A 49357-nucleotide genomic window follows, 5' to 3' on the forward strand; every position below is an offset into this window, starting at 1 on the left:
GTGGTGTAGTCGTAGAACACCCACTTCTGGCTCTGCTCGATATAGCGGAAACCTTTGGCCATCTCACCGGTTATCGGATCGAGGTAATACCAGCCGCCGTAGCGGAAGTCCTCGCCCTTGACCATGTGGCCCTCGCCGTCGTAGCGCACCCACTTGCCGCGGGAGCGGTCCTCGTTGGAAACCGGGATGAACACGTCCTTGTCCGTCGCCATCGTGCCGTCGGCGTCGAACCAGTACCAGGCGTCCGTCCCGGGGTCGTAGACCTGCTTGTCGCGGGCCATGACGCCGTCGTCGTACCAGTAGCGCTCGCCCGCCCATACCGACCAGCCGGTGCCTCCCGCAGGAGCCTCGGGCCCGGTCTGATCGGGGTTGTCGGGGTTGTCAGGAGTCTCGGGCGTATCCGGATCCTCCGGATCATCCGCATCTCCCGGCGCATCCGGGTTCTCGGGATCGACCGTATCGGAGCCGCCGTCGGTGTCGGGATCTTCGGAGCCGGGCAGTTCGGCGTCGGCGTCGCCAGCGGAATCGTCGCCTGCCGGCAGGTCGTCGGCGGCATCTTCCGCATCTGCGGGCGCGGGCGCGCCGATCGCCGGAGCCGTCTCATCGGCGGCGAACGCGGAAACGGGCGCGAGGGCCCCGGTCGCGCAGAGCATCAGGCCGCAGGTAACCGCGAGGCTCGCTCGCAGGGAAAGGAATCGAACAGACATATGTCCCCTTGTCGTGTGGATTACCAAGCCACCATTATAGTTGCTTTCGAATAAGGCGGCCGAGCGGCGGCATGAGCTCGACGCGTTCCCCAGAACACCCACGCTGCGAACACGCGGTCGCGCCGCCACATAGCATCGGGAATGGTCTGCCAAGGTGGGTCAATGACACAAACTAGGCAATTTGGCACGCTAACAGCTTCTGCTGGCCCCCTTTAGCGTGTCAAACTGCCCAGTTTGTGTCATTGACCCCCTGACGCCTTCACGAAGGGGTTGCGCGATCCATCCCGCGCTTGGAGCGTCTCACTCCACCGACGAGGCGCTACCATGGAACCATCGTGCTCCGCGACGACCAGGGAGGAACCATGCGCCCCATGCGACTCGGCAAACGCGCCGTCACCGACCCCGCGCAGATACGCGCCATCATCGAGGCATGCCAGGTGTTGCGCCTCGGCGTCGTCGATGCGGAAGGGATGTTCATCGTCCCGGTGAACTTCGGCTATGTGTGGGAGGCCGATCAGGCGCTCCCCTGCTTCTACCTGCACTCCGCGCGCGAGGGCCGCAAGGCGGACGCGTTTTATGCGGGCGGGGACCGCGGGGTGCCCGTCGCGTTCGAGCTCGACTGCGACCGGGGCAACATCGTCGGCGACTACAGCTGCGCATACTCGCGCTCCTATGCAAGCATCATGGGCAACGGCACCGTCCGCGCGGTCGAGGACGAGCCCGAGCGCCGGTGCGCCCTCGAGCGCATCATGGAACACGCCGCCCCGGGCTCCACGGCATCGTTCTCGTCGGAGGGGCTCGCACGGGTCGCCATCTTCCGTCTCGACGTGAACGAGCTCACCGCCAAGGAGCGCAGACCGAAGGAAAACCGCGAGCCATAAGAGTGCAAATCGGGGACGTACCTTCCGCGTGCACAAGTGCACGCGGAAGGTACGTCCCCGATTTGCAAAAAAGGGTCCCGCGTGGCGGGACCCTTTTCAGCTCGAAGCTTGTGCAGCAGATGCTACTCGGCAGCGGCCTCAGTGGCCTCGGCCTCGGCAGCGGCCTCCTCGACGGGAGCCTCAGCAGGGGCCTTGGCAGCCTCGGCGGCAGCCTTCTTCTCGAACTCGGCGGCACGCTTGGCCTTGGCAGCGGCCTTGGCCTCACGCTCAGCAGCGCGCTTGGCCTGCTCCTCCTCGGCCTTCTTGGCACGAGCGGCCTTCTTGGCGGCCTCGCGCTCGAGAGCGGCCTGGGCGGCGCCACCGAACTTGTCGGCGAAGCGCTGAACGCGTCCGCCGGTGTCGACGAACTTCTGCTGGCCCGTGTAGAACGGGTGGCACTCATTGCAGAGCTCGACGACGATCTCGGACTTGGTCGAGCGGGTCTTGAAGGTGTTGCCGCAGCTGCAGCGCACCGTGCACTCGACGTACTCCGGATGGATTCCAGACTTCATGGCAGGGCTCCTCTTCTTCGTTGTCCTGGTTACCAATCAGGACATAAGGGGTGTCTTGGTTTCCGACCAAGACAAAACAGCCTGCCTAGAATACCACATCCGCATCATGGCCACAAAAGGCACACGCAACGCTGCCTGCAGGCACGCGGACCGCACGTCAGCCCCGCCGCCCCGCCCGCGCGAGCGCCACCGCATCGAGCGCGAGGACGATGATGCCCAGCACGATCGAGCAGAGCACGAACGCATCGGCCGTATCGAGAATCGCCGCGAGGTCGCCCGTCTCGGCCTCGCACTTGAAGTACACGACCGTCAGGGCAACCGAGGCCAGAGCCGCGGCAAAGCTCGCGAGCACGCAGACCCGCGTCCCCCGCTGCAGGATTGCGCCCGCGGCGGCGAGCGCGACCGCGAGCACGCCCAGGACGATCTGCGCCAATGAAATCCCGACCGTCTCCATGGCCCCTCCCATCGCTCGACTACCCATCATCCTACCCAGCACCCCCCCTCATACGCTTCATCACAATGTCTCGCACACATTGCCCGCCGTGCCCGCACGCGTTGCCGCCAATCGGTACAATGGGGTCGCATATTCACCGCATAAGAGAAGGGTCCCCCATGGCCGAGACCGCATCCAACCGTATCGTCATCACCGTGCTGGGCAAGAACCGTCCGGGCATCGTCGCCGGCGTCACGCGCGTCCTGGGCGAGGCGAACGTCGACATCCGCGACATCACCCAGTCCATCCTCGACGACATCTTCACCATGACCATGCTTGCCGACATCTCCGCGTCCAAGCTCGACTTCCACGAGCTGCAGGGCGCGCTCACCGAGGCCGGCGAGCTCTCGGGCGTCACCGTGACCGTCCAGCGCGAGGACGTCTTCAACTTCATGTACCGCCTGTAGAGCCAAAAGGTCCGCGCAGCCCCCGCGCGCCTTACGAAAGGGACGCCATGATTGTGTTTTCCGACATGGACGGAACGTTCCTCACGAGCACCAAGGCCGTGAGCGCACGCTCCCTGGAAGCGCTCGACGCGCTCGCCACGCGCGGCATCGAGTTCGTCCCCTGCACGGGGCGCGCGCTCGTGGGCATTCCGCCCGAGGTGCTCGGCCACCCGGCGGTACACTACGCCATCAGCTCGAACGGGGCGGTCGTCAGCAGGCTCGACCCCGAGAACAAGACCGCGGACGCGGCCACCGCGCTACGCCTGGTCCCCCTGGCGCCCGAGAGCGCCCTTGCGGTCTGGGACATCGCGCGCGACCACGACGTGACGTTCGACATCTTCGCCGACGGCCACAGCTACCTGCGTCGCGACCTGTACGACCGCATGGCGGAGTTCGTCCCGGACCCGAGCACGCTCGCATCCATGCGCTGGAACCGCACGCCTGTCGACGAGGAGCCCGAGCAGACGATCGCGCGCGTCGACGCGCTCGAGCGCCTCGCCATGTACTGGTACGACCCGAGCGACCGCGACGCCATCGTCGAGGCGCTCCGCCATGTCGACAACATCACCGTGACCCGCTCCTACCCCATGAACATCGAGGTCATGGACAAGGATGCGTCCAAGGCGGCATCGATGGCGTGGCTGTGCGAGCAGCTGGGCATGAGCGCCGCCGATGCCGTCGCGTTCGGCGACAACTTCAACGACATGAGCATGATCGAGCTTGCGGGTCTCGGCGTGGCCGTCGCGAACGCCGAGACCGAGGTGCGCGAGGCGGCGGACATGTGCTGCGCGAGCAACGACGAGGACGGCGTGGCCAGCGTCATCCTCGAACGCCTTAGCGCCTGCTGATGGGTTCGTTGGGGATGGGTTCGTTTGAACCCATGAAGGGGCGCTGGCCGTGCATGTCGCCGGCCAGCGCCCCTCCGCCTATCTATTCGGCCCCCTTTTTCAGTTAGCTCAAGCTCTCCAGCACGCGGCGCAGCTCCGCCTGCACGGCATGGTCGCGGTTGCAGCCGACCACGCGATCCGCCACGGCGCGCAGAGCGGGGCGGCCGTTCGCCATCGCGCAGCCGCATCCGACGAGACGGATGATCTCGTAGTCGTTCATGGAGTCGCCGAAGGCCATGACCTCCTCGGGCGCGATGCCGTAATGGTCCATGAGCTGCGCGATGCCGGTCGCCTTCGACACGCCCGCCTGCATGGCGTCGATCCACGCATTGCCCGAAGGCGCGAACACGAACTCGTCGCCCAGCTCGCGCGACAGCACGTACGCGTAATCCATCACCGCGCCGTCGTCGCAAAACACGCTCGCCTTGATGATGTTGACCTCGGCGCTCGGCAGCTCCCAGATCCGCTCGACGTTTGGAAGGTCCTTGTCGACCTCGCGCACGAACTTGCCCTCGTCGTCGAGCAGGTAGGACTTCGTGCGGTCGAACAGCGCCAGGTGCAGGTTGTCGAACATGCCGACGGTGCGCGCCAGCCTTTTTATGGCCAGGTGCGAATAGACCTCGCGGTCGACGAGCTCGCCTTCCGCATACACCTGCGCGCCGTTGGACGCGACGAAATCCATCAGGTCGACCACGGGCTCGAAGAACTCGCACAAGCGGTCGTAGCGACGGCCCGAGGAGGCGGCGAAGCGCACGCCCTTCTCGCGCAGTGCGCGGATGAGGTCATAGGTCTCGGGCGGCACTTGGCTGCGCTCGTCGAGCAGCGTGCCGTCCATATCGGATGCGATGAGTTTGATCATAGGGGCATTCCCTTCATTTCCTATCCTTTAGCACACTGTGGGGCTTCCTACCCAAAAACAGCCCGGACCTAACAGGAATCCGGGCTGTCTGACCATACCTTTACGTCTTCATGACACGCGCGTGGCGCACAGCGGCGCCAGACCGGCTGCGCTCGCGCCGGACGACACCATGGACGCCTATGCGCTGATGAGGCAATCGTAGATGGCCTCGAGGTCTGCCGCGCAAAGCGGCTTGATGGTGTTGGAGGGACTGCCGCTCGCCATGGCGTCGGCCGCCATCTTGGGGATCTGCGCCCGAAACGCGGCCTCATCGATGCCGTGTTCGCGCAGCGTCGGGATCCGCAGCTCCTCGAGCAGGCCCTGCAGCGCGTCGAGCAGCTCCAGGGCGGCCGCCCGATCGTCCTCGGCACGGCTCACGCCGGCATCGCGCGCGACGGCGGCGAACTGCGGATAGGCCCCGTCGACCACGAAGCACAGACACTCGAGCACGATCATCGCGTTCGACAGGCCGTGCGGCACATGGAACAGCGCGCCGATGGGCCGGCTCATGCCGTGCACGATCGTGACGCTTGCGTTCGAGAAGGCGATGCCCGCCTCCGTCGCGGCGATGGCCATCTGCTCGCGCGCCCCCACGTTCGCCCCATCGCGCCAGCACGCCGGCAGGTTCGCGAAGATGCGCCTGATGGCGGAGACCGAGAAGGTGTAGCTCATCGGCTGCATCCTTCTCGATGTCGCCGCCTCGAGCGCATGGCACAGCGCGTCCACGCCCGCGTAGGCGGTGACGTCGGCCGGCGCCGTGAGCGTGAAGCGCGGGTCCACGATGGCGACGTCCGGCATGACCGAGGGACCGGCGAGCAGCATCTTCACGTCATCGCGCGTGTTGCTGATGATGGTGAACCGCGTCACCTCCGACCCGGTTCCCGCCGTGGTGGGAATCGCCACGAGCGGCGGCCGGTCGCAGGCGATCTCAGCGCCCATCTGGTCGTCAACATCCGCGTCGAGGGCGACCATGCAGGCGATGGCCTTCATGGCGTCGATGGGGCTGCCGCCGCCGAGCCCGATGTACATGTCGCACGGCCAGGCCCGGGCGCGCTCGACCCCGCGCGCGACCATCTCGTCGGTCGGCTCGCCGGTGATCTCGCTGAACGCCTCGCACGAGATGCCGACCGAGGCGAGCGCGCCTGTCAGCACCTCGAGATTGCCGAGCGATACCATCAGCGGGTCGCATACCACGAAGGCGCGCGTGCCGAACGACCGCAGCACCTCAAGCGACGCCTCGAGCGCGCCCTCTCCCGTCACGATGCGGCCGGGCACGGTGAATTGATGGGCCATCTGTCACTCCTTCCCCATGATGACGGCGGTGCGGTAGCCGCCGGGCTGCACGGCGCGCTCGAAGGCCGCCGTGATGTCGTCGAACGGATAGCGGGCGCTCACGAGCGTCGACACGTCGATGATGCCCTCGCCCAGAAGCCGACACGACTCCTTGAAGTCGACGTAGTCGGCCATAAGGGTCCCGTAGAGCTCCATCTTGCCGTAATGGATCTTGTTCACGTCGACGCCGACCTCGGGCGCGGGGTAGCCCGCCGCGAAGAAGAGCACCTTGCCGTGGAACTTCTTGAGCATGGCGAAAGCCTGCTGGTCGGCGAGCGTGAGGCCCACGGCGATCACGACGCTGTCGGCCCCGCGCCCGCCGGTGCGACGACGGACCTCCTCCACGGCGTCGCACGCCGAGCCGTCGACCACCTCGAGCCCGAGCCGCTCGGCCACGCGGACCTTCTCGGGGCTCACCTCGGTCACGATGACGCGCGCACCGCTGCGCGCCGCCACGAGTGCGTTCAGCACGCCCATGGTGCCCGCGCCGATCACGACGATCGTCTCGCCCTCGTGCGGGTCGATCTTGCGCAGACCGTTCACCACCGTCGCGAGCGGTTCCAGGAAGCCCGCCTCGGGAGCCGGGATGCGATGCGCGAACCTGTAGATGGACTCCTGCGACTGCACGACATACTCGGCGCAGCCCTCGTAGCGTCCAAAGTAGCCGTCGTCCCACTGCGTGTCGTAAGACTTCACGCCCGGAGCCTCCGAGGTGCGGCCCGCGCGGGCCTCGTCCGAATAGGGGTCGTACTCGTGCGAGCCGCCCACGAAATCGCCGGGCTCGATGCCGCGCACTGCCTCGCCGACCTGGAGCACCTCGCCCGCCCACTCATGGCCGAACGTCATGGGCAGCGGGCGGTTTGTCCGCTTGCCGCTCCACAGGCCGAATTCCGAGGTGCACAGGTTGCACGACAGGATCTTGACGAGCACGTCATGCGGAGCGAGGTCGCGCAGGCGGCGCGTGACGATCCGGGCGTCACGGACGCCTGCGATGATGGCCGCGCGGGTCTCGGTGACGATGGGTTTCATGGTCTCCCCTTTCTGCCGCCGCGACCTCACGCCCGGCGGCGCACAACAGTTGCGAAGGCGGTATCAGATCCTGCCGGCCGAATCGAACAGCCTGATGTAGTGCATGAGCTTCTGCTGATAGCCGTCACGGCAGCTGTCCTCCATGACCTGGGCGGGCTTCTTCTTGACGCTCGCCTGCGCGCGCTCGGCGAGCTCGCGCTCGAGCGCATCGAACCACGCTTCGCCCAGCTCGGTGTACAGGTTCACCTTCTGCACGCCCGTCTTCACGGCACGGCGCAGGTTGTCGTCGCCGGTACCCGAGCCGCCGTGCAGCACGAGTGGGATATCGAGCATGCCGCTCAGGGTCTCGAGCAGGTCGAACTCGAGATGCGGCGTGCCCTTGTAAGTGCCGTGCGACGTGCCCACGGCGACCGCGAGGCAGTCGACGCCCGTGCGCTCGACGAACGCCGACGCCTCCTCGGGGCGCGTGAGGCCGGCGTCGCGGGTCTGCTCGTACTCCGCTCCCACGCCGACATGCCCGAGTTCCGCCTCGACCGAGACGCCGACGGCATGGGCGATGCGCACGACCTCCGCGGTCTGGGCGACGTTCTCCTCGAACGGAAGCGTCGAGCGGTCGACCATAACGGAGCTGTACCCCGCGCGGATGGCGCGCATGATGTGCTCGAACGGCCCGCCGTGATCGAGATTGAGCGCCCAGGGGATCCTGGGGTGGCGCGCCCCGACGAAGCGCACGATCTCGCCGGTCACCTCGATATCCATGGCAAAGCCCACGTCGAGGACGATGGGCGCGTCGAGTTCCTCGGCCGCGCGAAACGCCGCCTTGACGCTCTCCTCGTTGTACACGTTGGGCGCCGCGACAGCATATCCGCCCCGCTTCGCCTCGATGAGCAGATCCCGCATCGGCTCGAGCATGACAATCAGTCCCCCTCTGATCGCTGAGAGCTGTATGACACTTTAGAATTTATATCTGTTGAGCGGTTACTGCAAGCATTTATAGCAACTTTCTCAAACTTGAATTGTAGTTTCTAAAGTCTTTTCTGAAAAACGAGGCGAATACTCGGGAGGTCTTTTAGAATTTCAATGAGAACCGAAAGGACACGCCCATGATGAACGAACGCCGTGAGGCCATCGTGCGCCTGGTCAACAACCAGGGCAGCGCCACCATCACGCAGCTGAAGGACGCCTTCCCCGAGGTGTCGGAGATGACCATCCGCAACGACATCAAGGCGCTCGACGCCGAGCACCGCCTCGTGCGCATCTACGGCGGCGTGCGCTCCATCGAGACCGCGGTCGGCGCGGACGGCCTCATCGACCTGCGCCGCAGCAGAAACGTCGCGGCAAAAGGCGCCATCGCCCGCAAGGCGGCGGGGCTCATCGCGGCGAACACGCACGTCTACCTCGACTCGGGCAGCACGGTCGCCGCGCTTGCCGCGAGCCTTCCCGATGTACAGCTCCAGGTGTTCACCTGCGGCATCTACAACGTGCTGGAACTCGGCAAGTACAGCTACATCAAGACGATCGTCCCCGGAGGCGCGCTCAACCGCTTCAACATGTGCCTGCACGGGAGCCGAGCGGTGCGCGAGGTCTCGCGCATGCATTTCGACCAGGTGTTCATCGGCGCCTCCGGCTACACCCCGGACTCCGGGTTCACCTGCGGCTCCGACGAGGAGGCCGAGCTCAAGCGGGTCGCCATCGCGCGCGCCGACACCCGGATCATGCTGCTCGACTCGAGCAAGGTCGACCGCACGTCGACGTTCACGTTCTGCGATATCAGCGATCTCGACGTCATCGTGACCGAAGGGGACCTGCCGTATGAGCTGAAGATGCGCTGCGAGAAGGCCGGCGTGCGCATCCTGTAGGTCGCAGGCAGGCTGCGGGCACTCCGCGCGCAAACGAATCGGGCGGCCATGCGGCCGCCCGAAATCATGATCTGCAGGCTGATGCGACCGATGTCGCCCCCGCGGCGTCAGCTCGCGTAGGAGAACGTCGTGACGTCGAACATGCCCTCGGGCCGGATGCGCAGCGTCGGGATGACCGGCAGCGGCAGGAAGATCACGCCCATGATGGGATCGAGCGGGGGCTCGATGCCCATAACGCGCGCCTGCTCCATGAAGCGCTCGTGGTCCTGGGCGACCTCCTCGGCGGTCCCCTCGCTCATAAGCCCTCCGAGCGGCAGGTCGATGCGGGCGACGACCTCGCCGTCGCGAACGAGAACGTGACCGCCCTGGTGCACGTTGCTCACGGCGACAAGCATGTCCTCCGGATTGTCACCGACCACGCAGATGTTGTGCGAGTCGTGACCGATCGTCGAGGCGATGGCGCCGCCCGTGATCGTGTAGCCGCGCAGCCATCCGCACCCGATATGCTTGCCCACAAGGCCCAACCCCGCGGGCCCGTCGCCGTCCGCGCCGGCCTCTTGCGCAAAGCAGCCGCGCCCGTGACGCTCGATGAGCGCGATGCGGCGCAGCCCGTCAGCCGACTCGGGATGCGCGATCCCGGTCACGGCGTTGCCCGGGATGACGTCGATGACCGCCTCGCCCGGACGGAACGGATAGGAGAACACGTCGAGCGAGAGCTCGGGCAGATGCACCGAGCCGCGCAGCTCGTCGGCAAGCCGACGGACCTCATCGTTTGCCGGGGCGATCTCGCCCACGAAGCGCCCGTGCTCGGCGACGAGCACGCCCGCCGCGTACACGGCGGCAGGGGCCTCGGCAAACGTCAGGTCATCGAGCAGCAGCAAATCCGCGCGCTTGCCGGGCGCCACCGCGCCGCGGCGCTCGCGCGCATCGCCCATCCCGTGATCGAAACCGAAGCACTCGGCCGCCGACAGGGTCGCCATGGAGATGGCGCGCACCGGATCGATGCCGTGCTCGATCGCCAGGCGGCAGGCGTTGTCGATCATGCCGGTCGCCAGCGCGTCGGAGGGCGCGCGGTCATCGGTCGCGAAGCAGCAGCGCCGCGAGCGCGCGGGATCCTCGATCAGGAGCGGCGCGAGCTGCTCCAGGTCATGGCTGCACGTGCCCTCGCGCAGCATGATGTACATGCCGCGCGACAGCTTGTCGAGCGCCTCCTCGGGCAGGGTGCACTCGTGGTCGGCGATGATGCCCGCCGCGGCGTATGCGTTCAAATCGAGGCCCGAAACCAAGGGGGCGTGCCCGTCGGTCAGGCCGGTAACCGTGTGGCGGGCGGCATCGATGCGCGCGCAGGTCTCCGGATCCGCCCCCGTCACGCCCGGCATGTTCATCATCTCGCCCAGACCGAAGATCTCGCCCGGATGCTCTGCGAAAAACGCCTCCATATCGGCCGCCGAGATCTCGGCGCCGGCCTGCTCGTCGGGCAGCGCCGGCACGCAAGACGGCATCATGAACTTGATGTCGAGCGGAGCGCGGCGGGCGTCGGCGATCATGAACGCGAGGCCGTCGAGGCCGCACACGTTGGCGATCTCGTGGCTGTCGGCGATGGCGGTCGTCGTGCCGCGGGCGAGCGCCATGCGCGCGTACTCCGCCGGGCGGATGTTTGACGACTCGATATGCAGATGGCCGTCGATGAGACCCGGGCAGAGATAGCGTCCCTCGCAGTCGACGACCCGCTCGGCGTCGTAGCGCGCATCGTCGTCACGACCATCGAAGAGCACGCCCACGATGACCCCGTCCTTCACCGCCACCCGACCGGAAACGACCCGATGGCCGTACACGTCCACGATTCGGGCGTTCGTGAACAGCGTATCCGCCGTCACGCGCCCCTCCGCCGCGTCGATGATGCCTTGCAACTGCGTAGATGACATGCCGCGCGCCCCTTTCTGCTGCATTCTCACAGCACGTACCGTATCTCCATCTTACCGTGAGAGCCGCCCCGCACGCCAGGCGACGCAAAAGGGGTCACATCCCGCGCAAACAGCGCATCGGGCGCGTTCGTCACGTCGCTCTCGAATCAGCGCTATGCTATAGCACGACCGTCCGCCTCATCGGGAGGTGAGCCACATGATCGAGATCGCCGTCTGCGATGACGAGCAGCCCTCGCTGGAGCGCTCGAGCGAGCAGGCGCGCTCCAGCGCAGCGCGCCTGCACCTCCAGGCCGACGTGGTTCCCTATACGCGCAGCGACGCGCTCCTGTATGACATCATCGAGGACGGGACCCATTTCGACCTGCTGCTTCTCGACATCGAGATGCCGAACGTCGACGGCATGGACCTCGCCGCTCAGATCAAGCCCCATCTTCCCGATGCCAAGATCATCTTCATCACGTCGCACACCGAATACGCCATAGACGCCTTCGAGCTTTCGGTGTTTCGCTACGTCCCCAAATCGGACATCGCTCAGCGCCTGCCGCGCGCGCTCGACGACGCCCTGCGCATCATCGCGGTCGACGCGGACCGTTCGTTTGCATTCGAGCGCGCGGGCCGCATGGAGCGCATCGCCTACCGCGCGATGAACTACATCGACCGCAGCGGCAAAGACTGCGTCATCCACCATGCGGGATCGGAATCGCGCGTGCGCATGAGCCTGCAGGAGCTGGTCTGCGCCCTCGATTCCGATGAGTTCATCTTCATCGACCGGGGCATCGTGGTGAACCTCACGAAGGTCAAGCGCGTACGCGGGCAGTCCGCCCTCCTTTTGGACGGCACCGAGCTTCCCATCAGCCGCGGACGCCTCAAAGAGACGAAGCGGGCGCTCGCCGTCTTTTGGGGGTCGAAGCTATGAGCGCGTCCCTCGTCGCGCACGTCGCGCTGCTCGCGACGCTCGGCGCGCTGACCGCACCCGCCGCGCTCGCCCTGCTAGAAACCGACAGGCGCCGGCGGCTCATCGCCGCGGCCCTCGGCGCCGTCGCGGGCGCGATAGCGGGTGCCGTGGACCTCATCGGCCCTTTGCCCCTTTCGGGGGAGGCGGCGCTTTGCGTCGCGCTCGCCGTCGGGCTCATCCTGCTTTCCCGCCGCGGCGCCCAGGCGTCGATCCTTGCCGCCTACGCCGCCGCGGCCATCGCTTTCACCTGCGGCGATACCTTGGCGGCAGCCGCCCCCGCCACGTTCTCCCATCTCGACCCGGCCCTGCCCCATGTCATCGGGTCGGCGCTTGCGCTCGCCCTCAGCGCATCCGGCGAAGACCCCGCCGGCGAATCGGACCGCCTGACGCCGCTGTCGACCCCGGGCCTGAAGCGCTTGGGATTCGCGGCGGTCGCCTGCCTCGCGCTCACCGTCGCGACCATGGGCGAGGCGGACGCAGCGGGCGATGCCGGAGCGCCCGTCCGGCTCGTGATCTGCGCCACGCTCATCCTTCTCTACCCGATAAACGCCGTCAACGCCCATGCGGCCCAGCAGCAGCGCCTGGCAGACGCCGCGGCGGCGCAAGCGGAGCTCCTCGAGCGCAACTACCGCACGCTCCGCGAGTCGTATGAGCAGAATTCCCGTCTCTACCACGATTTTCGCAACCACCTGGCAACCCTGAAGGGCTATGCGCGCGCAGGCGACATGCCCGCCGTGAGCGCCTACATCGACGCGCTCGTGGGGCCGCAGGACGCAGGCGGCAGCGCCGCGTGGACGGACGATCCGGCCATCGACCATCTCTTCGCCCTCAAGCAGGCGCGCTGCACCGAGCTGGGCATCACCGCGGATTTCGACGTCTGCCTGCCTCCCAACACCGGCATCCGACCGGCAGACCTCAGCACGGTGGTGGCAAACCTGCTGGACAACGCCATCGAAGCCGCCGCGCAGGTTCCCGAGGGCCGTGCGCGCACCGTCCGCCTGACGGCAAGGCGCGTGAACAACATGGTGATCATCAAGGTCGAGAACACGGCCACAGGGCCGGTCGAGGCGGACGGCGAGGGCCGCATCGCGACCACCAAGGAGGACGCGGAGCATCACGGCTGGGGTCTGAAAAGCGTCGAGGCGACGCTCGACCGCTACGATGGGAGCCTGTCGCTCACCAGCACCGACGACAGCTTCTGCGCGATCGCGACCATGTGCTTCGACGGCGTGCGCGATTAGCGCTTTCGTGCCGAGCGCACCCGCCCCCCGAACGGACGAAAACCCACCCGCAATTCGCGGACAATACCCTGCGATTCACGGACAAATAGGCACGGGGCCCTCTCTTTTGAGATGCTCGGGATGCACCGCAGGAACCAGACAAAAGGAGCATCCCATGAGCCGCCACGTCTATATCCGCATCGCCATCGCCATCATCTTGGGCATCGCCGCGCTCATCTGCCTGGCGACCATGAACGTCTCGGGCCTTCTGCTCTGCGGCTCCCTGTCCGCGATCATGGCCCAGGGCGCGCGCATCGCCGCCCGCCGCGACCGCGAGGGGCGCTAGTCATGGAGACCTCCGAGCTGTTCGGAATCTCCGGGCTCTCCGCGTGGTACGGAACGGCCGACCCCGTCATCGAGGACGTCGCGCTCTCGATCGCACGCGGCGAGGTGGTCGGCGTCATCGGCATGAACGGAGCGGGCAAGACGACCCTGTTCAAGGCGATCGCCGGCGTGCTGGGCACCTGCCGCTATGAGGAGGCCCGTCTCGACGGACGACGCGTGGGCCTCACGGACCGCGCCGTGAAGCGCCGCCGCATCATGGTGTTTTCCGATGAGCGGGCCTTCGGCAACTTCACCTTCCTCGAGTACCTATCGTTCGTGTTTCGCGCCTACCGCACTCCGCTCGCGGACTGCTCCCGCATCGTGCAGGGCTTCGGATTCGAGCGCTACGTGGAGACGCCCCTGCGGGAGCTGTCGCTCGGCAGCCGCAAGAAGGCGTCGCTCATCGCCGCGTTCGCGCTCTCCCCCGACCTGCTCATCCTCGACGAGCCCGTGAACGGGCTGGACTTCGAGAGCACCGAGTACCTGTACCGCCTCATCCGAGGCTACCGCGAGCACGGGTCCGTGCTGTTCTCCTCGCACGTGCTGGAGAGCGTGTGCCTCACCTGCGACCGCGTGCTGGTGCTCGAGCGCACGGACGGCGCCGGGCGCATACGCAAGACGTTTTCCGGCGAGGAGATCTCGCCAGCATCGATTAGGAGCGTGCTGGGCCATGACGAGCTGTAGGGCGTTCATGCAGATGTATTTCGGACGAGGGCCGAAGGCGGTCATCGGCCCGCTCGTCGCGGCGTTTGCACTCTATCTGGCCGCGCAGAGCCTGAACCCGACGTTTAGCATCGCCCCCGCGGTCGTGCTCGCCGCGGCCTCCGTGGCCATGGCAGCCGACGCGATCGCGTCTTGGAGCTCCCGCGCCGCCGCCATCGAGATGGAGGCGGTGTGCGCCCTGCCCGTCACCCCGCATGAGGCCGTCGCCGGATATGCGGTCGCCACCCTGGCGTACGGGGCGCTCACCAAGCTCGTCCCCCTCGCCGCCGCGCTGACCGCGCTCGGCGTCCCCGTGCAGACGTGCATCGCGGGATGCGGGATCGGCACGGTCGTCGGCGGCGCCACGTTTCTCGGCATCGCCGCGATCCGCAGCGCCCTCGGCTGCCCGCTGCGAGGATTCTCCCTCCGGACGCGATGCGCGTTCGCACCGAGCGCGCCGGGCTCCTCACGGGGCAGCGCATGCGTCCTCATCGCGCGCCGCCTGATGTCCAGCGGCTCGATCCTGGCGAACACGGCGGGATTCGCCGTGATGGCCCTGGCGCTCCCCTTGCTGCTCGGGGATATCGGGCCCGTGATGGGCGTCCCCATCGGCCTCGCGATCCTGTCGATCAACACGCCCCTGTGCACGGTCGCATCCGGCGAGCCCGATCTCTCGGACGAGCTCGCCATGCTGCCCGATTCCGGCCGGATGTTCTTCATCCCCTACGCCGGCATGCTCTTCGGCGTCTTTCTCGCCACCGACGGCCTCTTTCTTGCCTCATGGGCGCTGGTCCACGGGCTCGACGCACGCTTTGCCGTGCTCGCCGCCCTCATGGCGGGCGCCGCCGCGTGCGCGAGCGCCGCGCTCGAGCGCTTCCGCCCGGTGCGCGGCTGGTCCGCCGAAAGCGATCTGTGGCGCCATCCCCGCAAGTACCTGGTCCCCTTCGCCCTCTTGCTGCTGGGCCCCATCGCCTCCATCGCGCTGCTGGGATGACGCCGGCCGGGCCGCCCCGCCCGCAGGAACCGACGTGTCCGCGACGGTCTTACAGCGGCCCATGCAAACGTTCACGCCCAAGGGGTGTCCCCGATTTGCAGGAATGCACGCCGAAGGTACGTCCCCAAATTTGCAAAAGTGCACGCGGAAGGTACGTCCCCGAATTTGCATGCTTGTGCTAGTTATGAAAAAGCGGGTGCCGAGGCGATTCTCGGCACCCGCTCCAGGGGTTCAGCTTGTCGGCGGACTTGACGCCGCGCTCCTACACCAGGCGCGCGAACTTGCGCTTGCCCACCTGCAGCACGACGCCGACGTGCAGCAGCTCCGGGTCGACGTTGTAGGACTTGGGCGCGACCGGCTGCTGGTCGATCTTGACGCCGCCGCCGTCGATCAGGCGGCGCGCCTCGCCGGCGGAAGGAGCCAGACCGGCATCCTTCAGCACGCCCGCCAGGTACACCTTGCCCTCGTCGTTCACCTCGAGGTCGACATGGATCTCGGCGATGTCCTCGGGCAGCTGGGACTGCTTGAACACGCGGTCGAACGCCGCCTCGGCCTCCTCGCCCGCGCCGGCACCGTGGTAGGTGTCGCACAGGTCGCGGCCGAGCGCGCGCTTGAGCTCATAGGGGTCGGCGGAACCGTCGGCCAGCGCGGCCTCGATCTTGTCGACCTCGTCGGGCGACAGCGAGCTCGCCAGGCGGTAATACTTGCCGATCATCTCGTCGGGAATCGACATCGTCTTGCCGAACATATCGGCCGGCTCGTCGGTCAGGCCGATGTAGTTGCCGTAGCTCTTGGACATCTTGCGCACGCCGTCGGTGCCCTCGAGCAGCGGCATGGTGAGCGCCACCTGGGGCTCCATGCCCATCTTCTCCATGAGCTCGCGGCCGGCGAGCAGGTTGAACAGCTGGTCGGTGCCGCCCATCTCGACGTCGGCGTCGATCTTCACCGAGTCAAAGGCCTGCATGACCGGGTAGAGGAACTCATGCAGGGCGATCGGCGTCTGGCTCTGGTAGCGCTTGGTGAAGTCGTCGCGCTCGAGGATGCGCGCGACCGTGAACTTGGAGCACAGCTCGAGCATGCCCTTGAGGTCGAGCGACAGGATCCAGTCGCCGTTGTGGACGATGGTCGTCTTCTCGGGATCGAGGATCTTCATGGCCTGCGAGACGTAGGTCGCGGCGTTGGCCTCGACCTGCTCCTGGGTCAGCTGCGGGCGCGTCGTGTTCTTGCCGGACGGGTCGCCGATCATGGCGGTGCCGTTGCCGATGATGAGGGTCACCTTGTGGCCGAGGTCCTGGAACTGGCGCATCTTGCGCAGCGGGACGGCGTGGCCGAGGTGCAGATCGGGGCTCGTGGGGTCGACACCGAGCTTGATGTTCAAGGGCACCCCGCGCTCGAGCTTCTTTCTGAGGTCGGATTCGGGCACAATCTGTGCAGCGCCCGAGGTGATGATGCGCATCTGCTCATCAACTGGCAGCATACCTGCGTCCTCCTAAGTCTCTAGCACCCTCGCCCGGCAACCGGCGGCCACCTCAGGCGGTGCTTATTCGCATGCAACCGTTTCAGTGTAGCGGAGTTGCGCGAACGGGGGCGCAAATACGTCAACCTATCACACCCGACGCGCGGCGGGCGTCACAGCTGGCTGTGGTAGGCGAGGATGGACTTCTTGCCGAACCATTGCGCCAGGCGATAGTTCATGTAGTTGTCCATGTTGTCATAGATGTCGCCCATGAAGAGCACCTTGGGGCCGACCGTGTAATACGGCACGTCGACCTCGTCGCTGTCGCTCGACTCGATGATGGCGCAGCGCTCCCAGACCTCGCGGTCGTAGGCGGCGGCCTCTCCGGAAAGCAGCGAGCGGGCGGCGGAAACCGAGGTCAGGTCGTCGGCATGGCGGCTATCAAGCGCGAGCGCGCCGACCGAGCCGACGATGAGAAGCAGGCAGGTGAGCACGTAGACCGCATACGCCCGCGGGCTGGAGAACAGGCAGAGCCACGCCGTGCGCTCCCCCGCGTCCGCCGCGCGCGCCTCGGTCAGGCGGACGATGCGGCCGACCGTCGACATGACGCAAATGAACACGAGCACCACGAACAGATCGTAGCGGATGTTCTGGACGCGCCCCGGCCCGACGTTGCCCATCGAGTAGAACGTGGGTGTGAAGCTCGCCATGAACAGCGCGAGCGACAGGCCGGCGACCGCCAGAGGGTGCGCAAACGAACAGGTCGAGCGCTTGGCGGCAAGCACCATGAAGGGAAGGGCCACCGCAAGCGCGCAGACGAGGTAGCCGTTCGACCACAGCACGACGTACTCCATGCCGGACAGAGCGCTGTCGGCAAGCGTGAGCACGACGCCGAGGTTGTCACCGGCGAACTGCGACGCCTGGCGCGCCGCGTTGCCGGGTGCCGCCATGGACACCGCGAAGCCCGCGACGAACACCACGAACGCCGGCACGATGAACTTGAGCCTCCCGCGCGCCTTGAGCACCGCGGCGACGCATGCCCCGCCGAGCAGGAGCGCCGACACGATACCCGTCACGAAGTTGCCGCCGGCGACCACGAACGCAAGCAGCACCAGCGCGACCGCGCGCGCCGCAGAGCCCCGACCGGAAAGCGGCCCCTTGCGCGTGCGGCCGCGGACCAGGCGCACCGAGAGGCCCGCCATCACGAGCATGAGGGCGTGGTAGAACGTGTAGTAGATCGCGGCGTTGTACCAGTAGATGCCCTCGACCGGGCTCGGGAGCAGCTGCGTCTGCAGCAACAGGATGAGGCTGGCGAGCGCGACCAGGGGCAGCCGGCCGGCGTCGAGCACGTCGCGCACGAGCACCGAGGCGCAGTACCACGTCGCGAGCATGAGCGCGGCGAGTATCCCCACCGCGCCGAACCCGTAGAGCGCCTCGCTGAACACGCCGGGCTGCAAGGCCATGAGCACGATGGCCGAATAGGTGCCCTGCCAGGAGAAAAACGTGTCGTACGCCTCCTGCAGAGCGGCGCCGATCGCGTCAATCACGCTGCCGCCCGCCTGCAGCGCCAGATGCGCATCGACACCGTAGTGCCAGTCGTCGGCGAAGCTGTGGTTGTACGGACAGATGGCAAGAAGCGGCACGAGCGCGGCGACGAGCAGGACCACCAGCGCCGCCGCCGACGCCAGGTAGACGGCGCGCCATCCCAGGCGAGGGGCCGAACCCGAGGCGTCGGGCGGTATGATTTCGGGATCGTGGTCAATATGCCCATCGAACCGGGGCGTTTCGGGGCGTCTGAAGTGCGCGGGGGCGGTCGAGGCGCCCGTTTGGACGGAATCTCCCCTCGTTGAACCTGTCGTTATGGCCATCTTGTCTCCTTTGTCAGTTTGAAGAAGGACATCAGAGGCCGCGAGAACGCCCCTCGAGCCTCATGATTCCCGGTTCGATGGGTAAATTGACCACGATTCGAGAATCATAGGGAACCGTTGATGCATTTTGCCAGTTCCGGTCCGGCAAAACGCGCGGAATCGAGCGGTTTGGGCACCCCGGACGCACGATGCGCTGCAACTCCACCGGGCGATGGGTTGGTTGGGGACGTGTTCGTTTCAACCCATCCAGAAGCCGGGACCGTGTCGACGAGCACGGCGCCGAGGCCGCGGGCGGCAAGCTCGTGCGCCAGGCCCCGGCGATCTTGCGGCCTGGCATCGAAGATGCGCGTGCGTCCCCAGATGTCCACGGCGACGGGCAGGCGGGTGCCGTCCGCCTCCACGAGATAGCGCACAGCGGACCGACGCGCGCAGGCGGCATGGTCGCCGTCGCAGGGCCCCTCGGCCGTGAGCAGGCAGTGCTCGCAGATCATGAGCTCGGGCGAGCCGGCGACGCGCACGCCGCACGAGCCGGCGGGGGCCGCGTCCACGAGCGCGCGCACCTGGCCGTCCGCAAGCTCGTCGGGAAGCCAGACGCGCCGGGTGCCGAGCCCGAGCAGCCAGCGCACCGTCGTGCTGTTGGTCGCCGACACCGGCGCCGCGACCTCGAACACGGCCCCGCTTTCGCGCGCAAGCTCGATAGCGCCCAGGTTGCGGCAGACCACCGCCCGCGCCCGCGCGCACAGCTCGCGCACGCGGGGCTCGTCCGAGACGCGGCAGGGCTCGTCGAGCACGACCGTCAGGCTGCCCAATAGCTCCTCCCAGCCGGAATCCTCGGCGATCCGATACGCATGGACCGCGACCTCGTCGACGCCGCCGTCGGCGAGCAGGGCGCGCGCGTCCTCCGGCGTCGCCGCCGCCACGATCCGCGCGGGCGCGCCGCCGCCCGCGCCCGACGGGCGCTCGCGCACGGCCGTGGCGGGGGCGCCTTCCCGCTGCGGCGCCGGTATGGGGGCCTCAAGGCGCCCTGCCTCGGCGCGCAGCGCCGCCACGGCAGCCTGGGCCTCGCTCAACACGCGGGCGCTCGCGGTCAGGTGGACGGGGCTGCCCGCGCCCACGCGCCGCTTGCAGCGCACGCGGATCCGATCGCCTGCCGCGCCCGACACCTCGCAGGGCACGAGCGGAAAGCGTCGCGGCACGTCGGCGGGAGCGTCCGGGGGTAGAACGGTGCGGATCTCGAGCGTGTCACCCGCCTCCACCGCTTGCGTGAGCTCAACGATCACCTCGTAGTGGCCGCGCTCGGCCACGGTCCCCACGCGCACGCCCTGGTTGATGGCGCGCTCGAAGCTCATGAGCTCCGCGCCGGAGGTGCCGCGCAGGTACGCATCGGTCAACCCCCGGTTGAACGAGCGGCCGAGCTGGACCTCGAGCTCGTCCAGGGCGCCATCGTCGAGCGCCTCCCCCGACGCCAGCGCATCGAGCGCCGTCCGGTAGGTGCGCACGACGTTGTACACGTAGTCGGGGTTCTTCATGCGCCCCTCGATCTTCAAGGCGGCCACGCCGGCGTCCGCGAGCTCGGCGAGATGGCGAATAGAGCAGTAGTCGCGCGGGCACAGGAGGCGCTCGCCGACGTCCTGCGCCACGGGGAGCCCCCGCCCGTCCTCGAGACGATAGGACAGGCGGCAGGGCTGCGTGCAGTCGCCCCGGTTGGCGGAGCGCCCGCGGCGCAGAGCCGAGAAGGAGCACGACCCCGAATAGCAGATGCAGATGGCGCCGTGGCAGAACACCTCGACCGGCACGCCCTCGGCGCACAGCTCGGCGATCTCGGCCACCGAGAGCTCGCGGGCGCACGTCACGCGCTCGACCCCGAGCTCCCGGGCGGCGAGGCGCGCGCCCGCCGCGGACATGACGCCCGCCTGCGTCGACAGGTGCAGCTCGAGCCCGGGCACCTGCTCGCGCACCAGGCGGGCCAGCCCGGCGTCGGCCACGATCAGCGCGTCGGCGCCCGCGGCGAAGGCCCGCCGCGCCAGGTCGACGGCGGCCGCCTGCTCCCCTTCGCGCAGATAGACGTTCTCGGTCACGTAGACGCGCACGCCGTGGTCGTGGGCGACCCGACAGGCGCGCGCGAACGTGGCCAGATCCATATCGCGGGCGGCGGCGCGCGCGTTGAAGGCGCCGAGCCCTGTATACACGGCGTCGGCGCCGGCGGCGACCGCCGCGAACAGCGCATCGGCCGACCCCGCGGGGGCCAGCAGCTCGGGCACGGGTCTTCTCACGTCGTTCGCCTCTCCTTCGACAACAGGTTGAAGCAGCACGTCTGCCAGCCTTAAGGCAGTATGCAAACGGTCTGGAATTTGACACCGCTCAGGATACACGACAGCACCCGCCAGGGTCTTGCGGTAATGTATGGGCATCTATGCTAAGCCATTTCGGTTGGAGGTCATCACATGGGTCCTCGCGAGCGCCAAACACGTCATCGCGCCAAGACGCATACGCTTCCCGTCATCTTCGGCTCCTTCTTCGCCTTTTTCCTGATCTTCTGCGTCGCGTTCGGCGTGGGCATGGTCGGAAACGTCTCCAGGTGGCTGTCGGATCTTCCCGACTACACCAACGCGGACAACTACATGGTGTCGGAGCCCACGTCCATCTTGGACGCCAACGGCAACGAGATCGCGAGCCTGTACGTGCAGAACCGCGACATCGTCGAGTACGACCAGATCTCCGACTACGTGCTCCAGGGCACCATCGCCACCGAGGACGAGCGCTTCTACCAGCACCACGGCGTCGACGTCGTCGGCATCATGCGCGCCGTGGTGGTTCAGCTCACCGGCGGCTCCGAGGGCGCCTCGACCATCACCCAGCAGCTCGTGCGCAACACGATCCTGTCCGAGGAGCAGTTCGACAACACCATCGAGCGCAAGGTGCGCGAGGCGTGGATCGCACTGCAGATGGAAAAGATCTTCTCCAAGGAGGAGATCCTCACCATGTACCTCAACACCATCTACTTCGGCCACGGCGCCTACGGCATTCAGGCTGCCGCCCAGACCTATTTCTCCAAGAACGCCTCCGACCTCACCCTCGCCGAGGCGGCGCTGCTCGTCGGCCTGCCCAACGCGCCCTCGCAGTACGACCCGACCGTGAACCCGGACCTCGCGATCCAGCGCCGCAACATCGTTTTGTCGCGCATGGTGAGAAACGGGGTCATCTCCCAGGAGGAGGCCGACGCCGCCGCGGCCGAGGAGCTCGCGCTGAACGTGACCGAGCAGCCCGACAACGGCATGTACGCCTACCCCTACTTCGTCGAGTACGTGCGCGGCATGCTCACCGAGGAGTTCGCGACCGACGTGCTGTTCGCCGGCGGCCTCACCATCAAGACCACCATCGACCCGACCATCCAGCAGCAGGCCGAGCAGGCCGCGCTCGAGTACGTGAACGAGCTGGGCGTCGACGAACTCAACGTGGGCATGACCGTCATCGACCCCAAGACCGGCTACATCAAGGCCATGGTCGGCGGCCGTGACTACTATGCCGACGAGAACCACATCAATTACGCCACGCTGCGCCGCTCCACCGGCTCGTCGTTCAAGGGCATCACGCTGGCCGCGGCGATCAACGAGGGCATGAGCCCCGACACGCTCATCAACTGCAGCTCGCCCATGAAGATCACCGACGACTACACGCTGCAGAACTACGGCGGCTACTCCTACGGCGTCTCCACGCTGGCGCGCGCGACGGCCGTGTCGTCCAACACCGGCTACGTGCAGGTCGCCCTCGCCATCGGCAACGACAAGATCATCGATATGGCCGAGCAGCTCGGCATCAACACCGAGGAGGCCGGACTCGATTCCCACGCGCCGTCGATGACACTCACCGGCGGTTCCGTCGGCTGCTCCACGCTCGAGATGGCCGAGGCGTTCGGCACGTATGCGGCCGGCGGCCAACATCGCAACTCGGTGGCGGTCACCGAGATCCTGAACCGTGACGGTGAGATCCTCTACCAGCACCAGGACAGCCCCGAGGAGGTCCTCACCGCCGGCGAGGCCGAGGCCGTGACGGGCGTTCTCGAGGGCGTCATGGTCGGCGAGGGCTCCGGCGTCCCCGGCTACCCGTACGAGATCAACCAGCCCGTTGCCGGCAAGACCGGTACCGCCGGCACGTCTTCCCAGGCCACCGACCTGTGGTTCGTCGGCTACACCCCGCAGCTCTCCGTGGCCGTGTGGATCGGCAACTCCCAGTCCAATTCGCCTCTGCCCTCGTCGCTGCACACCTACAACACCGTGCTGCCGATCTTCCGCACCTTCATGAACACCGCGCTTGCCGGCGTTGCGCGCGAGGAGTTCCCGACCGGCGACACCCCCGACTACAAGCCCGCAAGCTCTTGGGACTTCGTGGGCGGCAACGTCAGCGGCACCGATACCGCCGAGACGGCCGAGACCGCCGAGACTCCGGAGACCGCAGAGACGCCGGAGACGCCGGAGACCGTCGACTCCCCCGAGTCGCCCTCCTCGCCGTCGTCCCCGTCATCTCCGTCGTCCCCGTCGACGCCGAACACCGGCTCGCCCTCGACGCCCACGCCGCCGACGACGCCGCCGAGCCCGACGACCCCCGATCCGGAGCCGGAGCCCGAACCGGAACCCGAGCCCGAGCCTGAACCCGAGCCGGATCCCAATCCGACCACGCCCTCGACAACGGCTTAGAACCGCGAGCGGGGCCCGACGAAGCGATTCGTCGGGCCCCGCTCTTTTTCGTTCTTTTGACTAGGGAAACGCCGATTGTTTGCTCTCGCGGCGATCGATCCCATGACGGACGCCTGGATGCCTGGGCGGCAGGAGGCGACCCCGCGCGCGTTTTTCCCTGCTGACCGGGCTTCCGGAGCGCGGACGCACTGCTGTGTCATCGGCCCCAAAGCGCGCCCTCAGTGCGTGCGCCAGTAGTAGCACACGAGCAGCACCACGAGCGCCACGGGAAGCAGAATGAGCAGTGCAAACAGAATGATATGGAACGCTGCGACCATCATCTACTTGCGCACGCTCCTCAGCTTGGAGATCATGCCCTCGAGCCGCTCGCCGTCCTCAGCGGTCTGCGCGATGACCAGAATGGTGTCGTTGCCGGCGAGAGATCCCAGCACGTCGGGCAGCTCCGCCGCATCGATCGCCGCCGCGATACCCGACGCCGTGCCCGGCTGCGCCTTCACGAGCACCAGGTTTCCGGTGCGGAGCACGTCGACGACGAGCTCGGACACCATACGCTGCAGGTGCAGATCCTCAGCGAGCACGTAGACGCCTTCGGGCAGCTTTCTCAAGCCCATATCCGCGATATCGCGCGAAACCGTCGCCTGCGTGCACTCGTACCCGGCGTTCTTCAGTTCCTCGACCAGGTTGCGCTGCGTCCTGACCTCCTTGTTGCGGACGATCTCTCGGATCGCGTCTTGACGCCCGTTGCGCTTTTTTGCCATGAAGCCGTCCCCTCTACTCATGTTCTCGCATAACTACTCTAGTCGTATGCACGTCCATGAGAGACGGGCGACGCGCGAATTAACCGTTATGACTCAATACTCCATATAACGGCGAGATTACGCGTATTGATGCATAGTTCCGTGACTTTAGCCTGATTTTACGCATATCGGTTGAGTCGACGCGACAGGCGCGCCGCAGCGCCTCTCAGCGCTGGGCGAACAGCGGCAGATGCGATTGGCGCGCGAATTCGCGCAGATGGGAACCCATGCAGCATGCCGCCGCATTGCCCTGCGTCATCGGCTTGTACATGATGCCGAAATCGCTCGCCGCCGGCTTGACCGCCGCCAGCGAGGCGCGCGCGTCCTCCGCGTTGAGCATCTCCTGCACGCGGCCCAGGCGCTCGATGGATGACACGCGGCTCTTTCCGACTGTCGTGTTGTCGATGCATTCGATCAGGCGGCGCACATGCCGGCGATGGAGCGGAACCACGACGTCGGGGTCGCAATCGAGCCCCCAGCGGCGCACGAGTCCCATCATCTGGGTGTGCTCGTTGGCGCAGCGGGACATGAAGGCGGGATCGAAGGTGCGCTGGCCCTTCTTGCCGAACGCGACGCGATGGTAGCACGCCGTGTCGCAGGCGCCGATGCGCTCGGCATCCTCAAGGCAGGCGATGACGAAGCCGAGGCCCTCATCGTCGGTGGCAAGCGCGAGCCGGTGATCGACGGCGCGCATCCGCTCGATCAAAAGACCGGTCGCCTGGGAGAGCAGGCCCTGTTCGTAGAGGTCCGACATCCCATGGCGAACCGCGTCGCGACCATCGAGCACGCAGGAGGCGGCGCGACGGGGCTGCGAGCTCGAGGAGCGGTCCTGAGCATCCCAGACGTCATCGGAACGCATGGGAGCCGCGATGTCGAGGCGATGCTCCTCGGCGAATTCCACCAGGTTGCCCAGCGCATTGGGGGCGAGCCAGTCCTCGGGGCGCACGAACATCACGTAGGCACCGCGTGCGCGGTCGAGCGCCTCGACAACACCCGAGGCGAGCGCGGAATCATCGCGCTCGATGACCTCGACGCGGATATCTCGATCATGGAAACTGGAAAGGATGGAGGCCGTGCGGTCATGCGACGCGCAGTCGACCGTCAGCAGCTCGAAGTCGGAATACGACTGGTTGAGAACGCTCTCCACGGCCCGCACAAGATGATCGGCGCCATCACTGGCCGCCAGAACCACGGATACATTGGGACGCCTGGACGCGCGATGACCCACGTGTGCCTCCATAAGAACAAACTTTTGCCCATGGTAGCACCGGGAGCTTGCCGATAAGGGTCATGACGGACACGGTACGTGAAGCTCCAAACAGCGCACATCGCGCCGTCACAGTTTCACCATTATGAGGTATCCGTTCGGGTGAGAGCGCGACTCAGAGGCGTGCCAGCCGCAGGCGAGAGACGCAATCGGCACGACAAGCAGGCGCAGACGAAAGGTTGGCGCGGTATATCCCGCGAACACGAACGGACGCCTCACCCGGACCATTTTGAGCGAAAGCGGATTCGAATCCAATCGATTGGAATGGAGCCTGCGGGATCCGAATCCACATCACCCCTTCGGCAAAGCGGCTACCGCAATAACAGGGTCTAACAGTCATCCAAATTGGTGATGGATAGCGCGGCGCCAGGCACCGCGCTATCCTTATACGTGCCAAACAGAGAATCAGCCCGAGCGCCCACCCGGATCTTTGTTTGGCGACAATCCCTCCGGGTGGGCGTTCGGGCGGATGGGACATGCCGCCATGAAGCACGCGAACCCGTACGCTGGGCTCGTCGGGTCGCTGACCCCCGGCGAGCTCGACCTGCTGTCCGACGCCGTCGAGGAGCACAGGCTCCGGGAGGAGGTCGGCTTCGGCACGCTCGCCGAGGCCGCCGAGCTGTACCGCCCGTCGCCCCGCTGCCCGCGGTGCGGGTCCGGGCCCGCCTGGGGGGACGGCTTCGAGCCCTCCGGCGTGCGCCGGTGGAGGCGCCCGTCGTGCGGCGCGAGGTTCACCTCGCTCACGGGCACCGTCCTGGAGGGGTGCAGGAAGCCCCTCGCCACCTGGGTCTCCTTCATCAGGCTCGCCCTCTTCGCGGTGCCGCTGGACGCCTGCGCCGAGATGTGCCGCATAAGCCACCACACGGCCTGGGAGTGGCGCCACCGGCTGTTCGCCGCCGTGGACGGCTACCAGGACCGCATCGTGCTCAGGGGGCGCGTCTGGGTGGACGAGACCTACGTCAACGACACCGACCTCTCCCACGGCTACGGACAGGCGAGGAAGCGGGGGCTCTCCAAGCAGAAGGTCTGCATCGCCGTCGGGATCGACGCGCGCAAGGAGCCCGTCGCGGTCGTCTGCGGGCACGGCAAGCCGTCGTCAGCCCGGATCAGGAGGGCGATGGGGGCGCACGTCGCGAAGGGCGCCACCCTCGTGCACGACAGGGAGCGGGCGCACAACGTGCTGGTCAGGGAGAACTCGCTCGAGGACGAGAGCTACAAGGCGGACGTCCGCGATCCGGCCTACCTGGAGGCGATGGCGCTCGTGAACAACCTCTGCTCCTGGATCAAGCGCTACCTGTGGCGGTTCACGGGGATGGACCCGAAGAACCTTCAGTCCTATCTCAACCTCTACGTCTACCTCTTCCGGGTGAAGCGGGGCGGCGAGAGGTGGCCCAAGGTCGCGAGGGTGGTCCGCCACCTGCTCATGACCGACGCGACTTTTCGCAGCTAGGGACCTGTACTCTATCACCTATCTGCGTGACTATTAGATAACAGGGTTCTCCGCGCGCGTGCCGCCTTGCCGAATCAAACGTTCAAGACCCTTGCATAACTGGACAAAGCATCCCGACAAGAACACCAGACACCTGATCGTCGCCGTCGACAATCCCTCCGGCGCGGGCCATTGCCGCGGCGATCAGCTTTTGCCTTCCTCGCCGAGTGCGTGGCGCAGCGTGCGCACCGCCCCGAAGAGATTGGCGTCGTTGCCGCTTTGAGCAGGGCGGATACACGGTCTTGGGATGATGGGCAGCACATGGGCTTTGTCCATCATGCGCTCGAAGGCCTCGAAGAGCTCCTTGCGCGCGCTGATACCGCCGCCCACCACGACGACCTCGGGGTCGATTACCGACTGCAAGCCCATCAACATGTTGTCGAAGACCAGCGCGTAAGCATCGAGTCCGCGCCGCGCGTCCTCGTCGCCCGCCTCGATCCAGGAAAAGATCTTGTAGCCGTCGATCTCGTCGGTCGACTCGATACCCTTTGCCGCACAAACCTGATCACGCAGCGCCCTCCACGATGTGACGTCGCCGTACACGGAGCCGAACGTCACCGGCTGGCGCACGTCGTTGCTCACGAAGCAGACGGTTCCCGCCAAGTTGTGGGCGCCGCGCAGGATGCGCCCATCCGAGACGATGGCCCCGCCGAGGCCCGTCCCGATAACCACCATCAGGCCAAGTGAAACTCCCTTCAGGGCGCCGGCAGCGTACTCGCCCAGAGCGGCGCACATCGCGTCGTTCTCGATCGTCGTGGCAAGCCCTGTGCGTTCGCGCATGATGCGACCGAGCGGATAGCCGTCCAGACAGTGGAGGGCACCTCCCCCACCAACCACGCCGTCAGGATCCCCCTCGCGATACACGCCGGGCATGCTGAGGCCGATACCGCGCACGCACGCACGATATGGCTCGACGATCGCGCAGAACGCGTCGATCACATCGTCGGCGCCCGCAAAGCTCGTAGGGATGCTCCCCTGTTCCTCGATCCGATAGTTCTCGTCGACGACCGCCCATTTGACTTTGGTGCCGCCGGCGTCGATGCCCATGTAGCGATTCATGGTCGATTCCCCTCGTGTTATAAAAGGAGGCGGCGCCGCGCACCGCCTCCTGCAGTAAGCCGCCTAATCGAGATCCTCGCCATTCGTTGCGATAACCTTCTGGTACCAAAAGAAGCTGTCTTTCCTCGAGCGCTCGAGCGTGCCGTTGCCCTCATCGTCGCGGTCGACGTAGACGAGGCCGTAGCGTTTGCGCATCTCTCCGGTGCCAGCGCTCACGAGGTCGATGCAGCCCCACATCGTGTAACCCATGAGGTCGACGCCATCGATCTCGACCGCATCCTTCATGCTCTGGATGTTCTTGCGCAGATAGTCGATGCGATAGGCGTCGTGAACCGAGCCATCCGGCTCCTTCTCGTCTGCCCAGCCGATACCGTTTTCGACGATCCACAACGGCTTGCGGTAGCGCTCGTAGAGTGTGTTGAGCGCGATGCGCAGGCAATACGGGTCGGTCGCCCAGCCCCATGCGTTGGCCTCCAGGTACGGGTTCTTCACCATACCCAATGCCAGATTGCCCGACGCTGCCTCGAGCTCCTGCTGACGCACCGACACCGTCGACCCGCCGTAGCAGGAAAACGACAGGAAGTCTGCCGGATAGGTCGAAATCAGCTCCAGATCGTCCCGCCCCATCTCGAGCTCGATTCCACGACGCTCCATCTCCTTGAGTCGGTAGGAGGGATAATAGCCGCCCACCTGCACATCGGCGTACCACAGGGCCTCGTGCTGGCGCTCCATAGCGAGCAGGTCGTCGGCAGGGTCTGCCGAATAGGGATAGACCGGGCTGTATGCAAGCATCTGACCCACTTTGATGGCGGGATCAATTGCGCGCGCTGCCTTGACCGTGAGCGCCGAGGCGACGAACTGGTTATGGGCGCCTTGCGCCTTGGCCTCGGGGCTGCCGTCGATAAGGCCGCCCGCCATGAAGCTTCCCATGCTCATCATGTTGATCTCGTTGAAGGTGAGGTAGTAGCGAACCTTGCCCCGATACCGCTTCATGACCGATTCCGCATAGCGTACGAACAGGTCGATCAGCGCGCGGCTCTTCCATCCGCCGTACGCGTTCACCAGGTGCAGCGGCGTCTCGTAGTGCGAGAGCGTCACGAGCGGCTCGATGCCGTGCTTGGCGCATTCGTCGAACACCGCATCGTAGAAGGCAAGGCCATCCTCGCAGGGCTCGGCGTCGTCGCCGTTGGGGAAGATGCGCGCCCAGTTGATCGAGAGGCGAAAGCACTTGAAGCCCATCTCGCCCATGAGGGCGATATCCTCAGCATACCGATGGTAGAAGTCGGTGGCGACATGGCTCGGATAGTAGTATCCGTCGACGACGGCAATCTCCCTGCTTTCAGCAAGCCCCTGCTCACAGACGGTAAAGACGGGCACGGCACCGGTCTCACCGGTCACGGTATCCCGCCACGTCACCTGGCGCGGGGACGTGTGGCTGCCGTTGGTCATGGCATCCGAGGCGTTCGGCCCCTTTCCGCCCTCGTCCCAACCGCCCTCGTACTGGTTGGCGGCCGTGGCGCCGCCCCAGAGGAATCCCTCTTTGAATGGCATATGTCCTCCTGTCTGTTCACTTCGCTGCGATGCGTCGGGGCGGGATACGTCCAACGCATGCGCCCCGCCCCTCACATCGGCTGGCTATGCGCCCTCGCGCATCTGCCGATACACGGTGATGAACCGCTCGGCGAGAATACGGAATCCTTCAGCACTCATGAGCTGGTCCTCTGCGTGCAGCAGGATGATGCGAAACGGCAACTGCTCACCGCTCGCTTCCCGCTGCAGAAGGCCCATGTGGACGTCGTGACCCGCGTTGAACGCAACGTCACCCTCTTCGATCAGCTTCTGCGCCCCCTCGAAGTCGCCGCCCTCCGCATGGGAAATCGCCTCTAGATAACAGCTTCTCGCACCTCCCACTTGGGCGACAATCTGGAAGCACGCCATCTCGAACTGCTCGAGGGTCTGCTGGGCATCTTCGGCCATGGCTACTCCCCCATCAGGGCGCGCGCCTGCTTGAGCACGGCTTCGCCGTTCATGGTGCCGTACGCCATCATATCGATGGACTCGACCGGGCAGTTGACCTGGCCTTTCACCTTGTTGAGTTCGAAGCGGACCTGGGGTCCCAGCAAAATGACGTCGCTGTCGGCGAACTCGGTCGCCTGGTTCACGGGATGCGCCTCGATGGTGCACTCGAACCCCTGCTGCTCCGCGGCCTGCTGCATGCGCTTGACCAGCATGCTCGTCGAAGCCCCGGCGGCGCACATAAGAACGATGCGTTTCATTTCGAATCTCCTCACTTGGTGGGATGAACATTCATGCCGACTCAAACGAACAGCTTACTCGGCGGCCTTCAGAGCGGCCTCCTCCTTCAGCGCCTGACGGTCGGCCATCAGGGTGAAGGGCAGGTACATCAGGATGGACACGGCAAGCACCACCGCAGAGATCACCAGGCAGCCGACGCCACCCTGCATAAACGCGATGACCGGTTGCGGAAGCACCCAGGGAAGCTGGATGGTGGGATTATACGCGGCGCCGAGACCGAGCGCGTAAAGTGCCTGGACGATAACGGCGCAGACCGGGATGTTGAAGATGAAGGGGATGAAGTAGGTGGGGTTCAAGACAACCGGCAGGCCGAACATAAGAGGCTCCGAGATGTTAAACAGCGACGGAACGAGTGCGACGCCGCGGATTGCCTTGAAGCGCTCGGACTTGGTGAAGAGCAGCGAGACGCTGATGCCGAGCGCATTGCCCTGACCGCCGATGGCGGTACCGAGCGCCACGATCGCCCATGCACCGTAGGGCATGGCCTGACCGGCGATCAGGGCCTCGGTGTTGGCGGCGGTCAGGGCCATGATGACGGGGGCATAGAAGTTGAGCATGACGTTGGGGTGAACACCGAAGAACCAGAAGATCGACTGCAGGGAGCACACGATGATGTAGGCGAGCGGGGAGCTGCCGACCATGGTGACCGGGGTGCCGATTAGCGTATTGATCATGTCGAAAAGGTTGCCCCATGGCGTCATGGACAGGCCGAGACGGGCGAACCACACCAAAGTGAACAGGACGATGGCCGTGAAGATGGGCGACAGCGAGTTGGAGACCATGGGAGGCACCATGTCGGGGAGCTTCAGCTCGAGCCTGCTCATCAGCAGCGCGGCGACCTTCGGGACAATCAAGCCGAGCAGAATGGCGACGAAGATGCCGTTCGAGCCCAGATAGGACGTATTGATGAAGCTCGCCATCGGGATGTCTTCGAACGACTGCAGCGGAACGAAGCACAGGAACACCGCGCCGGTGAGGATGCCGCCGTTGTAGCCGGTGAGCCCGCACGCCTTGCCCCAGCGCAGGCCGACGAAAAAGGCGACGTAGATGGCCATCATGTTCATCGTGACCGAGAGAATCTGGTTACCGGCCACCTTCAAGCCACTCGATTCAATCCACTCCGAAAAGCCCGGAATGGGGAAGTTGATAAGGATCGCGATGACGGCGACGCCGAGGGTCATGGGCAGTGTCGACATCATACCGCCCATGAGAGCGTCGAGTATCTTGCTATCCGCAACCTTGCTTGCAATCGGGGCGATGGTCTTATCCATCACCGCTTGAATCCTATCGAATACTGCCATGTTTACCAACTCCAATCATGGTGATTAACCTTTTCGGGCGCCTCCTTGCACAAGGCGCCCCCCCTTTCGGTACACCCCCTCCACTCTGCTATCTCGAGATGCGCGCGGCGCGCGCATCGGTCATGAACGAAAGAGGACCGAACCGCTTACGGCAAGTCCGCATAGGTGACGAGCTCCACATCCTGCTCGGCGAGCCATTCGGCGACGGCGGAATCGGTAAGCATGTCCGCCTCGCGGATGCGCGCCTCGGTCATGCTCGAATGGTCCTCGAGATACGCATCGATGTATCCCGGGTGGAACACCATGAGCCGGCAGCTGTCCTCATCTGCCGATGCGACAGCCAACTTCAGGAATGCATAGGGGTCCTTCTCGTAAGCCGAGAAATCCTCGGGGATATAGGAGATGACCCGGGTAGAGCGGAACCAGACGGGTTCACCAGGCGCTCCCATCGCGAAATAGGGCAGATGATGGCGCTCGGCGACGATCTCGAGCCCACGGAAAAACGTGGGGCTCGCCACCGCATGACCCTCGAAATACTCAGGTTCACGCCCGACCAGCTCGAGGAACCGCCGATACTGAGCCTCGATCTCCAACAGCACCTCGTCGAGAACCACGAAATCCTCTCCGCGTCCCGCCGCATCGCGATAGGCAGAGCTCGTCTTAAAGTGCCCGTCCCCCTCGACGATGCTGGGGATACGGGCGGGGTCGGTCAATGGTCGGCCCGTGCAGATATTGGTGTGTTGCCCCAAGCACAGCCCATCGGCCTTCAAGCGCACCAGACCGCTCGCGGCGAGGGGCATGTTGGTCATGATGCCGACCGTCCGAATCAGGCCGGCCTCGACCGCCGCGGCTATCCCGCAGTTGACACCATCGCTGTACCCGAGATCGTCGGCGCGCAGCAGAAACCGTTTCATGTGTCATCCTCTCATCGGCCTATCGTAGTCATCGCGGGAACCGTCCATCGCCGATATCTTTCGCCCCTTTGTGGATCCGTGCCCCTCCAAAGGGCCTCTGTGCTCGCTCCCGACGCTTACAGGTATAACGCACGGCACAGCCCCAATCGGTTACACGGTAGGCGGGACGGTTTCCTGATACGGATGCGGGTTTCACGACCTGAAACCCCGCAGGTAGAAGGCTATCCGTTACACTGTGATGAAGATGATTTCGGCCGCCTTCCTGCGGCCATGAAAAACGGGAAGGACTTCCATGGGTGAATCCGTTGCGATGGGATCTGTCGCCGAGCGTCTTTTGGACTACATCGATACCACCATGCAGCACGACACGAATTACGAAATCGCAACGACACTCGTGAAGAACTACAACAGACTGCAGGGGCTCTCAATCGCCGAGATTGCCGATATGTGCTATGTCTCCAAGGCGTCGATTTCCCGATTCTGCCGGTTTATGGGATTTGCGGACTTCAAGGAGCTGCGTCGCCAGCTGGATTGCGACGTCCCCATGAGCGGGGTCTTCCCCCAGACTTTCCGCGACACCTTGGCTAGCGACACCGAAAAGGCGCTGTCCTCCTACCAGGAAGCGATCCAGCTCAACATCTCGACGACCCTTTCTGCGGGCAACATAGCCAAGCTCCCGGACATCGCCCGCGCACTGCACGGCTGCGAACGCATCGCGTTTTTCTCCTATCACTTCCTCTGGGACGTCGGAAGGTATTTCCAAAGCAGGCTCGCCCTTATGGACCGGCTCGTGGAGCTCCATCTGGACTATACGTCTCAGCTCTCCTGCGCCCAAGCGCTCTCCGAGCATGATCTTGCCATCGTCTGCAGCATCGGCGGCACCTACCCTATCCGCTACCCCATGATCGCACAGGCGCTCTCCGAGGCGGGCTGCAGCCTTCTAGCCATCACCCAGAACACCTCCAGCGCATACTGGAACCATGCGTCATATGTCTTGAGCTGCGGGGTGACCAACAATATCGACAGCGGCAAATTCGGAGCCCTCGCCGCCGTCGACATGATGGTCATGGCATATCTTAAGCTCTATGGGGAGCAAACGGAAGATCGTTGACGGAAAGGTCCGGGACATCGTCTTCGCCAGAAGGCAGACGATGTCCCGGACCCGATCTTTGAGCAGCGCTAACGGGCATCCGCTACAGGCAGACCGTTGGCGCGAATCACATCCCGGTACCAGAAGAAGCTGTCTTTCGGTATGCGGGCGCACTGCTTGGCATCGGTCTCGGTCCTGTCGACGAATATGAGGCCGTAACGCTTGGTGAAGCCCTGATGGCTCGAGCACAGATCCATCAAACTCCAAACGCAATACCCGAAAACCGGATAGCCCTCATCAACAAGCCTCGCCACCTCGCGCAGGTGACAGGCGAGGTATTCGATGCGGGCGGGATCGTGGACGCAGCCTGTATCGTCGAGCTCCTCCGAGAGCGCCATGCCGTTTTCAGTGATGATCATGGGCAGCCGATACCGGTCGTAGAGTTTTCGCATCCCGACGTACAGCCCAAGCGGGTCGATACCGCTCGCCATCCACTCGGTCGCCGTGACCGCTGGGTTGCCGCAGAGCTCGAAATCGCCACCGGACCACGGGGGGAACCGGTCGAACCGGATGGGCTCAATCCGCTCGCGCGCACAGGAGCTGAAGTAGTAGTTCACACCCAGAAAGTCCGGTGTGGATGAAGTGAGAATCCGCTCGTCGGCCGGCTCCACAGACGGATAGAAGCCCTCCCGCTGGAGATAATGGCGCGCATATGGCGACAAGGCGCCCCGAACACTCAGGTCGACCATATAGTTCTGCATCATCTCCTCGGCGTTCAGGGCCGCCAGAGCATCTTCCGAGGAGCTCGAGCGCGGATTGACCACCTGCATGGCGACGACGGGACCGATCTGGGCATCAGAGTCGATTTCACGCAGCAGCGCGATAGCGCGATGCTCGGCGAGGGCGACATGGTAGCTCATCTGGTAGGTGTTCTTCTGCCGCATGCGCGGATCGGGCTCGGTGTCGCCGGTATTATCCGGAGCAGCCGTTGCGATCAGCTGTTCGTTAACCGTCACCCAGCGCTTCACGCGCCCCTTGAAATGCGTAAAGCAGACTTGGGCGTAGCGTACGTAGGCATCGATCATCTGACGGCTCTTCCAACCGCCGAACGCATCAACCAGAGCCTGCGGGCACTCAAAATGATAGAGCGTCACCAAGGGTTCGATGCCACACGCGAGCAGCCGGTCGATCAGGCGGTCGTAAAAGGCCAGACCCTCCGGATTTGGGTGCCCGCTCGCATCGGGCATGATGCGGCTCCAAGCGAATCCCATCCGATACACCTTGATACCCAGTCGAGCCATCAGCTCGACATCCTCTTCCCAATGGTGGTAATGGTCGGAAGCCACTTTGTTGTCCGCAAGCCCCGGACGACCCGGACCGCGATCGGTAGTCGCCGGCCCCTTTCCCCCTTCTCGGTACGCGCCCTCGACCTGAAAGGCGCTCGTAGATGCACCCCAAAGGAACCCTTCGGGAAAATGATGCGTAGCCATGGGCTCGCTCCTCTCGACATGCCTGTGTATACGGTTTGTTATACCGGAGTCGAGAGCACAGATCGGTTACCTATCTACCCGCATCGTTTCACAATATGAAACCTAAGGGGCCCGCCCCTTAGGGGCAGACGTGCAGCGCGCCCTCGTCGTAGTCGACACCCATGAAGCACAGTCCGCACGCAGGAGCCGTGGGGCCCGCGGCGGCGCGGTCACAGGCGGCGAGCACCTCATCGATCCACGCGGGCTCGCGCCGATGGCAGCCGACCTCGACGAGCGTCCCCACGATCGTGCGCACCATGGAATGCAGAAACGCGTTCCCCTTGATCGTGAACGCCAGGCACTCCTCGCCCAGATTCGTCTCGCGGGCAAACGAGACGTCCATGACGTTGCGGCACGTGGGCTTGCCCACCGCCGACGCCGTCTTGCAGAAGCTCTTGAAATCGCGCTCCCCCACCAGGCGCTGCGCCGCGTCGTCCATGGCGTCGACGTCGAGCGGCCACCGGTGCCACCAGGTGACCGAGCGCGTCAGCAGCGGCGGCGCGTCCCCTGTGGCGATGCGATAGGTATACGTGCGCGCACGGGCGTCGAAACGGGCCGAGAAGCCGGGTGCCGCGTGGTACACCTCGCTCGCCGCGATGTCGTGCGGCAGCAGTGCCGCGAACGCGCGCATCCAGCGCGTTCGGGTGACCTCGAGCTCCGCGGCGTCGACGGGGACGCTGACGTACTGGCCGATCGCGTGCACGCCGGCATCGGTGCGGCCCGCGCAGGTCAGGTCGATCTCGCGGCGCAGGAACGTCTCGAGCGCACGACGGACCTCCCCCGCCACGGTCTTCTGCTCAACCTGCTCGGCGAACCCCGAATAGGCGCTTCCGTCGTATCCCAGGCGCAACACGAGCGTGCCCGCGCGCAGATCTTCGGCGGTATCTATCGGTTCCATGCGGCCTCCCCGCGTATCGTGAGTATCGGTCATATCGTCGAGGGTCCAGCGGGCCATGGGCGCCGCTGCGGCCCCTCCCCTACAGCAGCCACGCCAGAGCCGGTATCAGCGCGCAGACGGCAAGGCCGCAGACAAGCACCAGGCGGTCGCGAACCGGCACCGGCGGCATCTCCACGCTGATCTGGCCCCCTTCAGCATAGCATCGGGCGCACATGGACTCGCCCAGCCGGTCGGCGCGCCGAAAGAGGCTCACGACCAGCGGCGTGAGCACCGACGCCCACGCCCGTATCCGATGCAGGATGCTTCCGCCCGAAAAGTCGACGCCGCGCGAGCGCTGCGCAAGCTGCACGCGAAAGAACTCTTCGGACACGATGGGGATGAAACGCAGCGCCAGCGAGAGCATGAGGCCCACATCGGACACGGGAACGCCCAGGCGCCCCAGGGGCGACAGCAGGCTCACGCAGGCGTCGGCCAGCTGAGGAGGCGTCGACGAGGCCGAGACCACGAGCGAGAACCCCAGCAGCAGCGCGATGCGCGCGATGGCGAGAAAGCCGCGCAGGGCGCCCGCCGTGTCCAGCCCGAAGCCGCCCCACAGGGCGATGTCGCCGTGGCCGTCGAGCGCCACCGCATTCGCCAGCAGCGTGAACGCCAAGATGAAGGCGACCGGCTTGAGCGCCCTCAGGTGCGCGGCAACGTCCATGCGCGCAAGCCGCACGGCTGCGGCGAGCAGCACCGCCCACAGGGCGAACACCGGCGACGCCCCCGTGGCGAACACGGCCACGGTCAGTGCGAGCAGCAAGACGATTTTGACGCGCGCGTCGATGCGCGCGACCGGCGTATCGCGGGCCACGAACGAGCCGAGCGGCGAGAGGGGCTTCTTCATCATCGCGCACCTCCCTGCAACGCATCTTCAAGGAGCCGGGCGAGCGCGATGTTGAGCGGGGGCTCCATCGATGCCGCCCCGAAGGCGTCCCGATCACGCGAAAGCTCCCCGGGGGTCCCCGTCCATGCGATGCGCCCGTCGCTCAGGAGCGCCACGCGATCGACCTCGGCCATCCACTCCTCGAGGTCGTGGCTGATCACGATGACGGCGCGGCCGTCGTCCGCGCAGGCGCGCGCCAGCGCATGCATCTGGGAGCGCCCCGCCGCGTCGAGGCCCGCCGTGGGCTCGTCGAACAGGTAGGCCGCGGCATCGAGCGCCAGGACCGACGCGATGGCCACGCGCCGCGCCTGCCCGCCCGAGAGGTCGAACGGATACCGATCGAACAGCGCCTCATCGAGACCGACCATCCTCGCCGCATGCTCGATACGGCGGGCGACCTCGGGCTCGTCCGCCCCCATGTTGCGCGGAGCGAAGGCGAGCTCGTCGCGAACGCTCTCGCAGAAGAGCTGGTCCTCGGGCCGCTGGAAGGCGATACCTGCGTCCCCAGGCCGCGGGGCCCATCCGCGCACGGAGACCGTGCCCGCATCCGGCTCGAACAGGCCCGCCGCGACCGATGCCAGCGTCGACTTTCCCGATCCGGACCGGCCCGCCACGAGCAGGACCTCTCCGGGCGCCACCGCAAGCTCGATGTCGCGCAGGACGTAAGACGCCTCATCGTATCCATAGGAGACGTGCGACAGCGAGAGCCCCGCGGCGGCACCCGAGCCAGAGGACAGGGCACGCGGAAGCGCGCCTGCAAGCGCATCGAGCGTCCCCCGAACGTCGTCGGCAGACACGCGTCCGGCCGCGAGCCCGCGCACAAGCCACGCTGCGGCGGCCTCCGGGGTAGCAGAAGGGCGACCGTCAAAACCAAGCGCACAGACGCGTCTCAGCGCCTCCACAGACGCGCTCGGGAGCACGGTCGCATCCCACAAGGCGGGTTGCCCCATGAGGAAGTCCAGAGGAGCGCCGTCGAAGGCGACGCGGCCGCGATCCATGATCACGACGCGATCGGACGCGAGCACCTCGAGCGGATCGTGGGTCACCTGGACGACCCCGACCCCCATCTCGGACGCCAGGCGCCCCACGAGCGCGCGATGGGCGGGGCGTGCGGACGAATCGAGCATGGAGGACGCCTCGTCGAGCACGAGATAGGAAGGCTCCATGGCGAGCACGCCGGCTATGGCAAGCAGCTGCTGCTGGCCGCCGGACAGCGACGAGGTGTCACGCATGTTGTATCCGTCGAGGCCCACGCACGCAAGCGCCGAGGTCACGCGGCGGCGCACCTCGTCGGGCCCCAGGCCCAGGTTGCGGGGGCCGAACGCGACCTCATCGAACACAACGGTGGAGACGAGCTGCTCTGTGGGATGCTGACGCACCAGACCCACGCGCCTGCGCACCTCGCGTCGCGCGCTGGCGCCATCGGCGGGATCGATGCCGTCGACCCTCACCGAGCCGCCATCGCACAGGCGCATCGCGCACAGAAGCGAAGCCAGCGTCGACTTTCCCGAGCCGTTGGCGCCGACAAGCGATACCACGCGCCCGGGCTCGAAATCCAAGGTCACGTCGGCGACGGCGGGCGGCTCATCCGTCCGGTAGCTCACGCAAGCACCGCGAACCTCGATCACGCGCGTTCCTCCTCCCGTATCGACAATGCGGCGACGCCGCGAAACCCAATCCTATACAAACGAAAAAGGGCCCGTCTCGCGACGAGCCCTTTCATGCAATATCAAGAATGCACCCGAAGTTACTCGGCAGCAGCCTCGGTCTCGGCAGCCTCGGCGGTCTCCTCGACGGGAGCCTCCTCGACCTTCTTGGGAGCCTGCTTCGGCGTGGCGGCCTTCTTGGGGGCCTTCTTCACGCAGGGCTCGGTCACGAGCTCGATGATGCACATCTCGGCGTTGTCGCCCTTACGGGTGCCGAGGCGCATGATGCGGGTGTAGCCGCCGTCGCGGTCGGCCCACATGCCCTGAGCGGCCTTCTCGAAGATCTCCTTGACGAGCTGCTTGTCGCCGAGCTTGGCGATAGCAAGACGACGGGAGTGCAGGTCGCCGCGCTTGGCCCACGTGATGATGGGCTCGGCAAAACCACGGAGCGCCTTGGCGCGCGGAACGGTGGTCTTGATACGGTCGTTGGTGAAGAGCGCCTGGGCCAGGCTCTTCTTCATGGCCTTGGTGTGGCTCGCGTCGGTGCCGAGCTTCAGGCCCTTCTTCCTGTTATGACGCATGGGTATGGTCTCCTCTGGTACAGATGACGGCGCGTTAAGCCTTCAGGCTCAGGCCCATGGACTCGAGCTTGTCCTTGACTTCCTCGATGGACTTCACGCCGAAGTTGCGAATGTTGAGCAGGTCGTTCTCGGAGAACTCGACAAGCTGGCGCACGGAGTGGATGCTCGCGCGCTTCAGGCAGTTGTACGAGCGCACCGAGAGGTCGAGATCCTCGATCTGCTTGTCGAGCTCAGCGTTGTCGCTGGTGGTCTCGGGGGCGAAGATCGAAACCTCTTCCTCAGCCTCGGGGGCGTCCGCGAGGTTCATGAAGGCAGCCATGTGCTGGTTGATGATGTTAGCAGCCTGGACGACGGCCTCGCGCGGCGAGAGCGCGCCGTTGGTCTCGATCTCGAGGACCAGGCGGTCGTAGTCAGTGTGCTGCCCGACGCGGCACGCCTCGACGAGCTTGGCGCAGCGACGGACCGGCGAGTACAGCGAATCCACATGGATGACGCCGATGGGATCGTTGTCGCGCTTGTTGCCCTCATAGGACACGTAGCCGCGGCCGTAGCCGATGCGCATGCTCATGGTGAGATGGCCGCCCTCGTTGAGGGTGGCGATGTGCTTGTCGGGGTTGACGAGCTCAAACTCGGACGGGATGAAGAAATCCGCACCGGTGACCTCGCAAGGGCCGTCAACCGAGATGGTCGCGGTACCCTCGTCCGTGGTACCGAGCGAACGGAACACCAGACCCTTGACGTTCAGGACGATGTCCGTGACATCCTCGACCATGTTCGGGATGGTCATGAACTCGTGCTGAGCACCATCGATCTGGATAGCCTCGACCGCGGCGCCCTCCAGAGAGGAGAGCAGAACACGGCGCAGCGAGTTGCCCAGCGTGTCGCCGTAACCGCGCTCAAGCGGCTCGACGGACACGCGGGCGGACGTCTCGTTGATTTCCTCGACCTGAACCTGGGGCCTAATGAATTCTGACATGTATTACCTCCAGCTTCAGCAGCCCAAAAGGACTACTTAGAGTAGAGCTCGACGATGAGCTGCTCGTTGATGTCGCCGCTGATCTGCTCGCGCGCCGGGTAGGACAGCACGTTGCCGGACAGCTTCTCGATATCAACCTCGAGCCAGCCGGGGACCTCAAAACGCTCAGACTGGATGAGGGCCTCCTTGATGGGGAGGAGGTCACGATACTTCTCGCCGACGGCGATGACGTCGCCGGGCTTGACGAGGTAGGACGGGATGTCGACGCGACGGCCGTTCACGGTGAAGTGACCGTGACGCACGGTCTGGCGCGCCTCCTTGCGGGTGCGGGCGAAGCCCAGACGGAAGACCACGTTGTCGAGACGGGTCTCGAGAATCTTCATGAGGTTCTCGCCGGTGATGCCGTTCATCTTGCGGGCGCGGACGAAGTAGCCGTGGAACTGCTTCTCGAGCACGCCGTAGATGAACTTGACCTTCTGCTTCTCGCGAAGCTGCATACCATACTCGGATTCCTTGCGGCGACGCTTGGGCTGACGCTTGGATTCCTTGCCGCTGTAGCCCAGCTCAGCGGGATCGATCCCGAGCTGACGGCAGCGCTTGAGAACCGGAGTCCTATCGATTGCCATAGTTTATCGATCCTTTCAGGAGTTACACGCGGCGACGCTTCTTGGGGCGGCAGCCGTTGTGCGGGATGGGAGTCTTGTCCTGGATGCTCGAAACCTCGAGGCCGGCGGCCTGGAGGGAGCGGATGGCGGTCTCACGACCGGAGCCGGGGCCCTTCACGAAGACGGCAACCTTGTGCATGCCGTGCTCCATGGCGATCTTGGCGCAAGCCTCGGCAGCCATCTGGGCGGCAAACGGCGTGGACTTACGGGAACCCTTGAAACCGACAGTGCCAGCGGACTTCCAGGCGATGACATTGCCCTGGGCGTCCGTGATGGACACGATCGTGTTATTGAACGTGGAACGGATGTGGGCCTGACCCACGGAAATGTTCTTACGGTCGGAGCGCTTGATACGACCGGCCTGAGCATTACGCTTGTTCTTAGCAGTAGCCATTGGTAGTCAGTCTCCCTTATTTCTTCTTCTTGGCACCGATCTGACGCTTCGGGCCCTTGCGGGTGCGAGCGTTGGTGTGGGTGCGCTGACCACGAACAGGGAGGCCCTTGCGGTGACGGAGGCCGCGGTTGCAGCCGATGTCCATCAGACGCTTAACGTTCTGGTTGCGCTCACGGCGGAGGTCGCCCTCGACCATGATCTGATTCTCGTCGATGTACTTACGGATCGCGTCGACTTCCTCGTCGGTGAGGTCGCGGACGCGCGTGTCAACGTTGATGTTGCAATCATTGCAAATCTTCGTGGCGGTGGTGCGGCCGATGCCGTAGATGTAGGTCAGACCGATCTCAACACGCTTCTCGCGCGGAAGGTCGACACCATTGATACGGGCCAACGTTGGTCTCCTCTCTTAGCCCTGACGCTGCTTGTGACGGGGGTTCTCGCAGATGACAAGAACCTTGCCGTGGCGTCGGATGATCTTGCACTTATCGCACATCTTCTTGACCGAAGGACGTACCTTCATCGTTCTTCCTCTCGGTAGTGCTCAAACTACAAAACAATGGAATGTATCTACTCGCCCAGCCGCAGGCGTGAATAACTGAAGGCTGGCCTATACATGCAAACGCGATCGAGAGGCTGAGCGAACCTCGCGATCGTGCGATTGCCGTATGATGCGGTCGCTACTTGTAGCGATACGTAATGCGGCCGCGGGTGAGATCGTAGGGAGACAGCTCCACGACGACCTTATCGCCCGGGAGAATGCGGATGTAGTTCATGCGGATCTTGCCCGAGATGGAGCAGAGCACCGAATGACCGTTCTCGAGTTCAACGCGGAACATGGCGTTGGGCAGCGGCTCCGTGACCGTACCCTCGAGTTCGATAGCATCTTCCTTCTTCAACGCAGCATCACTTTCTCTAGAAAACGACAGCAACTGAGAATAATATCAAAAAGCGTTCCGGGGTGGTCATTTTCGTAATGGCTCCACAATTCCATGCCCACCGGTCGTCTGTTCTGCCCTCGGTTCGCGCTGCGGGCAGTCCTGGGCTCGCACGAAGAGCCCACTTGGCTCTTCGGCTCGCGCGGAACTTGCGCGAACCGAGGGCAGAACAGACGACCTACGTTAACCTCGTCGAGGTCACTCGCCGCAGCTTGGGGATGGATAGCCCGGGAGGTGCGCATCGAGCGCACCTCCCGAGCCGCTAAAGCGAATGGCTTGGTTGCAACTCCCCCAGTCACCAATTGGAATGGAGGAGTGCGCGGGCAACGCCCGCGCACCGCCAGATGTGAGCGGCACGGAACGTGCCCGAACATCTGGCGCAAGAAGCAAAGTTTTATGGGGACACTCCCCCATTGCAGCAGAACCCCCGACATGAAATCTTTTGCGCAAGTTCCGCACGAGCCGAAGGCGCCAGTGGCGCCTTCGTGCGAGCCAGGACTGCCCGCAGCGCAAAGGATTTCATGTCGGGGGTTCCCAAGGCCACCCGGGATAGAACCCGAGCTACATAACCCCGCCCTGCATAGAACACCAAGGCCCACGCTCATCGACCGTCAGAATAACCGGACCGTCATCCGTGATCGCGATCGTGTTCTCATAGTGGGCGGCAGGCAGATGGTCGTTCGTCGTGACGACCCAACCATCGGTACCCGTCGTAACGTGATTGGTGCCGAGCGTGATCATCGGCTCGATGGCGATGACCATACCGGCGGCCAGCTTCACGCCGCGACCCTTCTTGCCGTAGTTCGGCACGTTGGGATCCTCGTGCATGTTGCGGCCAACGCCGTGGCCGACGTAGTCGCGGAGCACGCCGAAGCCATGATCCTCCGCAAGCGTCTGGACCGCATGCCCGATGTCGCCAAGATGATTGCCCGGAACGGCCTGCTCGATGCCGGCCTTCAGGCAGTCGCGCGTGATCTCGCACAGCGTGCGGACCTCCTCGGAAGGCGTTCCGCAATAGAAGGTCCACGCGTTGTCGCCCACCCAGCCGTCGACAATGGCGCCCGTGTCGATGGACACAATGTCGCCGTCGCGCAGGATGACATCCGGGTTGGGGATGCCGTGGACGACCTGATCGTTGATGCTCGCGCAGATCGTGCCGGGGAATCCGCCGTAGCCCTTGAAGGCCGGGATGCCGCCATGCATGCGGATGATCTGCTCAGCGAGCTGATCGAGCTCGAAGGTGGAGACGCCGGGGCGCACCATGGCCCCAACGCGGCGGAGCGCCATCTTAGACAGCGCTCCAGCCTTCTTCATCTGCTCGATTTCTTCTGCAGACTTGATTTTGATCATAGACCGAGGACTTCCTTCGCACGGGCGTAGACGTCGTCAATGGCACCGGTGCCGTCGACGATCTTCAGCTTGCCCTGACCGCGATAGTACTCAACCAGCGGAGCCGTGTTCTTCTCGTACACGTCCAGACGGTTGGCGATCGTCTCGGGCTTGTCGTCGTCGCGCTGATACATCTCGCCGCCGCACTTGGGGCAGACCTCATCGGCCTTGGTGCCCGTGTAGCCGCAATCGCGGCAGGCGCGGCGAGAGGACAGACGGGAGATGATGACATCGGCGGCAACGTCTACGAGCAGCGCGCACTCGAGCTCATGGCCGAGAGCGGACAGCTCGGAGTCGAGCGTCACGGCCTGCATCGTGTTACGCGGGAAGCCGTCGAGGATGAAGCCCTTCTGCGCGTCGTCGGCAGCAAGGCGCTCCTTGACCAGATCGATGACGAGCTGATCGGGAACGAGCTCGCCGGCATCCATGTACTTCTTCGCCTGGACGCCGAGCTCGCTGCCGCTCTTGACGGCGGAGCGCAGAAGATCGCCCGTGGAGATGTGGGCGACGCCGTACTCGGCGACAAGCTGCTGGGCCAGCGTGCCCTTACCGGCACCGGGACCACCCAAAAGCACGATGTTCATGGTTGTCTCCTAACCCTTTATTTGAAGAACCCGTCGTAATCGTACATCTTGAGCTGGCTCTCCACCTTGGAAATCGTGTCCATCACAACACCAACCATGATGAGGATGGAGGTGCCGCCGAATGCCTGGATGAGCGAGTTGCCCGTGAAGGAGAACACGATCGAGGGCACGATGGCGATGATGGCCAGAAAGACCGCGGAGGGAAGCGTGATCTTGTTGAGCGCGTTCTTGATGTAGTTCGCGGTGGCGCGGCCCGGGCGAACGCCGGGGATGAAGCCGCCCTGGCGCTTGAGGTTCTCGGCCGTGTCATCGGGGTTGAACACCATGGAGGTGTAGAAGTACGCGAAGAACACGATGAGGACCACGTTCAGCACCCAGTTGATCCAACCCGAAGACAGCGCGCCGGCGACCGCCTGGATCCAGTCGATGCCGGGGAAGAACACGGCGAGCTGGGCCGGGAAGTACAGAAGCGCGCTCGCGAAGATGATCGGGATGACGCCCGCGGTGTTGACCTTGATCGGCAGGTAGGTGGACTGGCCACCCATGATGCGACGGCCGACGACGCGCTTGGCGTACTGGACCGGGATGCGGCGCTGACCGCGCTCGACGAAGACGATGAGCGGGATGACGCACAGGATCACGACCACGATCACCAGCGTGAGGATGATGTTCGCGGTGCCGCCATCGGAGACGGACGCGAACACGGCCTGCGGCAGGCCCGCCATGATGTTGGCGAAGATGATCAGGCTCATGCCGTTGCCGATACCGCGCTGAGTGATGAGCTCGCCGATCCACATGATGAGCATGGCACCCGCCACGAGCGTGCCCACGATCATGATGTCGAAGATGACCTCGGGCGCACCGGCACCGTTGAACTGGATGCCGAAGCTCTTGAACAGGAACAGGTAGCCGATGCCGTTCAGGATGGCAAGCGCCAGCGTGAGGTAGCGCGAGTACTGGGTGATCTTGGTCTGACCGACCTCGCCCTCGCGCGCGAGCTCATGCAGGCTCGGGACGACGCTCTGAAGCATCTGGAGGATGATCGAGCTCGTGATGTAGGGCATGATGCCCAGCGAGAAGACAGAAACGTAAGAGAGCGCGCCGCCGGAGAAGAGGTTCAACAGGGCCATGGCGCTCTCGGCGACCGTGTTGTCGCCGTTCAGGCCGAAAAGGCCCGCCATCCCCGCGACGGGGATGCCGGGCACAGGTACGTGCGCACCGAGACGGTACAGCACGAGCATGGCGATGGTGAACGTGATCTTGCCGCGCAGCTCCTTAATACGGAATGCGTTTTTAAGACCAGTTAGCACGGCAGCTCGACCTTTCCGCCAGCGGCCTCGATCTTGGCCTTGGCAGAAGCCGAGACCTTGTCGACCTTGACCGTGAGCTTCTTCGTCAGATCGCCGTTGCCGAGCACCTTGACGGGCTCGAACTCCTTCTTGATGATGCCGGCGGCCTTGAGGGCGGCACCGTCGACGACAGCGTCGTTCTCGAACTTGAGCTCGAGGGTGGAAACGTTCACAGCGGTGTACTCGATGCGACGCGGGTTCTTGAAGCCGGGGAGCTTCGGCAGACGCATCGCGAGCGGGGTCTGGCCACCCTCGAAGCCGGCACCCTTGGTGCCGCCGGAGCGGGAACCCTGGCCGTTCTGACCGCGACCAGCGGTGGTGCCGCCACCGGAAGAGTTACCGCGGCCGACACGCTTACGCTTATGCGTGGAGCCCGCGTTGGGCTTAAGATCATGAAGCTGCATTGCTTACTCCTCTACAATCTCGACAAGGTGCTTAACCTTGAAGATCATGCCGCGAACGCTCTCGTTGTCGACGATCTCGCGCACCTCGCGGATGCGGTGCAGACCGAGGGAGCGGACGGTCCTCTTCTGGTCCTCCTTGCAGCCGTTGGTGCTGCGGACCTGCATAATCTTGATAGTCTTAGCCATGCCTACTTCTCCTTCCCGACAAACAGCTGGGAAACGGTGAGGCCGCGGCGGGCTGCGACGTCTTCAGGGCTGGAGAGCTCCTTGAGGCCCTCGGCAGCAGCCTTGATGATGTTCAGGCCGTTGTCGGTACCCAGGGACTTGGACAGGACGTTCTTGATGCCGGCGAGCTCGAAGAGGGGGCGCACGGCGCCACCGGCGATGACGCCGGTACCCTCGACAGCGGGCTTGATGATGATGCGGCCGGCACCGAAGTGGCCGATGACCTCGTGAGGAATGGTGCCCTCCTCGGTCACGGGCACGTGGAACATGTTCTTCTTGGCGTCGAGCGAAGCCTTGGAGATGGCCAGAGGCACCTCAGCGGACTTGCCCATGCCCAGACCGACGTTGCCCTTGCCGTCGCCGACGACGACCAGAGCCACGAGCGACATGCGACGGCCGCCCTTGACGGTCTTGGAAACACGGTTGATGAAGACGACGCGCTCCTCGAACTCGGAGGCCTCGCGCTGCTGCTTTTGATTACGAGCCATAGCTACATACCTCCTAGAACTTCAGGCCGGCGGCGCGGGCGCCATCGGCGAGGGCCTTAACACGGCCGTGATAGATACGGCCGCCACGGTCGAAGGTGACAGCCTCGATGCCGGCCTCGATGGCGCGCTTGCCAACGAGCTGGCCGACCTTCTCGGCAGCCTCCTTGTTCGAGGTGTGCATGCCCTCGAACTCCTTCTCGAGCGTCGAGGCGGACACGAGGGTGTGGCCCTTGGTGTCGTCGACGATCTGAGCGTAAATGTTCGCGTTGGTGCGGGTCACGCGCAGGCGAGGACGCTCGGGGGTGCCGAAGATCTTACCGCGGACGCGACGCTGACGGCGCTTGAGGCCTTCCCTCTTCGCCTTGTGCTTATCCATGAAATACTCCTTAGAAGTAACGTGCCAACACCTGACGGGGTGATGGTCTTAACCGTTATGCGCAGGTGCTTACTACTTGGCGGCCTTACCGAGCTTGCGACGGATGTGCTCGCCGACGTAGTGGATACCCTTGCCCTTGTAGGGCTCGGGCGGACGCTTGGAGCGGATCTCGGCGGCAACCTGGCCGACCTGCTGCTTGCTGATGCCCTTGACGTTGATGTGCGTGTTGTCGGGCACCTCGAAGGTGATGCCTTCGGGAGCGTCGTAGGTCACGGGGTGGGAATAGCCGAGGGAGAGGTCGAGGGTGTTGCCCTTGAGCGCAACACGGTAACCGACGCCGGCGAGCTCGAGCTGCTTCTGGAAGCCCTCGGAGACGCCCACGACCATGTTGTGGATCAGGGCGCGGGTGAGGCCGTGCATGGCGCGGGTCTCACGCTCGTCGTCGGGACGGGAAACGGTCAGCACGTTGTCCTCGACGCTGATGGTCAGCTTGTTATAAAAATCATTCTCAAGGGTGCCCTTGGGGCCCTTGACGGCAACATGGGTGCCGTTGACTGCCACTTCGACTCCGGCGGGAATCTGGACAGGCTTATTACCGATACGAGACACGGGTGTATCCTTTCCTTCTACGCGCCGAGTACGTTACCAAACGAAAGCGATGATCTCGCCGCCGACACCCGTGGCACGGGCGTCGCGGTCGGCCATAACGCCGCGGCTGGTGGAGATGATCGCCGTACCGAGGCCGCCGCGGACGCGGGGCAGCTCGGCGACACCGGCGTACTTGCGCAGACCAGGCTTGGAGATGCGCTTGATGCCGTTGATAACCTTGGTCTTCTTGGGGCCGTACTTGAGGGTGATGTGGAGGGTCTTCTGGGGAGCGGTGTCCTCGACCGAGTAGCTCTCGATGTAGCCCTCCTCGTAGATAACGCGCGCGATCTCCACGAGCTTCTTGCTGCTCGGCATGGAGACCTCGGCCTTGTTCGCAGAATTCGCGTTACGAATACGCGTAAGCATATCTGCGATCGGGTCTGTGACGTTCATGCAGATTCTCCTTCGTTCTTGATGAACCTGTGCCACCGGTTCTCGCCCACCCGTAGCGGGCAAGCCCTTTGACACGATCTTCCGTGCAACGCGGACGCATCCGCGTGCGCTGGCAGTGACTTACCAGCTGGCCTTCTTGATGCCGGGAAGTTCGCCCTTGAGCGCAAGCTCGCGGAAGCAGACACGGCACAGCCCGAACTTGCGGTAGACCGAATGCGGACGGCCGCAGCGCTGGCAGCGGGTGTACTCGCGCGTCGAGAACTTCTGCTTGCGGTTGCACTTGACGATCATCGATGTCTTAGCCACTTATTTCCTCCTCACTACTGAGTATTGTTCGCTCCGCGCGGGCGGCAGGCCGGATTGCCTGCCGCCCGCGTTGTCGGAGCAGATGAACCTATTTCTTGAACGGGAACCCGAAGGCGTCCAGAAGGGCCTTGGCCTCTTCGTCGGTCTTCGCGGTCGTCACGATGGTGATGTCCATACCACGGGTGCGATCGACGGAGTCGAAGTCGACCTCGGGGAAGATGAGCTGCTCGGTGACGCCCATGGAGAAGTTACCACGGCCGTCGAAGCTCTTGGGGGAGATGCCGCGGAAGTCGCGGATACGGGGGATGGCCACCGAAGTCAGGCGGTCGAAGAACTCCCACATGCGGTCGCCGCGCAGGGTGACCTTGGCGCCGATCGGCATGCCGGCACGCAGGTGGAACGAGGCGATGGACTTGCGGGCACGGGTCACCATGGGCTGCTGGCCGGTGATGACGCGCAGGTCGCGGACGGCGCCCTCGATGGCCTTGGAATCGGTCGCGGCCTCGCCGACGCCCATGTTCACGACGATCTTCTCGAACTTCGGGATCATCATGACGTTCTCGTACTGGAACTTGTCCTGCATCTGCTTCTTGACCTCGTTGAGGTACTTGGCCTTCAGACGCGGAACGTACTTCTCCTCTGCCATGTCAACTCCTTTGGGGTTTTAAGCACGGGGCGGTGCGCAGCGCTTCGATGGCCGGTATGCTCGACCTCGCGCGTTGCTGTCCTCGTGCCTCCTGCCGCGATCGTGTCGGTTATGGCGTACCGGCACAACGAAAAACCGGCAGGAGCCGGGCAATACGAGTCGGTATGATACGCGCATGCGCCCGAGATTGCCAGTAAAAGCTTGTGTGCTGCGGAAATCCACAATTGCAGCGTGGACGCCCCGCTCGTCCCTCGGCCTCATTCGCCGTCGCGCGCCGTTGCGGGGCTGCCTGCTTCTGTCGCTTCGTTCATCCGCTTCGTTCTGCCGCTTCGTTCCGTCGAGAAGGGCACAGCAGGGGGTCGATGACACAAACTGGGCAATTTGGCACGCTCATATGACCGATAACCCTGTCAAGTGGCAAAAACGGCCCAACCCGCCTGGCCAAAGGCGGGTCGGGCCCTTCCGCTCCCGCAGCGCCGTCGAGACGAC

At 65.0% G+C, this 49357-nt stretch carries 53 protein-coding genes (1 of these 53 running past the window's edge); 12 read left to right on the top strand and 41 right to left on the bottom strand.

What is annotated here, in order from left to right:
- A protein-coding gene (locus B5F74_RS02900) for an SGNH/GDSL hydrolase family protein (RefSeq protein WP_087199877.1) crosses the window boundary here: on the bottom strand, positions 1-707 show its 5' portion. It extends 925 nt beyond the left edge of the window; 707 of the gene's 1632 nt are visible here — the first part of the coding sequence; its start codon is at positions 705-707; its stop codon lies off the left edge, out of view.
- Positions 708-1069: 362 nt separating this feature from the next.
- On the opposite strand from B5F74_RS02900, the gene B5F74_RS02905 reads away from it, so the two are divergent.
- Positions 1070-1588 carry a pyridoxamine 5'-phosphate oxidase family protein gene (locus B5F74_RS02905; protein WP_087199969.1) on the top strand — a complete coding sequence of 173 codons (519 nt, stop codon included), beginning with the start codon at positions 1070-1072 and terminating at the stop codon, positions 1586-1588.
- Positions 1589-1710: 122 nt separating this feature from the next.
- On the opposite strand, the gene rpmE is transcribed toward B5F74_RS02905, so the two are convergent.
- Positions 1711-2139 (bottom strand): 50S ribosomal protein L31, encoded by a 429-nt coding sequence (gene rpmE, locus B5F74_RS02910; RefSeq protein WP_087199879.1) that lies wholly within the window; start codon positions 2137-2139, stop codon positions 1711-1713.
- A gap of 157 nt (positions 2140-2296) precedes the next feature.
- A complete protein-coding gene (locus tag B5F74_RS02915) occupies positions 2297-2593 on the bottom strand; it encodes a hypothetical protein (RefSeq protein ID WP_087199881.1) in 297 nt (98 codons plus the stop codon).
- A 158-nt stretch (positions 2594-2751) separates the two neighbouring features.
- On the opposite strand from B5F74_RS02915, the gene B5F74_RS02920 reads away from it, so the two are divergent.
- Positions 2752-3039, top strand: coding sequence for an ACT domain-containing protein (locus B5F74_RS02920; RefSeq protein ID WP_066834204.1), 288 nt, complete (start codon positions 2752-2754; stop codon positions 3037-3039).
- Positions 3040-3086: 47 nt separating this feature from the next.
- Positions 3087-3926, top strand: a complete 840-nt coding sequence (locus B5F74_RS02925) for an HAD family hydrolase (RefSeq protein ID WP_087199883.1) — start codon at positions 3087-3089, stop codon at positions 3924-3926.
- Positions 3927-4029: 103 nt separating this feature from the next.
- On the opposite strand, the gene B5F74_RS02930 is transcribed toward B5F74_RS02925, so the two are convergent.
- From B5F74_RS02930 to B5F74_RS02945, 4 genes are all read right to left on the bottom strand, one after another.
- Entirely contained in the window at positions 4030-4824 is a 795-nt protein-coding gene (locus tag B5F74_RS02930) for an HAD family hydrolase (protein ID WP_087199885.1), read from the bottom strand.
- Positions 4825-5001: 177 nt separating this feature from the next.
- Positions 5002-6156 (bottom strand): iron-containing alcohol dehydrogenase, encoded by a 1155-nt coding sequence (locus B5F74_RS02935; RefSeq protein ID WP_087199887.1) that lies wholly within the window; start codon positions 6154-6156, stop codon positions 5002-5004.
- Positions 6157-6159: 3 nt separating this feature from the next.
- Complete coding sequence (locus B5F74_RS02940) at positions 6160-7224, bottom strand: zinc-binding dehydrogenase (RefSeq protein WP_087199888.1); 1065 nt, start codon at positions 7222-7224, stop codon at positions 6160-6162.
- 63 nt (positions 7225-7287) lie between these two features.
- Entirely contained in the window at positions 7288-8136 is an 849-nt protein-coding gene (locus B5F74_RS02945; RefSeq protein WP_239283328.1) for a class II fructose-bisphosphate aldolase, read from the bottom strand.
- A gap of 191 nt (positions 8137-8327) precedes the next feature.
- Here B5F74_RS02945 and B5F74_RS02950 point away from each other — a divergent pair, with 191 nt between their 5' ends.
- The gene (locus B5F74_RS02950) at positions 8328-9083 is read left to right on the top strand and encodes a DeoR/GlpR family DNA-binding transcription regulator (protein WP_087199890.1); all 756 of its coding nucleotides are present in this window, start codon (positions 8328-8330) and stop codon (positions 9081-9083) included.
- 107 nt (positions 9084-9190) lie between these two features.
- Here the strand turns inward: B5F74_RS02950 and B5F74_RS02955 are convergent, their stop codons facing one another.
- The gene (locus tag B5F74_RS02955) at positions 9191-11008 is read right to left on the bottom strand and encodes an adenine deaminase C-terminal domain-containing protein (RefSeq protein ID WP_087199892.1); all 1818 of its coding nucleotides are present in this window, start codon (positions 11006-11008) and stop codon (positions 9191-9193) included.
- A 196-nt stretch (positions 11009-11204) separates the two neighbouring features.
- Here B5F74_RS02955 and B5F74_RS02960 point away from each other — a divergent pair, with 196 nt between their 5' ends.
- From B5F74_RS02960 to B5F74_RS02975, 5 genes are all read left to right on the top strand, one after another.
- Positions 11205-11924, top strand: coding sequence for a LytTR family DNA-binding domain-containing protein (locus B5F74_RS02960; RefSeq protein WP_087199894.1), 720 nt, complete (start codon positions 11205-11207; stop codon positions 11922-11924).
- The gene (locus tag B5F74_RS02965) at positions 11921-13204 is read left to right on the top strand and encodes an ATP-binding protein (RefSeq protein ID WP_087199895.1); all 1284 of its coding nucleotides are present in this window, start codon (positions 11921-11923) and stop codon (positions 13202-13204) included. The genes B5F74_RS02960 and B5F74_RS02965 overlap by 4 nt, the downstream gene beginning before the upstream one ends.
- Positions 13205-13358: 154 nt before the next feature.
- On the top strand, positions 13359-13529 hold the full coding sequence (locus B5F74_RS12345) for a hypothetical protein (RefSeq protein ID WP_154018726.1): 171 nt from the start codon (positions 13359-13361) through the stop codon (positions 13527-13529).
- Between the two features lie 2 nt (positions 13530-13531).
- On the top strand, positions 13532-14251 hold the full coding sequence (locus tag B5F74_RS02970; protein WP_087199897.1) for an ABC transporter ATP-binding protein: 720 nt from the start codon (positions 13532-13534) through the stop codon (positions 14249-14251).
- Entirely contained in the window at positions 14238-15263 is a 1026-nt protein-coding gene (locus B5F74_RS02975; protein WP_143753750.1) for a hypothetical protein, read from the top strand. The genes B5F74_RS02970 and B5F74_RS02975 overlap by 14 nt, the downstream gene beginning before the upstream one ends.
- A gap of 262 nt (positions 15264-15525) precedes the next feature.
- Here the strand turns inward: B5F74_RS02975 and tyrS are convergent, their stop codons facing one another.
- The 3 genes from tyrS to B5F74_RS02990 form a co-directional block, all read right to left on the bottom strand.
- Positions 15526-16740 (bottom strand): tyrosine--tRNA ligase, encoded by a 1215-nt coding sequence (gene tyrS / locus B5F74_RS02980; protein ID WP_066834167.1) that lies wholly within the window; start codon positions 16738-16740, stop codon positions 15526-15528.
- 152 nt (positions 16741-16892) lie between these two features.
- The gene (locus B5F74_RS02985) at positions 16893-18587 is read right to left on the bottom strand and encodes a hypothetical protein (RefSeq protein WP_087199901.1); all 1695 of its coding nucleotides are present in this window, start codon (positions 18585-18587) and stop codon (positions 16893-16895) included.
- A 104-nt stretch (positions 18588-18691) separates the two neighbouring features.
- The gene (locus tag B5F74_RS02990; RefSeq protein WP_158095677.1) at positions 18692-20860 is read right to left on the bottom strand and encodes a U32 family peptidase; all 2169 of its coding nucleotides are present in this window, start codon (positions 20858-20860) and stop codon (positions 18692-18694) included.
- Between the two features lie 171 nt (positions 20861-21031).
- Here B5F74_RS02990 and B5F74_RS02995 point away from each other — a divergent pair, with 171 nt between their 5' ends.
- Positions 21032-23281, top strand: coding sequence for a transglycosylase domain-containing protein (locus B5F74_RS02995; protein ID WP_087199905.1), 2250 nt, complete (start codon positions 21032-21034; stop codon positions 23279-23281).
- Between the two features lie 320 nt (positions 23282-23601).
- Here the strand turns inward: B5F74_RS02995 and B5F74_RS03000 are convergent, their stop codons facing one another.
- Together B5F74_RS03000 and B5F74_RS03005 are read right to left on the bottom strand one after the other, a co-directional pair.
- Complete coding sequence (locus B5F74_RS03000) at positions 23602-24039, bottom strand: ArgR family transcriptional regulator (protein WP_087199907.1); 438 nt, start codon at positions 24037-24039, stop codon at positions 23602-23604.
- A gap of 205 nt (positions 24040-24244) precedes the next feature.
- On the bottom strand, positions 24245-25306 hold the full coding sequence (locus B5F74_RS03005) for a glycosyltransferase family 2 protein (protein ID WP_158095678.1): 1062 nt from the start codon (positions 25304-25306) through the stop codon (positions 24245-24247).
- A 508-nt stretch (positions 25307-25814) separates the two neighbouring features.
- On the opposite strand from B5F74_RS03005, the gene B5F74_RS03010 reads away from it, so the two are divergent.
- Positions 25815-26795, top strand: coding sequence for an IS1595 family transposase (locus B5F74_RS03010; protein WP_204212405.1), 981 nt, complete (start codon positions 25815-25817; stop codon positions 26793-26795).
- A 183-nt stretch (positions 26796-26978) separates the two neighbouring features.
- On the opposite strand, the gene B5F74_RS03015 is transcribed toward B5F74_RS03010, so the two are convergent.
- The 6 genes from B5F74_RS03015 to B5F74_RS03040 all read right to left on the bottom strand — a co-directional run bounded on the left by B5F74_RS03015 (position 26979) and on the right by B5F74_RS03040 (position 32424).
- The gene (locus B5F74_RS03015) at positions 26979-27893 is read right to left on the bottom strand and encodes an ROK family protein (protein ID WP_087199913.1); all 915 of its coding nucleotides are present in this window, start codon (positions 27891-27893) and stop codon (positions 26979-26981) included.
- Between the two features lie 63 nt (positions 27894-27956).
- The gene (locus B5F74_RS03020) at positions 27957-29444 is read right to left on the bottom strand and encodes a family 1 glycosylhydrolase (RefSeq protein ID WP_087199915.1); all 1488 of its coding nucleotides are present in this window, start codon (positions 29442-29444) and stop codon (positions 27957-27959) included.
- Between the two features lie 84 nt (positions 29445-29528).
- On the bottom strand, positions 29529-29870 hold the full coding sequence (locus B5F74_RS03025; RefSeq protein WP_087199917.1) for a PTS lactose/cellobiose transporter subunit IIA: 342 nt from the start codon (positions 29868-29870) through the stop codon (positions 29529-29531).
- A gap of 2 nt (positions 29871-29872) precedes the next feature.
- Complete coding sequence (locus B5F74_RS03030) at positions 29873-30169, bottom strand: PTS sugar transporter subunit IIB (RefSeq protein ID WP_087199919.1); 297 nt, start codon at positions 30167-30169, stop codon at positions 29873-29875.
- 54 nt (positions 30170-30223) lie between these two features.
- Positions 30224-31510, bottom strand: coding sequence for a PTS transporter subunit EIIC (locus tag B5F74_RS03035; protein ID WP_087199921.1), 1287 nt, complete (start codon positions 31508-31510; stop codon positions 30224-30226).
- A 146-nt stretch (positions 31511-31656) separates the two neighbouring features.
- Positions 31657-32424 (bottom strand): ChbG/HpnK family deacetylase, encoded by a 768-nt coding sequence (locus B5F74_RS03040; RefSeq protein WP_087199923.1) that lies wholly within the window; start codon positions 32422-32424, stop codon positions 31657-31659.
- A 292-nt stretch (positions 32425-32716) separates the two neighbouring features.
- Here B5F74_RS03040 and B5F74_RS03045 point away from each other — a divergent pair, with 292 nt between their 5' ends.
- Positions 32717-33535, top strand: coding sequence for a MurR/RpiR family transcriptional regulator (locus tag B5F74_RS03045; RefSeq protein ID WP_087199925.1), 819 nt, complete (start codon positions 32717-32719; stop codon positions 33533-33535).
- A 68-nt stretch (positions 33536-33603) separates the two neighbouring features.
- Here B5F74_RS03045 and B5F74_RS03050 read toward each other — a convergent pair whose 3' ends face one another.
- The 22 genes from B5F74_RS03050 to rplE all read right to left on the bottom strand — a co-directional run bounded on the left by B5F74_RS03050 (position 33604) and on the right by rplE (position 48868).
- The gene (locus B5F74_RS03050) at positions 33604-35004 is read right to left on the bottom strand and encodes a glycoside hydrolase family 1 protein (protein ID WP_087199927.1); all 1401 of its coding nucleotides are present in this window, start codon (positions 35002-35004) and stop codon (positions 33604-33606) included.
- Between the two features lie 118 nt (positions 35005-35122).
- Positions 35123-35941 carry a tRNA pseudouridine(38-40) synthase TruA gene (gene truA, locus B5F74_RS03055; RefSeq protein WP_239283329.1) on the bottom strand — a complete coding sequence of 273 codons (819 nt, stop codon included), beginning with the start codon at positions 35939-35941 and terminating at the stop codon, positions 35123-35125.
- A gap of 79 nt (positions 35942-36020) precedes the next feature.
- Entirely contained in the window at positions 36021-36827 is an 807-nt protein-coding gene (locus tag B5F74_RS03060; protein WP_087199931.1) for an energy-coupling factor transporter transmembrane component T, read from the bottom strand.
- The gene (locus B5F74_RS03065) at positions 36824-38491 is read right to left on the bottom strand and encodes an energy-coupling factor transporter ATPase (protein WP_087199933.1); all 1668 of its coding nucleotides are present in this window, start codon (positions 38489-38491) and stop codon (positions 36824-36826) included. The genes B5F74_RS03060 and B5F74_RS03065 overlap by 4 nt, the downstream gene beginning before the upstream one ends.
- Before the next feature lie 119 nt (positions 38492-38610).
- Positions 38611-39090 carry a 50S ribosomal protein L17 gene (rplQ, locus tag B5F74_RS03070; RefSeq protein ID WP_087199935.1) on the bottom strand — a complete coding sequence of 160 codons (480 nt, stop codon included), beginning with the start codon at positions 39088-39090 and terminating at the stop codon, positions 38611-38613.
- A gap of 34 nt (positions 39091-39124) precedes the next feature.
- Positions 39125-40066, bottom strand: a complete 942-nt coding sequence (locus B5F74_RS03075; RefSeq protein WP_087199937.1) for a DNA-directed RNA polymerase subunit alpha — start codon at positions 40064-40066, stop codon at positions 39125-39127.
- 32 nt (positions 40067-40098) lie between these two features.
- Entirely contained in the window at positions 40099-40692 is a 594-nt protein-coding gene (gene rpsD / locus B5F74_RS03080) for a 30S ribosomal protein S4 (protein WP_066834113.1), read from the bottom strand.
- 22 nt (positions 40693-40714) lie between these two features.
- Positions 40715-41125, bottom strand: a complete 411-nt coding sequence (gene rpsK / locus B5F74_RS03085) for a 30S ribosomal protein S11 (protein WP_066834110.1) — start codon at positions 41123-41125, stop codon at positions 40715-40717.
- A 16-nt stretch (positions 41126-41141) separates the two neighbouring features.
- The gene (gene rpsM / locus B5F74_RS03090; RefSeq protein WP_066834107.1) at positions 41142-41516 is read right to left on the bottom strand and encodes a 30S ribosomal protein S13; all 375 of its coding nucleotides are present in this window, start codon (positions 41514-41516) and stop codon (positions 41142-41144) included.
- 15 nt (positions 41517-41531) lie between these two features.
- Positions 41532-41645 (bottom strand): 50S ribosomal protein L36, encoded by a 114-nt coding sequence (rpmJ, locus tag B5F74_RS03095; RefSeq protein WP_006363204.1) that lies wholly within the window; start codon positions 41643-41645, stop codon positions 41532-41534.
- Between the two features lie 157 nt (positions 41646-41802).
- On the bottom strand, positions 41803-42021 hold the full coding sequence (gene infA, locus B5F74_RS03100) for a translation initiation factor IF-1 (protein WP_009141477.1): 219 nt from the start codon (positions 42019-42021) through the stop codon (positions 41803-41805).
- 600 nt (positions 42022-42621) lie between these two features.
- Complete coding sequence (map, locus tag B5F74_RS03105; RefSeq protein WP_066834105.1) at positions 42622-43410, bottom strand: type I methionyl aminopeptidase; 789 nt, start codon at positions 43408-43410, stop codon at positions 42622-42624.
- Positions 43407-44033, bottom strand: coding sequence for an adenylate kinase (locus B5F74_RS03110; RefSeq protein WP_066834102.1), 627 nt, complete (start codon positions 44031-44033; stop codon positions 43407-43409). The genes map and B5F74_RS03110 overlap by 4 nt, the downstream gene beginning before the upstream one ends.
- A gap of 17 nt (positions 44034-44050) precedes the next feature.
- Positions 44051-45343: a preprotein translocase subunit SecY gene (secY, locus tag B5F74_RS03115; RefSeq protein WP_066834099.1), complete on the bottom strand. Its 1293-nt coding sequence runs from the start codon at positions 45341-45343 to the stop codon at positions 44051-44053.
- On the bottom strand, positions 45337-45786 hold the full coding sequence (gene rplO / locus B5F74_RS03120; protein WP_066834090.1) for a 50S ribosomal protein L15: 450 nt from the start codon (positions 45784-45786) through the stop codon (positions 45337-45339). Before rplO ends, secY begins: the two co-directional genes overlap by 7 nt.
- A 3-nt stretch (positions 45787-45789) precedes the next feature.
- Positions 45790-45972, bottom strand: a complete 183-nt coding sequence (gene rpmD / locus B5F74_RS03125) for a 50S ribosomal protein L30 (RefSeq protein ID WP_066834081.1) — start codon at positions 45970-45972, stop codon at positions 45790-45792.
- A 2-nt stretch (positions 45973-45974) separates the two neighbouring features.
- The gene (gene rpsE, locus B5F74_RS03130; protein ID WP_066834072.1) at positions 45975-46499 is read right to left on the bottom strand and encodes a 30S ribosomal protein S5; all 525 of its coding nucleotides are present in this window, start codon (positions 46497-46499) and stop codon (positions 45975-45977) included.
- Between the two features lie 13 nt (positions 46500-46512).
- Complete coding sequence (gene rplR, locus B5F74_RS03135) at positions 46513-46875, bottom strand: 50S ribosomal protein L18 (RefSeq protein WP_066834071.1); 363 nt, start codon at positions 46873-46875, stop codon at positions 46513-46515.
- Between the two features lie 72 nt (positions 46876-46947).
- Positions 46948-47484, bottom strand: a complete 537-nt coding sequence (gene rplF, locus B5F74_RS03140) for a 50S ribosomal protein L6 (RefSeq protein ID WP_087199939.1) — start codon at positions 47482-47484, stop codon at positions 46948-46950.
- A 33-nt stretch (positions 47485-47517) separates the two neighbouring features.
- On the bottom strand, positions 47518-47916 hold the full coding sequence (gene rpsH, locus B5F74_RS03145) for a 30S ribosomal protein S8 (protein WP_066834069.1): 399 nt from the start codon (positions 47914-47916) through the stop codon (positions 47518-47520).
- A gap of 120 nt (positions 47917-48036) precedes the next feature.
- Complete coding sequence (locus B5F74_RS03150; protein WP_039910329.1) at positions 48037-48222, bottom strand: type Z 30S ribosomal protein S14; 186 nt, start codon at positions 48220-48222, stop codon at positions 48037-48039.
- A gap of 88 nt (positions 48223-48310) precedes the next feature.
- On the bottom strand, positions 48311-48868 hold the full coding sequence (gene rplE, locus B5F74_RS03155) for a 50S ribosomal protein L5 (protein ID WP_066834067.1): 558 nt from the start codon (positions 48866-48868) through the stop codon (positions 48311-48313).
- Between the last annotated feature and the right edge of the window lie 489 nt (positions 48869-49357).

This window comes from Collinsella sp. An271 (assembly GCF_002159695.1).
Taxonomy (GTDB): domain Bacteria; phylum Actinomycetota; class Coriobacteriia; order Coriobacteriales; family Coriobacteriaceae; genus Collinsella; species Collinsella ihumii.

Coding starts and splice junctions, on each gene's coding strand:
- rplE (WP_066834067.1), bottom strand. CDS start 48,868: ATGGCAGAGGAGAAGTACGTTCCGCGTCTGAAGGCCAAGTACCTCAAC.
- B5F74_RS02960 (WP_087199894.1), top strand. CDS start 11,205: ATGATCGAGATCGCCGTCTGCGATGACGAGCAGCCCTCGCTGGAGCGC.
- rplR (WP_066834071.1), bottom strand. CDS start 46,875: ATGGATAAGCACAAGGCGAAGAGGGAAGGCCTCAAGCGCCGTCAGCGT.
- B5F74_RS03045 (WP_087199925.1), top strand. CDS start 32,717: ATGGGTGAATCCGTTGCGATGGGATCTGTCGCCGAGCGTCTTTTGGAC.
- B5F74_RS03030 (WP_087199919.1), bottom strand. CDS start 30,169: ATGAAACGCATCGTTCTTATGTGCGCCGCCGGGGCTTCGACGAGCATG.
- rpsD (WP_066834113.1), bottom strand. CDS start 40,692: ATGGCAATCGATAGGACTCCGGTTCTCAAGCGCTGCCGTCAGCTCGGG.
- B5F74_RS02930 (WP_087199885.1), bottom strand. CDS start 4,824: ATGATCAAACTCATCGCATCCGATATGGACGGCACGCTGCTCGACGAG.
- B5F74_RS03020 (WP_087199915.1), bottom strand. CDS start 29,444: ATGCCATTCAAAGAGGGATTCCTCTGGGGCGGCGCCACGGCCGCCAAC.
- map (WP_066834105.1), bottom strand. CDS start 43,410: ATGATCAAAATCAAGTCTGCAGAAGAAATCGAGCAGATGAAGAAGGCT.
- truA (WP_239283329.1), bottom strand. CDS start 35,941: ATGGAACCGATAGATACCGCCGAAGATCTGCGCGCGGGCACGCTCGTG.
- B5F74_RS03050 (WP_087199927.1), bottom strand. CDS start 35,004: ATGGCTACGCATCATTTTCCCGAAGGGTTCCTTTGGGGTGCATCTACG.
- rpsH (WP_066834069.1), bottom strand. CDS start 47,916: ATGAACGTCACAGACCCGATCGCAGATATGCTTACGCGTATTCGTAAC.
- B5F74_RS03015 (WP_087199913.1), bottom strand. CDS start 27,893: ATGAATCGCTACATGGGCATCGACGCCGGCGGCACCAAAGTCAAATGG.
- B5F74_RS02920 (WP_066834204.1), top strand. CDS start 2,752: ATGGCCGAGACCGCATCCAACCGTATCGTCATCACCGTGCTGGGCAAG.
- B5F74_RS02995 (WP_087199905.1), top strand. CDS start 21,032: ATGGGTCCTCGCGAGCGCCAAACACGTCATCGCGCCAAGACGCATACG.
- B5F74_RS12345 (WP_154018726.1), top strand. CDS start 13,359: ATGAGCCGCCACGTCTATATCCGCATCGCCATCGCCATCATCTTGGGC.
- rpsK (WP_066834110.1), bottom strand. CDS start 41,125: ATGGCTACTGCTAAGAACAAGCGTAATGCTCAGGCCGGTCGTATCAAG.
- B5F74_RS03110 (WP_066834102.1), bottom strand. CDS start 44,033: ATGAACATCGTGCTTTTGGGTGGTCCCGGTGCCGGTAAGGGCACGCTG.
- B5F74_RS03035 (WP_087199921.1), bottom strand. CDS start 31,510: ATGGCAGTATTCGATAGGATTCAAGCGGTGATGGATAAGACCATCGCC.
- B5F74_RS02955 (WP_087199892.1), bottom strand. CDS start 11,008: ATGTCATCTACGCAGTTGCAAGGCATCATCGACGCGGCGGAGGGGCGC.
- B5F74_RS02925 (WP_087199883.1), top strand. CDS start 3,087: ATGATTGTGTTTTCCGACATGGACGGAACGTTCCTCACGAGCACCAAG.
- rplO (WP_066834090.1), bottom strand. CDS start 45,786: ATGCAGCTTCATGATCTTAAGCCCAACGCGGGCTCCACGCATAAGCGT.
- B5F74_RS02940 (WP_087199888.1), bottom strand. CDS start 7,224: ATGAAACCCATCGTCACCGAGACCCGCGCGGCCATCATCGCAGGCGTC.
- B5F74_RS02945 (WP_239283328.1), bottom strand. CDS start 8,136: ATGCTCGAGCCGATGCGGGATCTGCTCATCGAGGCGAAGCGGGGCGGA.
- B5F74_RS02985 (WP_087199901.1), bottom strand. CDS start 18,587: ATGGCCATAACGACAGGTTCAACGAGGGGAGATTCCGTCCAAACGGGC.
- B5F74_RS03040 (WP_087199923.1), bottom strand. CDS start 32,424: ATGAAACGGTTTCTGCTGCGCGCCGACGATCTCGGGTACAGCGATGGT.
- B5F74_RS02975 (WP_143753750.1), top strand. CDS start 14,238: ATGACGAGCTGTAGGGCGTTCATGCAGATGTATTTCGGACGAGGGCCG.
- rpmE (WP_087199879.1), bottom strand. CDS start 2,139: ATGAAGTCTGGAATCCATCCGGAGTACGTCGAGTGCACGGTGCGCTGC.
- B5F74_RS02965 (WP_087199895.1), top strand. CDS start 11,921: ATGAGCGCGTCCCTCGTCGCGCACGTCGCGCTGCTCGCGACGCTCGGC.
- B5F74_RS02950 (WP_087199890.1), top strand. CDS start 8,328: ATGATGAACGAACGCCGTGAGGCCATCGTGCGCCTGGTCAACAACCAG.
- B5F74_RS03025 (WP_087199917.1), bottom strand. CDS start 29,870: ATGGCCGAAGATGCCCAGCAGACCCTCGAGCAGTTCGAGATGGCGTGC.
- B5F74_RS02915 (WP_087199881.1), bottom strand. CDS start 2,593: ATGGAGACGGTCGGGATTTCATTGGCGCAGATCGTCCTGGGCGTGCTC.
- rpmD (WP_066834081.1), bottom strand. CDS start 45,972: ATGGCTAAGACTATCAAGATTATGCAGGTCCGCAGCACCAACGGCTGC.
- B5F74_RS02935 (WP_087199887.1), bottom strand. CDS start 6,156: ATGGCCCATCAATTCACCGTGCCCGGCCGCATCGTGACGGGAGAGGGC.
- tyrS (WP_066834167.1), bottom strand. CDS start 16,740: ATGCTGCCAGTTGATGAGCAGATGCGCATCATCACCTCGGGCGCTGCA.
- B5F74_RS03075 (WP_087199937.1), bottom strand. CDS start 40,066: ATGTCAGAATTCATTAGGCCCCAGGTTCAGGTCGAGGAAATCAACGAG.
- B5F74_RS02970 (WP_087199897.1), top strand. CDS start 13,532: ATGGAGACCTCCGAGCTGTTCGGAATCTCCGGGCTCTCCGCGTGGTAC.
- B5F74_RS03000 (WP_087199907.1), bottom strand. CDS start 24,039: ATGGCAAAAAAGCGCAACGGGCGTCAAGACGCGATCCGAGAGATCGTC.
- rpmJ (WP_006363204.1), bottom strand. CDS start 41,645: ATGAAGGTACGTCCTTCGGTCAAGAAGATGTGCGATAAGTGCAAGATC.
- B5F74_RS03060 (WP_087199931.1), bottom strand. CDS start 36,827: ATGATGAAGAAGCCCCTCTCGCCGCTCGGCTCGTTCGTGGCCCGCGAT.
- rplQ (WP_087199935.1), bottom strand. CDS start 39,090: ATGCGTCATAACAGGAAGAAGGGCCTGAAGCTCGGCACCGACGCGAGC.
- B5F74_RS03010 (WP_204212405.1), top strand. CDS start 25,815: ATGGGACATGCCGCCATGAAGCACGCGAACCCGTACGCTGGGCTCGTC.
- rpsE (WP_066834072.1), bottom strand. CDS start 46,499: ATGGCTCGTAATCAAAAGCAGCAGCGCGAGGCCTCCGAGTTCGAGGAG.
- B5F74_RS02905 (WP_087199969.1), top strand. CDS start 1,070: ATGCGCCCCATGCGACTCGGCAAACGCGCCGTCACCGACCCCGCGCAG.